This is a genomic window from Rhodopseudomonas sp. BR0G17, from assembly GCF_010907025.1.
GTDB classification, from domain to species: domain Bacteria; phylum Pseudomonadota; class Alphaproteobacteria; order Rhizobiales; family Xanthobacteraceae; genus Rhodopseudomonas; species Rhodopseudomonas palustris_H.
Map to the genome: position 1 here is coordinate 1 of NZ_QUML01000002.1, position 56593 is coordinate 56593.

55 protein-coding genes (1 of these 55 cut by a window edge) are annotated in these 56593 nt (G+C 65.2%); 23 read left to right on the forward strand and 32 right to left on the reverse strand.

The window, feature by feature from the left end:
• Positions 1-49 precede the first annotated feature (49 nt).
• Complete coding sequence (locus tag DY467_RS02160) at positions 50-1765, reverse strand: outer membrane beta-barrel protein (protein ID WP_164633865.1); 1716 nt, start codon at positions 1763-1765, stop codon at positions 50-52.
• Positions 1766-1969: 204 nt separating this feature from the next.
• Between DY467_RS02160 and DY467_RS02165 the strand changes: the two genes are divergently transcribed.
• Positions 1970-2983, forward strand: coding sequence for a KpsF/GutQ family sugar-phosphate isomerase (locus DY467_RS02165; protein WP_107354318.1), 1014 nt, complete (start codon positions 1970-1972; stop codon positions 2981-2983).
• Positions 2984-3367: 384 nt separating this feature from the next.
• Positions 3368-4192 carry an AraC family transcriptional regulator gene (locus DY467_RS02170; RefSeq protein WP_349627600.1) on the forward strand — a complete coding sequence of 275 codons (825 nt, stop codon included), beginning with the start codon at positions 3368-3370 and terminating at the stop codon, positions 4190-4192.
• A 97-nt stretch (positions 4193-4289) separates the two neighbouring features.
• Here the strand turns inward: DY467_RS02170 and DY467_RS02175 are convergent, their stop codons facing one another.
• From DY467_RS02175 to DY467_RS02200, 6 genes are all read right to left on the reverse strand, one after another.
• A complete protein-coding gene (locus tag DY467_RS02175) occupies positions 4290-4739 on the reverse strand; it encodes an NfeD family protein (protein WP_164633867.1) in 450 nt (149 codons plus the stop codon).
• Between the two features lie 16 nt (positions 4740-4755).
• Positions 4756-5754, reverse strand: a complete 999-nt coding sequence (locus DY467_RS02180; protein WP_164633868.1) for an SPFH domain-containing protein — start codon at positions 5752-5754, stop codon at positions 4756-4758.
• Positions 5755-5909: 155 nt separating this feature from the next.
• Positions 5910-6947, reverse strand: a complete 1038-nt coding sequence (gene hemH / locus DY467_RS02185) for a ferrochelatase (RefSeq protein ID WP_164633869.1) — start codon at positions 6945-6947, stop codon at positions 5910-5912.
• A 174-nt stretch (positions 6948-7121) separates the two neighbouring features.
• Positions 7122-8279 carry a nickel/cobalt transporter gene (locus DY467_RS02190; protein WP_502706436.1) on the reverse strand — a complete coding sequence of 386 codons (1158 nt, stop codon included), beginning with the start codon at positions 8277-8279 and terminating at the stop codon, positions 7122-7124.
• Between the two features lie 53 nt (positions 8280-8332).
• Positions 8333-8986, reverse strand: coding sequence for a DUF1007 family protein (locus DY467_RS02195; RefSeq protein ID WP_107343036.1), 654 nt, complete (start codon positions 8984-8986; stop codon positions 8333-8335).
• 4 nt (positions 8987-8990) lie between these two features.
• Positions 8991-11081 (reverse strand): M3 family metallopeptidase, encoded by a 2091-nt coding sequence (locus tag DY467_RS02200; RefSeq protein ID WP_164633871.1) that lies wholly within the window; start codon positions 11079-11081, stop codon positions 8991-8993.
• A 207-nt stretch (positions 11082-11288) separates the two neighbouring features.
• On the opposite strand from DY467_RS02200, the gene DY467_RS02205 reads away from it, so the two are divergent.
• The 7 genes from DY467_RS02205 to DY467_RS02230 all read left to right on the forward strand — a co-directional run bounded on the left by DY467_RS02205 (position 11289) and on the right by DY467_RS02230 (position 17038).
• A complete protein-coding gene (locus DY467_RS02205; protein WP_107343034.1) occupies positions 11289-11549 on the forward strand; it encodes a hypothetical protein in 261 nt (86 codons plus the stop codon).
• Positions 11550-12212: 663 nt separating this feature from the next.
• Positions 12213-13355 carry a type III PLP-dependent enzyme gene (locus DY467_RS02210; RefSeq protein WP_164574318.1) on the forward strand — a complete coding sequence of 381 codons (1143 nt, stop codon included), beginning with the start codon at positions 12213-12215 and terminating at the stop codon, positions 13353-13355.
• A gap of 200 nt (positions 13356-13555) precedes the next feature.
• On the forward strand, positions 13556-14143 hold the full coding sequence (locus DY467_RS02215) for a GNAT family N-acetyltransferase (RefSeq protein WP_164633872.1): 588 nt from the start codon (positions 13556-13558) through the stop codon (positions 14141-14143).
• Between the two features lie 10 nt (positions 14144-14153).
• On the forward strand, positions 14154-14312 hold the full coding sequence (locus tag DY467_RS26145) for a hypothetical protein (RefSeq protein ID WP_205501969.1): 159 nt from the start codon (positions 14154-14156) through the stop codon (positions 14310-14312).
• Between the two features lie 102 nt (positions 14313-14414).
• Positions 14415-14801, forward strand: a complete 387-nt coding sequence (locus tag DY467_RS02220; RefSeq protein ID WP_107343031.1) for a RidA family protein — start codon at positions 14415-14417, stop codon at positions 14799-14801.
• A 292-nt stretch (positions 14802-15093) separates the two neighbouring features.
• Positions 15094-15498 (forward strand): nucleoside diphosphate kinase regulator, encoded by a 405-nt coding sequence (rnk, locus tag DY467_RS02225; protein ID WP_107354310.1) that lies wholly within the window; start codon positions 15094-15096, stop codon positions 15496-15498.
• Positions 15499-15607: 109 nt separating this feature from the next.
• On the forward strand, positions 15608-17038 hold the full coding sequence (locus tag DY467_RS02230; protein WP_164633873.1) for a homospermidine synthase: 1431 nt from the start codon (positions 15608-15610) through the stop codon (positions 17036-17038).
• 309 nt (positions 17039-17347) lie between these two features.
• Here DY467_RS02230 and DY467_RS02235 read toward each other — a convergent pair whose 3' ends face one another.
• From DY467_RS02235 to DY467_RS02265, 7 genes are all read right to left on the reverse strand, one after another.
• Positions 17348-17746, reverse strand: coding sequence for a hypothetical protein (locus DY467_RS02235; RefSeq protein WP_164633874.1), 399 nt, complete (start codon positions 17744-17746; stop codon positions 17348-17350).
• 60 nt (positions 17747-17806) lie between these two features.
• Positions 17807-18529 (reverse strand): MgtC/SapB family protein, encoded by a 723-nt coding sequence (locus DY467_RS02240; RefSeq protein WP_164633875.1) that lies wholly within the window; start codon positions 18527-18529, stop codon positions 17807-17809.
• 33 nt (positions 18530-18562) lie between these two features.
• Complete coding sequence (locus DY467_RS02245) at positions 18563-19582, reverse strand: WD40 repeat domain-containing protein (RefSeq protein WP_164572606.1); 1020 nt, start codon at positions 19580-19582, stop codon at positions 18563-18565.
• Positions 19579-20631, reverse strand: a complete 1053-nt coding sequence (locus tag DY467_RS02250) for a CobW family GTP-binding protein (RefSeq protein WP_164572607.1) — start codon at positions 20629-20631, stop codon at positions 19579-19581. The genes DY467_RS02245 and DY467_RS02250 overlap by 4 nt, the downstream gene beginning before the upstream one ends.
• A gap of 146 nt (positions 20632-20777) precedes the next feature.
• Positions 20778-21695 (reverse strand): metal ABC transporter substrate-binding protein, encoded by a 918-nt coding sequence (locus DY467_RS02255; RefSeq protein WP_164633876.1) that lies wholly within the window; start codon positions 21693-21695, stop codon positions 20778-20780.
• A gap of 5 nt (positions 21696-21700) precedes the next feature.
• Positions 21701-22570 (reverse strand): metal ABC transporter permease, encoded by an 870-nt coding sequence (locus tag DY467_RS02260; protein WP_164634077.1) that lies wholly within the window; start codon positions 22568-22570, stop codon positions 21701-21703.
• A 7-nt stretch (positions 22571-22577) separates the two neighbouring features.
• On the reverse strand, positions 22578-23327 hold the full coding sequence (locus tag DY467_RS02265; RefSeq protein WP_164633877.1) for a metal ABC transporter ATP-binding protein: 750 nt from the start codon (positions 23325-23327) through the stop codon (positions 22578-22580).
• Positions 23328-23894: 567 nt separating this feature from the next.
• Between DY467_RS02265 and DY467_RS02270 the strand changes: the two genes are divergently transcribed.
• The 5 genes from DY467_RS02270 (at position 23895) to DY467_RS02290 (ending at position 33357) form a co-directional block, all read left to right on the forward strand.
• On the forward strand, positions 23895-24626 hold the full coding sequence (locus tag DY467_RS02270; RefSeq protein WP_012494530.1) for an outer membrane protein: 732 nt from the start codon (positions 23895-23897) through the stop codon (positions 24624-24626).
• A 213-nt stretch (positions 24627-24839) separates the two neighbouring features.
• Entirely contained in the window at positions 24840-26978 is a 2139-nt protein-coding gene (locus tag DY467_RS02275) for a methyl-accepting chemotaxis protein (protein WP_164633878.1), read from the forward strand.
• Between the two features lie 167 nt (positions 26979-27145).
• Positions 27146-28210, forward strand: coding sequence for an MBL fold metallo-hydrolase (locus tag DY467_RS02280; protein ID WP_164633879.1), 1065 nt, complete (start codon positions 27146-27148; stop codon positions 28208-28210).
• Positions 28211-28429: 219 nt separating this feature from the next.
• Entirely contained in the window at positions 28430-29659 is a 1230-nt protein-coding gene (gene hemA, locus DY467_RS02285) for a 5-aminolevulinate synthase (RefSeq protein WP_107343020.1), read from the forward strand.
• A 188-nt stretch (positions 29660-29847) separates the two neighbouring features.
• Positions 29848-33357 (forward strand): hybrid sensor histidine kinase/response regulator, encoded by a 3510-nt coding sequence (locus DY467_RS02290; RefSeq protein ID WP_164633880.1) that lies wholly within the window; start codon positions 29848-29850, stop codon positions 33355-33357.
• 299 nt (positions 33358-33656) lie between these two features.
• Here the strand turns inward: DY467_RS02290 and DY467_RS02295 are convergent, their stop codons facing one another.
• Positions 33657-34334, reverse strand: a complete 678-nt coding sequence (locus DY467_RS02295) for a response regulator transcription factor (protein WP_011156603.1) — start codon at positions 34332-34334, stop codon at positions 33657-33659.
• Between the two features lie 336 nt (positions 34335-34670).
• On the opposite strand from DY467_RS02295, the gene DY467_RS02300 reads away from it, so the two are divergent.
• On the forward strand, positions 34671-36335 hold the full coding sequence (locus tag DY467_RS02300; RefSeq protein ID WP_107343018.1) for an MFS transporter: 1665 nt from the start codon (positions 34671-34673) through the stop codon (positions 36333-36335).
• Between the two features lie 240 nt (positions 36336-36575).
• Here the strand turns inward: DY467_RS02300 and DY467_RS02305 are convergent, their stop codons facing one another.
• The 3 genes from DY467_RS02305 to DY467_RS02315 are packed head-to-tail and all read right to left on the reverse strand — an operon-like array spanning position 36576 to position 38337.
• Positions 36576-37049 carry a secondary thiamine-phosphate synthase enzyme YjbQ gene (locus tag DY467_RS02305; protein WP_164633881.1) on the reverse strand — a complete coding sequence of 158 codons (474 nt, stop codon included), beginning with the start codon at positions 37047-37049 and terminating at the stop codon, positions 36576-36578.
• 23 nt (positions 37050-37072) lie between these two features.
• Positions 37073-37666 (reverse strand): hypothetical protein, encoded by a 594-nt coding sequence (locus tag DY467_RS02310; RefSeq protein ID WP_107354296.1) that lies wholly within the window; start codon positions 37664-37666, stop codon positions 37073-37075.
• A 47-nt stretch (positions 37667-37713) separates the two neighbouring features.
• The gene (locus DY467_RS02315; protein ID WP_164633882.1) at positions 37714-38337 is read right to left on the reverse strand and encodes a 2-hydroxychromene-2-carboxylate isomerase; all 624 of its coding nucleotides are present in this window, start codon (positions 38335-38337) and stop codon (positions 37714-37716) included.
• A 302-nt stretch (positions 38338-38639) separates the two neighbouring features.
• Here DY467_RS02315 and DY467_RS02320 point away from each other — a divergent pair, with 302 nt between their 5' ends.
• The 5 genes from DY467_RS02320 (at position 38640) to DY467_RS02340 (ending at position 41230) form a co-directional block, all read left to right on the forward strand.
• Positions 38640-39026 (forward strand): AtpZ/AtpI family protein, encoded by a 387-nt coding sequence (locus tag DY467_RS02320; protein WP_107354294.1) that lies wholly within the window; start codon positions 38640-38642, stop codon positions 39024-39026.
• Between the two features lie 69 nt (positions 39027-39095).
• Positions 39096-39842, forward strand: coding sequence for a F0F1 ATP synthase subunit A (locus tag DY467_RS02325; RefSeq protein ID WP_164633883.1), 747 nt, complete (start codon positions 39096-39098; stop codon positions 39840-39842).
• A 48-nt stretch (positions 39843-39890) separates the two neighbouring features.
• Positions 39891-40118 carry a F0F1 ATP synthase subunit C gene (locus DY467_RS02330; protein ID WP_009796340.1) on the forward strand — a complete coding sequence of 76 codons (228 nt, stop codon included), beginning with the start codon at positions 39891-39893 and terminating at the stop codon, positions 40116-40118.
• Positions 40119-40175: 57 nt separating this feature from the next.
• Positions 40176-40733 (forward strand): F0F1 ATP synthase subunit B, encoded by a 558-nt coding sequence (locus DY467_RS02335; protein ID WP_107343013.1) that lies wholly within the window; start codon positions 40176-40178, stop codon positions 40731-40733.
• Positions 40734-40738: 5 nt separating this feature from the next.
• On the forward strand, positions 40739-41230 hold the full coding sequence (locus DY467_RS02340; protein ID WP_107343012.1) for a F0F1 ATP synthase subunit B family protein: 492 nt from the start codon (positions 40739-40741) through the stop codon (positions 41228-41230).
• A 109-nt stretch (positions 41231-41339) separates the two neighbouring features.
• Here the strand turns inward: DY467_RS02340 and DY467_RS02345 are convergent, their stop codons facing one another.
• The 12 genes from DY467_RS02345 to coxB all read right to left on the reverse strand — a co-directional run bounded on the left by DY467_RS02345 (position 41340) and on the right by coxB (position 52261).
• Positions 41340-41993, reverse strand: a complete 654-nt coding sequence (locus DY467_RS02345) for a hypothetical protein (protein WP_164633884.1) — start codon at positions 41991-41993, stop codon at positions 41340-41342.
• 97 nt (positions 41994-42090) lie between these two features.
• Positions 42091-42678: a GNAT family N-acetyltransferase gene (locus DY467_RS02350; RefSeq protein ID WP_012494521.1), complete on the reverse strand. Its 588-nt coding sequence runs from the start codon at positions 42676-42678 to the stop codon at positions 42091-42093.
• Positions 42679-42739: 61 nt separating this feature from the next.
• Complete coding sequence (locus DY467_RS02355) at positions 42740-44029, reverse strand: M16 family metallopeptidase (protein WP_107343010.1); 1290 nt, start codon at positions 44027-44029, stop codon at positions 42740-42742.
• The gene (gene thrC, locus DY467_RS02360) at positions 44026-45444 is read right to left on the reverse strand and encodes a threonine synthase (protein ID WP_164633885.1); all 1419 of its coding nucleotides are present in this window, start codon (positions 45442-45444) and stop codon (positions 44026-44028) included. The genes DY467_RS02355 and thrC overlap by 4 nt, the downstream gene beginning before the upstream one ends.
• Before the next feature lie 147 nt (positions 45445-45591).
• The gene (locus DY467_RS02365; protein WP_164633886.1) at positions 45592-46395 is read right to left on the reverse strand and encodes an SURF1 family protein; all 804 of its coding nucleotides are present in this window, start codon (positions 46393-46395) and stop codon (positions 45592-45594) included.
• Positions 46392-46787 carry a DUF983 domain-containing protein gene (locus DY467_RS02370; RefSeq protein WP_164633887.1) on the reverse strand — a complete coding sequence of 132 codons (396 nt, stop codon included), beginning with the start codon at positions 46785-46787 and terminating at the stop codon, positions 46392-46394. The genes DY467_RS02365 and DY467_RS02370 overlap by 4 nt, the downstream gene beginning before the upstream one ends.
• 167 nt (positions 46788-46954) lie before the next feature.
• Positions 46955-47809: a cytochrome c oxidase subunit 3 gene (locus DY467_RS02375; protein ID WP_164572429.1), complete on the reverse strand. Its 855-nt coding sequence runs from the start codon at positions 47807-47809 to the stop codon at positions 46955-46957.
• 71 nt (positions 47810-47880) lie between these two features.
• Positions 47881-48507 (reverse strand): cytochrome c oxidase assembly protein, encoded by a 627-nt coding sequence (locus tag DY467_RS02380; RefSeq protein ID WP_107343005.1) that lies wholly within the window; start codon positions 48505-48507, stop codon positions 47881-47883.
• A 14-nt stretch (positions 48508-48521) separates the two neighbouring features.
• The gene (locus DY467_RS02385) at positions 48522-48689 is read right to left on the reverse strand and encodes a cytochrome c oxidase system small membrane protein (RefSeq protein ID WP_164633888.1); all 168 of its coding nucleotides are present in this window, start codon (positions 48687-48689) and stop codon (positions 48522-48524) included.
• A gap of 11 nt (positions 48690-48700) precedes the next feature.
• Positions 48701-49639, reverse strand: coding sequence for a heme o synthase (locus DY467_RS02390; RefSeq protein WP_107343004.1), 939 nt, complete (start codon positions 49637-49639; stop codon positions 48701-48703).
• A 72-nt stretch (positions 49640-49711) separates the two neighbouring features.
• Entirely contained in the window at positions 49712-51337 is a 1626-nt protein-coding gene (ctaD, locus tag DY467_RS02395; RefSeq protein ID WP_107354285.1) for a cytochrome c oxidase subunit I, read from the reverse strand.
• Positions 51338-51403: 66 nt separating this feature from the next.
• Positions 51404-52261, reverse strand: a complete 858-nt coding sequence (gene coxB / locus DY467_RS02400; protein ID WP_164633889.1) for a cytochrome c oxidase subunit II — start codon at positions 52259-52261, stop codon at positions 51404-51406.
• 410 nt (positions 52262-52671) lie between these two features.
• Between coxB and DY467_RS02405 the strand changes: the two genes are divergently transcribed.
• On the forward strand, positions 52672-53220 hold the full coding sequence (locus DY467_RS02405) for an invasion associated locus B family protein (RefSeq protein ID WP_164633890.1): 549 nt from the start codon (positions 52672-52674) through the stop codon (positions 53218-53220).
• Positions 53221-53314: 94 nt separating this feature from the next.
• Here the strand turns inward: DY467_RS02405 and DY467_RS02410 are convergent, their stop codons facing one another.
• Positions 53315-53740, reverse strand: coding sequence for an organic hydroperoxide resistance protein (locus DY467_RS02410; protein ID WP_107343000.1), 426 nt, complete (start codon positions 53738-53740; stop codon positions 53315-53317).
• Positions 53741-53854: 114 nt separating this feature from the next.
• Positions 53855-54325: a MarR family winged helix-turn-helix transcriptional regulator gene (locus DY467_RS02415; protein WP_164633891.1), complete on the reverse strand. Its 471-nt coding sequence runs from the start codon at positions 54323-54325 to the stop codon at positions 53855-53857.
• A gap of 232 nt (positions 54326-54557) precedes the next feature.
• On the opposite strand from DY467_RS02415, the gene tldD reads away from it, so the two are divergent.
• A complete protein-coding gene (gene tldD, locus DY467_RS02420; protein WP_164633892.1) occupies positions 54558-55985 on the forward strand; it encodes a metalloprotease TldD in 1428 nt (475 codons plus the stop codon).
• Positions 55982-56593, forward strand: the 5' portion of a protein-coding gene (gene lepB, locus DY467_RS02425; protein ID WP_107342997.1) for a signal peptidase I. It continues 159 nt past the right edge of the window; 612 of the gene's 771 nt are visible here — the first part of the coding sequence; it begins with the start codon at positions 55982-55984; its stop codon lies beyond the right edge, outside the window. The genes tldD and lepB overlap by 4 nt, the downstream gene beginning before the upstream one ends.

The following is a 56593-nucleotide window of genomic DNA, read 5'->3' on the forward strand; positions in this document are numbered from 1 at the left end:
AATCACTTCTGATTGCCGTCTGTTTCGACGGCGTCGAACGACGCGCGGCTCAGTTCTGCAGCCGGACGCTGAGCATCACCACGGTGGCGTCGTAGCTGCCGCCGACGACGTTGGAATCCAGCTTGTCGTAGCGAAGCTGGCCCTTCACCCACACCGAGCGGTTGAGCTTGTAGATCAGGTTGCCTTCGATCGAATTCAGCCGGTCGGAACGGCCGGAGCCCTGATAGTCGTAAGTGCCGTAGGTGAACTTACCAATCGCTGTCAGCCAGCGGCGGAAATCGTGGTCGACCTCCGCCGTATAGGTGCGGGTGAACACGCCGGACACGCCGGGCAGCGGCGATTCCGAAATCTGAGTGTCGGCGTTGAACTTCACCGTAGTCAGCGGCGTCACCGTCCACACCAGCGAAGCGGTGGTGAGCAGGCCACCGAGCTTCTCCAGCCGGGGGTCCACATAGGTGCGCGTCGCATAGCCAATCGAGATTTCACCGGTGAGCAGCCGCGTCAGTTCGAAGCTGGTGCCGCCCTTGGCATAGCCGCCATTGGAGCCGCGCAGATACAGATAGCGATCCACCGGCACATCGTGCACGCGGGTGTCGCCCTCGATCTCGACGAACGGTTTCAGGCCCGGCTTCAGCTCGTAGCTGACCCGGCCGACGCCGCCATATTGATTGTAGTTGCGGTCCTTGTTCGAGTCGCTGGTGCCATCGGTCAGCTGCGAGTCCTGATACACGGTGCGATCGAAATTGCCGACCGCGGTGACCTGCAGGCGATTGAAGCTCTGATCGATGCCGCCGGAGAAGCCGGTGGTGGTGAATAGCGGATATTTGGTCAGGCCGGCCTGAATGTTCGGGCTGCCCGGATTGTCGGTGCCGACGATCAGGCGGCCCTGTCCGATCAGATGCGTGTCGCGGCTGACGTCGAGCCGGCCGTCGACATGGCCGTTGAATTCCGGCCGGTCGAGGCTGATCGGCGCCGGCGACACCGTTCCGGCCGGCGGATTGAAGTCGTGGCCGTAGCCGGTGAACGCGCCGCGCAGATCGGCCACCAGCGCGTGCCGCTCCCAATCCGACGTAATCATCAGTTCCGGCGCCACCTTGTAGAAGCCGGAGCTGCGCGGCGTGTTGGTGCGCGCCGGGTTGGTGTCGTAGCCGCCGCCGACTTCGAGCGCGCCCTTGATCAGGAAGCTGCCGGCGTAGTCACCGACCGGACCGAACGGATCGTCGTCGGTCTTGAGCTGCCGGCGCGTCGGCTGCCCGGGCACACGGCCGGCGAGCGCGGGCGGGAGCGGCGGTTTGGCGGCAGTCTGCGACGGCGGCAGTGGCCGCGCGGGCGGCGGCGCCGGGGTGACCATCGGCGATCCCGGTCCCACGGCCTTCGGGCGCGGCGCACCCGGATAGTATTTCGGCCGCTGGCGCTTTCGGTTCAGCGCGTCGTAGGCGACACCGGCATTGTCCGGATTGCCGCTGCCGGGCGGAGGCTGCAGCGCCGCCGTCGAAGTCGGCCGCAGCGGCGTATTGGTGTCATCGTCCTGGGGCTGCGTGAAAACGTTGCGCCCCCGGGATGCCGAGCTGGTCGCGGCGCCGGGCGTCGGCCGCAGCGGCAGGTCCTGGGTGGCGACAAAGCCGCCACGCTGCGGGTTGAACAGATCGCGGGTCAGGCTCTGCGCAACCGCCGGAGTCGTGCCGATCGCAGCGAGCGCCAGGCATGCGGAACCGGCGCACAAAGCTGTGCGAGAGCGGCGGCCCGGTGCTGGAGCCCACGTCACGACTGCAAAAACTCCAACGAAATCAGAATCCTGAACAACGATGAGGAGCAGAGGCGCCGCTCCTCATCGTTCATGGAGTTAAAACAACTATGGTTAAGGAGCGGTTGAGAACGACGGCAGGCTGGGATCGGCCGCGTCGCATCCCGGCCGGCGCCATGCTAGGAGAAGGCCCGGCCGCTTCGCGGCCCATGCCGGAGACCCTGCATGGCACTGTCCAAAACCCACACCAAGATACCCGCAATGAGCGAGCAAGCTGCCGCCGCGATCCCCTCGGCCCTGCGCACCCTGGAGGCTGAAGCCAGCGGTGTGACCGCGCTCGCCACCGCGCTGCAATCCGATCTCGGCGTGCGCTTCGCCGCGACGATCGACCTGATTCAGAACGCCAAGGGCCGCCTGATCATCACCGGCCTCGGCAAGTCCGGCCATATCGGCCGCAAGATCGCCGCGACCTTTGCGTCGACCGGCACGCCGGCGTTCTTTGTGCACGCCTCCGAGGCGAGCCACGGCGATCTCGGCATGATCACCGCCGACGACATCATTCTCGCGATGTCCTGGTCCGGCGAGCAGCCGGAGATGAAGAACCTGATCAACTACGCCAAGCGCTTCAAGATCGCGCTGGTGGCGATGACCTCGGACCCGACATCGACGCTGGCGACCGCGGCAGACGTGTCTCTGACGCTGCCGAAGGCGCGCGAGGCCTGCCCGCACAATCTGGCGCCGACCACCTCGTCGCTGATGATGCTGGCGCTCGGCGATGCGCTGGCGATCGCGCTGCTTGAAAGCCGCGGCTTCACTCCGGGCGATTTCAGCGTGCTGCACCCCGGCGGCAAGCTCGGCGCGATGCTGAAATACGCGCGTGACCTGATGCACACCGGTGAAGCGATTCCGCTGAAGCCGCTCGGCACCCGGATGTCGGATGCGCTGGTCGAAATGTCTGCCAAGGGTTTCGGCTGCGTCGGCATCATCGACAGCAACGGTCAGATCGCCGGCATCGTCACCGACGGCGACCTCCGCCGGAACATGCGGTCCGACCTGATGACCGCCACCGTCGACGAGGTGATGACGCGGAATCCGAAGACGATCAGCCCGAACCTGCTCGCCGGCCAGGCGCTGGAACTGCTGAATTCCTCGAAGATCACCGCGCTGCTGGTCGCCGAAGGCAAGAAGCCGCTCGGCATCGTGCATTTGCACGACCTGCTGCGGGCCGGGGTGGCGTAAGCGCCACTTCGCCTTAACCTGGGCACCTCTCCGAAGACTCGACCGAACAAAAGGACGACCGCAGGCTCTTCCCCGCGCCATCCTGGGTTCGATACCCAGCGCAATGGCATGACCGGCGGAAGTCCGGCGACATCGTCGATCCGTTATCGTGGCTGGATTTGGCTGCTGGAAGCCAAGTCCATGCCCGGCGTGGATGGCGGGCCGGGAGCGGCGCGATGCCGCTGGTTGCGCCACAGGCCTAGCAAGGCCGCTGCCCAATGACTGGGGTCGGTCGAAAGTCCGCAGGATTTATCAACCCGCTGCATGTCACTCCGCGACAGCAACTGTCGCGCGCGAGGACCGATGATCATGACACGAACGAACTACCAGGACCGACTTGACCGAGTGACGTCGTACATTCACGACAATCTCGATGGGGAGCTCGACTTCGACAGGATCGCCGAAGTCGCGTCGCTGTCGCCGTATCATTGGCATCGAATCTATCACGCCTGCCGAGGTGAAACCGCGGTCGCCACCGCACGCCGTCTGCGGCTGCAGCGCGCCTCCGTCAGTCTGGCGCAGACGGATGACCCGATCGCACAGATCGCGACCAAAGCAGGATATGCCAGCCCGGCCGCATTCACGCGTGCCTTTGCGGACGCCTATGGGTTGCCGCCGGCGACCTATCGAGAGCGTGGTAGCCATGCCGATTTCCGGCCGGGGCAACTCGCTACTCAGCAAGGTGGCTGGTCGATCGAAATCCAACGATTCGATGCCATTCCCGCGTTCGCCGTCCGCCACGACGGTCCGTATATCGAGATCGGCAAAGCCTTCGGAATGCTGTTCGGTCAACTCGCCGCTCGCGGCGCCCTGCCGGAGCGGATCGAAATGATCGCGGTGTATCTCGACGATCCGACGGCCGTGCCGCCGGAGCGGTTGCGCTCGTTCGCAGCGCTCGCAGCGCCGGGCGGCAAAGACCTCGATCCGCCGGTCGAGCGCATCGAGATCGCCGGGTGCGACTATGCGGTGCTTCGGCACAAGGGCCCCTATGCCGATATGTCGGCCGCTTATAACTGGCTGTTCGGCACCTGGCTTCCGCAATCCGGCCGCGAAGCTGACGACCGCCCGGTCGTCGAGAAGTATCTCAACAGCCCGCAGGACACCAAGCCCTCGGACCTCCTCACAGACCTCTGCCTGCCGCTGCGTTCGATCGCTCCATCTCCAGATTGAAAGCGGATTGGCGCTTTCTCCCGAGGGCCCAGTGTCGTCATCCACACATCTCGGAAACCACGAAACTAGGCTCATTACCTCGAGGACGAAGGCCGAGTTACAGCGCCGCCACCGTCAGCTTCGCACCATCCGCCGCGACGATCCGCACACGTTGGCCGGCCGGCGTATCGGGGCCGAACACCCGCCAGACGGTGTCGTCGATCCGCACCATGCCGACGCCGCCCTCGATCGGCTTTTCGAGGGTGAATTCACGCCCCACCAGAGCATCGGTGCGGCGGTTGAGGTAGGGGTTGGTCGCATGAACCTCGACGTCGCCGCCGCGCGCCATCCGCCGCCACAGCGGCACGGCGGCAGCGGCAAACAAACCGAACAGCAGGATCTGCGCCTGCCATCCCGGCTCCAGCAGCAGCGAAAGCACCCCGACCAGGAGTGCTGCGAGCCCGAGCCAGAACAGAAAGACGCCAGGCGCCAGCAGCTCCAGGGCCATCAGCACCAGGCCGAAGATCAGCCAGTTCCAGGCGCCGAGCGCGGTGAGGATCGCGGTCATGGCAGCGGCCTCCGTCTCACCGCGCCGGCGGCACCGGCGTCGTCGGCGGCACTGAGCCGCGGCGCGCGGCTGCCTGCGCCGAGGCGGCGCTTTCGCCGAAGGTCGCCTTGGCGATCTCGCCGATGCCGGCGAGCGAGCCGAGCATGCTCATCGCCTCGACCGGCAGCATGATCACCTTCTGGTTCGGCGATTCGGCGAGCTGGCCGAACGCCTTGATGTACTTGTCGGCGATGAAGTAGTTCAGCGCCGCGACATCGCCCTTGCCGATCGCTTCCGACACCATCTGGGTCGCGCGTGCTTCGGCTTCGGCGGAGCGCTCGCGCGCCTCGGCGTCGCGGAACGCGGCTTCGCGACGGCCCTCAGCCTGCAGGATCTGCGCCTGCTTGGCGCCCTCGGCGCGCAGGATCTCCGACTGGCGCTGACCTTCGGCCTGCAAGATGTCGGCGCGCTTGACGCGCTCGGCCTTCATCTGCCGGCCCATCGCCTCCACCAGGTCGTTCGGCGGCACGATGTCCTTGATCTCGATACGGTTGACCTTGATGCCCCACGGCGACACCGCAGCATCGACGACGCGCAGCAGCCGCTCGTTGATCTCGTCGCGATGCGACAGCACCTGGTCGAGATCCATCGAGCCCATCACCGAACGGATGTTGGTCATGGTCAGCACGATGATCGCCTGCTGCAGATTATCGACCTCGTAGCTCGCCTTGGCGGCGTCGAACACTTGGTAGAACGCGACGCCGTCGACTGTGACGGTGGCGTTGTCCTTGGTGATGACTTCCTGCTGCGGGATCTCGATCACCTGCTCCATCACATTCATCTTGCGGCCGACGCGATCGAAATACGGAATGATCAGATTGAGGCCCGGCGACAGCGTCCGGGTGAACTTGCCGAACCGTTCGATGGTCCAGTTGTAGCCCTGCGGCACCGTCTTGACGCCCGCGAACAGCGTCAGGATCACCAGCAGGACGAGAACGATGGACACCACATCGAACCCGCTGAGATCATAAAACATGCAAACTCTCCTCGCCGGATTTCGGCATCCGTGCGGTCATGGTGATGCGTGCGCCGGCACGGCGCAACACTGGTGGGTCGCGGTCGCCGCAATCCAGGTTCGACGATGGGGGATTTGGTCGCGGAAGGCTGGCGCTGACGACAGCCTTCGCTTGGTTACAGCCAGCCTTGCAGCTCGCGCAGCACGAGCTGGCGGATCACCTGCACACCGGCGTCGGAGTCGTTGAGGCAGGGAATCGCGGTGAATTCCTCGCCGCCGTGCTCCATGAAGATCTCGGCGTTTTCCTGCGCGATCTCTTCCAGCGTCTCCAGGCAGTCGGCCGAGAAGCCGGGCATCACCACGGCGAGCTTACGCACGCCCTTGCGTGCCAGCGCCTCGATGGTTTTGTCGGTGTAGGGCTGCAGCCACTGGTCGAAGCCGAACCGCGACTGGAAGGTCAGCAGCAGCTTGTCGTCGGCAACGCCCATCCGCTCGCGCAGCGCCTCGACGGTCGCCACGCACTGCGCCTGATACGGATCGCCCTTGTCGATATAGGCCTGCGGCATGCCGTGAAACGAGGCGACGATCAGTTCGGGCTCGAACGACAACGAGGCGAGGTGCGATTTGATCGAGGTCGCGAGCGCGTCGATATAGGCCGGGTCGCGATAATATGGCGGCGTTACCCGCAGCGTCGGCTGGGCACGCAGCTCGCGCAGCACGCGAAACGCTTGGTCGCACACCGTCGCCGAGGTCGCGGCCGAATATTGCGGATACAGCGGGACCACCAGCAGCCGGGTGCAGCCCTTCGCCACCAACGCCTCGATCCGGTCGCGCAGCGACGGGTTGCCGTAGCGCATCGCCCAATCGACGATCAGATGGCTGCGATCGCCCAGCGACGCCGACAGCTTCTCGGCCTGCGCGCGGGTGATGGTCTTGAGCGGCGACTCGTTCTTCTCGTGGTTCCAGATCTTCTGGTAGTCCTTGGCCTTGCGGGCCGGACGGGTGTTCAGAATGATGCCGTTGAGCGCGAGCTTCCAGAACAACCCCTGGTTCTCGATCACGCGCGGATCCGACAGGAACTCGCGCAGATAGATGCGCACACCCTTGGTGTCACAGCTGTCCGGGGTGCCGAGGTTCACCAACAGCACACCGACCCGCTCCGGCGCGGGCGCCGGGGCGATCGCTGGTCCATGGATCGGAACAATGACGCTCATGTTGCTGCTGGCTTCGCGCTTTGGCCTATCGTTGTCAAGACGACGCGGTGACGGTCGGTGCGTCGTACACCGCGGCATCGCGAGGGCGGTTCCATGGTGTCCTGATCATCTACGCACGAGCCGCCGTCGGGTTTTGCCGAAACCCACGCAAGGCGCAGATTTGCAGGCTGCTGGTTAAAGACACGTCACACGTTCTGCTGCGACATACCCTAGGAGAAGTCCGCAGCCGAGCAGCAGCACCAGACCGGCGGCGCCGAACTCGAGGCCCCGCATCACCAGCATGCCGCCGCCATCGCGCTGTGCAGCCAGCTTGCGGGCCAGCCCCTTTGCCGACACCGCCGCTACCGCGATGGTCGCGACCGTGATCGCGGTGCCCAGCGCCATCACGAAGGTGGCGACGATCCCGGCCCAGAACAAGCCCTGGGCGAGCGCAAACACCATCAGCAGGATCGCCCCCGAGCAGGGGCGGATGCCGACGGTCAACACCGCACCAAGACCGCGGCGCCAGCCGCCCGGGCCGGCGAGCTCGCTCGGTTCCGGTCCGTGGGAATGGCCGCAATGGTCGCAGGCTTCGCCGGGACCTTGATGATGATGGTGATCGTGGTGGCTATGCGCATGACCGTGGTCGTGGCCGTGCCCATGGTCATGATGATGGTGGTGATGATCGCCATGCGCCGCGCGAGCGTGGGCATGGCCGTGCCCAGCATGGTCGTGATCATGATCGTGGTGGTGGTGGTCGTGATCCGTCAGCGCCGCCGGCACGCCGGCCATCGCCAGCTGCGGCTTGCGCATCGAGGCTTGCAGGGCGCGCAGGAAGCCGCCGCCCTTGACCCAGACCAGCCGGGCCCCGAACAACGCGATCAGCGCGTAGCTGCCGATCTCGATCGCGCGCTCGGCGCTGCACATCGTGCTCGCGGTAGCATTCAGCAGCCAGGCGCAGATGCCGACGATCAGAACCGCCACCACCGCCTGCAGCATCGCCGAGACGAACGACAGCGCGATGCCGCGCCGCGCGGTCTCTTCATTGGCGACCAGATAGGACGAGATCACCGCCTTGCCGTGGCCCGGTCCGGCTGCGTGGAATACCCCGTAGGCGAACGAGATCGCCAGCAGGGTCCACACCGCGCTGCCGTCGGCCTTGGCGGCGCGGATCGTTGCCGACATCTGCTTGTAGAACGCCGATTGCTGCGCCAGCAGCCAACCGATGATACCGCCGGCCTGTGGTTCCGCAGCCCCCTTCGGCGCCCCGAACGGATTATGCGCCAGCGCCGCGTGCAGAGCGCCGTCTGCGAACAGGCCGGCGACGGCGATGCCTAGACAGAGGGCGGCCACCGTTCCGAGCTTCCACCTATCCGCGCCCGCCTCACCAAGTCGTTCCGGCTGCGTCATGGACAGGTCACCGCGATCTTGTTGGCGAACATCGCGCCGTAGTTGGAATTGTCGCCGTTCAGGAAGTTGTCTTCGCTCATCCGCTGCGCGGTGGCGCTGCCGTCGGTCGGGCGCTGGAAGTTCAGCGCGCAGCCGGACGGCGCGCCGACCAGGCTGACCGGGTTCTTTTCGGCGAACGAGAAGTCGATGAAGTAGCTCGGGTCGAACACCTCGACCGACAGCTCGTTGCTCTTCACCGGCGTCTTCAACGGCAGGAAGAAGTGCAGCGTCAGCACGTTGTCCTTGTAGGACAGGTAGTAGTCGACCGGCTCGCCGAACTTCTGCTTTTTGCCGCCGACCTTGGCGAAGGTGAAGTAGGCGAATTCCTTCAGCGACTCGACGTTGGTCTGCGCCAGCGGAGCCAGCTCCTCGCGGCTATAGACGCCCTTCTCCTTGGTCTCGATGCCCTGCAGCGCATAGGTCGAGAACATGTCGTCGAACGCCCAGGCGTGGCGGACGCCGGTGAACGAGCCATCCGGCGCATAAACCAATTCGCTGGTCGAGGTCACCCAGACGTGCGGGTGGGCCTCGGCGGTGCCGAAGCCGAACAGGGCCACGACCGCCGCGACCAGCGCGGAGCGGACGGCGGCGCGGCGCAACAGGCCGATCATGCGGCTACGCGGCCTCCGGCGTGTCGAGCAGGCCGCGGCGGCGGAGCAGCGCGTCGGGCTCCGGCTTGCGGCCGCGGAACGCCACATAGGCTTCCTCCGGATCGCGCGAGCCGCCGGACGAATAGATGTCGTCGCGCAGCCGCTTGGCCACCTCCGGCGCGAAGATGTCGCCGGCTTCCTCGAACGCGCCGAACGCGTCGGCATCCATCACCTCGCTCCACATGTAGCTGTAGTAGCCTGAGGCGTAGTGATCGCCGGAGAAGATGTGACCGAACTGGGTCGGCCGGTGCCGCAGTGCGATCTCTTCCGGCATGCCGATCTTGTCGAGTTCCTTGCGCTCGAAGGCGCGGATCTCGCCGATACTGGCGGCCGGCTGGGTGTGGAATTCGAGATCGAGCAGCGCCGAGGAGACGAACTCGACGGTGGCGAAGCCCTGGCCGAACTTGCGGGCGGCGATGAAGCGCTGCAGCAGGTCGTCGGGCAGCGGCTCGCCGGTCTGGTAGTGGCGGGCGAACTGCCGTAGCACCTGCGGCTGCTCCTGCCAGTGCTCGTAAAGCTGCGACGGCAGCTCGACGAAGTCGGTGAACACGCTGGTGCCGGACAGCGACGGGTAGGTCACGTCCGACAGCATCCCGTGCAGCCCGTGACCGAACTCGTGAAACAGCGTGCGGGCGTCGTCGGGCGACAGCAGCGACGGCTCGCCGCCGGCGCCCTTGGCGAAGTTGCAGACATTGATGATCAGCGGCGCCACCGCGCCATCGAGCTTCTGCTGGTCGCGCAGCGACGTCATCCAGGCGCCGGAGCGCTTCGACGGCCGGGCGTAATAATCTCCGTAGAACAGCCCGCGATGCGCGCCGTTTGGATCCTTGACCTCCCACACCCGGACATCCGGATGCCACACCGGGACGTCCTTGCGTTCCTCGAAGGTGATGCCGAACAGCCGCGTGGCAGTGTCGAACGCTGCAGCGATCATGCCGTCGAGCGTCAGATACGGCTTGATCGCGGCATCGTCGAAATTGGCACGGCGCTGGCGCAGCTTTTCGGCGTAGTAGCGCCAGTCCCACGGCGCCAGCTTGAAGTTGCTGCCTTCTTCAGTAACCAGCTCCTGCAGCGCGTCGCGGTCGGCGAGCGCGCGGGCCCGCGCCGGCTTCCACACGCGCTCGAGCAGACCGCGCACCGCCTCCGGCGTCTTGGCCATCGAGTCTTCGAGCCGATAGGCCGCAAAGGTCGGATAGCCAAGCAGCTTGGCGCTTTCCTCGCGCAGGCTCAGGATCTCGCCGATGATCGCGTTGTTGTCGTTGTCATTGCCGTTGTCGCCGCGGGCGATGAAGGCGCGGTACACCTTCTCGCGCAGGTCGCGCCGGCTCGACATCTTCAGGAACGGCTCGACCGACGACCGCGACAGCGTCACAACGGCCTTGCCGGGCATCCCGCGCTCTTCCGCCGCAGCGCGGGCGGCGGCCACGAAGCTGTCAGGCAGCCCCTCGGTATCGCCCTCGCCGAGCTCCATCACCCACTCCTGCTCGTCGCCGAGCAAATGATGGCTGAAGCTGGTGCCGAGTTGCGCCAGGCGCTCGTTGATCTCGGCCATGCGCGCCTTGGCGGCCTCGTCGAGGCCGGCGCCGGCGCGGTGGAAGCGGGTGTAGCTGCGTTCCAGCAGCCGGCTCTGCTCCGGCGTCAGGTTCAAGAGCGCCGCCTTGTCGCGCAGCGCCGCGATCCGGCCGAACAGCACCGCGTTCATCATGATCGGATTCCAGTGCCGCGCCATCCGCAGCGACACCTCTTCGTCGATCTTCAGCAGCTCCGGGCTCGAATGCGCCGACACCAGGTCGTAGAACACCGCGGCGACCCGGTTCAGCAGCTTGCCGGCGCGCTCCAGCGCCGTAATGGTGTTGTCGAAGTCCGGCTCGGTCGGATCGTTGACGATCGCGGCGATCTCGCCGGCATGGTCGGCGAACGCCTGCTCGAAGGCCGGCATGAAGTGCTCGGGCCTGATCTCGGCGAACGGCGGGGTCTCGAACGGGGTGGTCCAGGCGGCCAGCAGCGGATTGCCGGCATCAGCGGGTGCGGCAATCGGTCCGGAGCTTTCTGACATCAATCCATCCTGAATGCGGGGCCTCGTAATCGCACGACATATACCATTGCGTACGGCTTTTTTGCGCCCGGATTGCCTTGTTGCTGCTGGTAAATTACGCAAGGCGCGCCAAACGCCCCACTGCTGACACTTTACGGGATCATCGGCTTGCGCTTGCCGACGCGGGCGATTTCGTTAGATTGCGCCCGCCAGAAGGACCTTCGAACCATGAGCAAGCCTGCCACCGCCGCCGGATCGCGCCAGATCGCCTGGCCGAGCGTCATCACCGTCATCAGCGCCGCCATCCTGATTGGCGCCGAGGTGTTCGGAGCCGCATTCGCGGGCGGGTGGGCACTGGCGATCCTGTTCGGTCTCGGCGAGAGCGCCGCCCACATCCTCCAGGTGGTCCTGTTCGTGATCGGCGTAGTGATCATGGTCGGCTTCATCCGCAACGCGCAGCGCATCGAACCGTTCTTCAAGCGCGCCTGATTTGGCTCCGCGGTCAGCCGCCGCGCCGACGCACCGCCGTCATAATTGTCCCCGTCGTTATTGACGAACTTGAACAGACGTTCAGCTTCGCCGTTGCTGGTGTGATTGATCGGCAACGCTTCCCGACGAGCCGGGATAATTCTCCGGTTAAGACAAAAAAAATCTTGCGGCCCGGCATCGAAACACCTATCTCCAGCCTTGCCCAATTTCGCACGTGCCCGTGGTCGTGTGTCAGTCGGTAGGTATCCGGACAAGAGGCCGGACAGCCGCCAAGGGATGAAGAGCCGAGGGTCTCCAAGCGGCAACGCGACGAGGCCAGCATCTCTCTCAAGAGATGCCGTTGAAGGTGGCTTCCTCTCTTGCAACCGTGACTGACAGCCGGAGGCGAACCGGCGCACCTCGTTCTCAACGGGGGACGCGACTTAAAGCAACGACGGAGCGGGCTTTTTTGGTCTCTGCCGGCTTTCCATCAGCCGGCGCGAATACCGAAGAGGCTTGTCCTTCATTGCCAGTGAGCGGGCGGGATCCTTCCCAACCAATCCAAGGCAGCACTGCTCGTCCGAGCTGATCGCTCGTCGCGCCTCCATCGCGCGACGGCGCTGAAGCCGTCGGATCAGCGCCATCGTTGGTAAGCGCCCGTCGCTGGGCGCGTGGGAGAGTGCCATGACCGAACGTATCCGTGAATTCCTGCGCGACCGCCGCGCCAAGGGTCTGGACGTCGAGCCGTGCCTGGTCGTTGACCTCGAAGTGGTCCGCGACAACTTCATGCATTTCGCCAAGGCGCTGCCGGACAGCCGCGTGTTCTATGCGATCAAGGCCAACCCGGCGCCGGAAGTGCTGTCGCTGCTGGCCTCGCTGGGCTCGTGCTTCGACTGCGCCTCGGTGCAGGAAATCCAGATGGCGCTGGCCGCGGGAGCGACCCCGGACCGCATCTCGTTTGGTAACACCATCAAGAAGGAGCGCGACATCGCGCGCGCCTATGAGCTCGGCATCCGCCTGTTCTCGGTCGACTGCACCGCCGAGGTGGAGAAGGTCGCGCGTGCGGCGCCCGGCTCGAAGGTGTTCTGCCGCATCCTGTACGATTGCGCCGGCGCCGAGTGGCCGCTGTCGCGCAAGTTCGGCTGCGATCCGGAGATGGCGGTGGACGTGCTCGACAACGCCAAGCGTCTCGGCCTGGAAGCCTATGGCATCTCGTTCCATGTCGGCTCGCAGCAGCGCAAGGTGAAGGCGTGGGACCGCGCGCTGGCGATGGCCGCGTCCGTGTTCCGCGACTGCGCCGAGCGCGGCATCACGCTGTCGATGGTCAACATGGGTGGCGGCTTCCCGACCAAGTATCTGAAGGAAGTCCCGCCGGTCGTGCAGTACGGCCGCTCGATCTTCCGGGCGCTGCGCAAGCACTTCGGCAACCAGATCCCGGAAACCATCATCGAGCCGGGCCGCGGCATGGTCGGCAACGCCGGCGTGATCGAGACCGAAGTCGTTCTGATCTCGAAGAAGAGCGACGAGGACGACGTGCGCTGGGTGTATCTCGACATCGGCAAGTTCGGCGGTCTGGCCGAGACGATGGACGAGTCGATCCGCTACGCGATCCGCTCGCGCCACGACGGCGCAGAAATGACGCCGTGCGTGCTCGCCGGCCCGACCTGCGATTCGGCCGACGTGCTGTACGAGAAGATGCCGTATCCGCTGCCGGTGACGCTCGAGATTGGCGACAAGCTGCTGATCGAAGGCACCGGGGCCTATACGTCGACCTACTCGTCGGTGGCGTTCAACGGCTTCCCGCCGCTGGCGACCTACCACATCTGATGTCCGGTCCTCCGCGCTGCGGAGGTCGGATAGCAGGGTGAATCAGCGACTTGTGTCGCCCTCACCCCGGCCCTCTCCCGCAGGCGGGAGAGGGAGCAGAACAATTGAGGCCGGCTTGCCGGCCTCTCCCTGTCACATTGCTATCTGCTGACAACACGCTGCCGGCGCGGTTCGCCGGACGGCGTGGGGATCGACGTGCCATGACGAACACCCTCGCCCACCTGACTGCCTTGAACGTCGCAGCCGTTCCGTTCGCGATCCGTGCGGAAAAGAGCTCCGACATTGCCGCGCGTGAGCGCCTGCTGGATGCGTGCTTCGGCGAAGGCCGACATGCGCGCACCTGCCAGCGTTTGCGTGATGGACGCGCGCCCGCGGAAGGCCTCGCTTTCTCCGCGGTCCGTCAAGGCCGGCTGGTCGGCACGGTGCGGCTCTGGCACGTTGACGCAGGGGGCCGGGCCGCACTCGTGCTCGGCCCCCTCGCCGTCGATTCCTCCTGCCGCGAGCTCGGCGTCGGCGGCGCCTTGATGCGCGTGGCGCTGGCGGAAGCCGCCGCCCGCGGCCACGGCGCCGTCATTCTGCTGGGCGATGCGCCGTACTACGCGCGGTTCGGCTTCTCGGCCGACAAGATGGGCGCGCTGGCGTTGCCCGGCCCGTTCGAGCGCGACCGCCTGCTCGGGCTCGAACTGCGTGACGGCGCGCTCGATGGCGCGTCCGGCCTGATCGTCGCCATCGGCGCAGCCGCCAAGCCGGCGCGCGCCGAGCGGCTGCGTCTTCGTCGCGCCGCGTAAGGAGGGTCCGATGCCTTTTCCCCGTCCGACCCACCGCGTCTTCGCGCCGCGCGATCCGGCCAAGCGGCCGCGCGTGACCATGTTCGTGCTCGCCGTGTTCGCGCTCAAGATCGCGGTCGACGCCTGGCGGCGCCGGCGCACCCGCGCTCCGGAGACCACCCCCGCCTGATCCCGCCACCGCCGCTCCCGTCTCCAGCAAGGCTTGATTTGCCGGGACAGACGCGGCATTGGCTGCTCACCAAAGTTCCCCCAGCTTCAAGGTCGTCCTGATATGTCGCGTCGCCTGATTTCCACCGGATCGCCGTTCGAAAAGACTGCCGGCTACAGCCGCGCCGTGGTCGATGGTGATTTCGTCTTCGTCTCCGGGACCACCGGCTACGACTACACGACCATGAGCCTGCCCGAGGACGTGACCTCGCAGACCCGCAACTGCTTCAAGACCATCGGCGCAGCGCTGAAGGAAGCGGGCTTTGCGATGGAAGACATCGTGCGCGCGACCTACTACATCACCGATCCGAAAGATGCGGATGCGGTGTTCGCAGTGTGTGGTGAGAATCTGAGCGAGATCCGCCCGGCGGCGACGATCGTCGCGGTTGCCGGCCTCTACAAGCCGGAAATGAAGATCGAAATCGAAGTCACCGCTAAGCGCCGGAGCTGACGCGGGGCGGCCAAAATGCCGCACCGCTCCTTCGCGCAACCGACCCTTCTCGGCTTCCCCGTTGACTTTCGGACGGGGAGCCCTACGTTCCGACGATCATGATGATCTTGCCCCGCAACCGCTTGACGCTGCGCGCCGGTCGCCTTCACGCAGGAAGGTGACCCGGGCGCGCGCGTGCGCCGTCCGGGCTTAACGATCTCGTCGACGACTTATCCCCTTTTTCAGACTGCTACTTATCCCGTGAATGCCGATGCGCATGACGCGCTCGGCGTGACAAGGACCCGTGAAAGACATGATCCAGTCCATTCGTACCCAACGACCGCCGATTACCATCCGGAATCGCGATGCCGAACGGCTCGGCCAGCTCGCCGAAGCCGCTGCGCAGCGCTATCCGGCCACGGCCGATTTCCTCGCCGGAGAGGTCGCTCGCGCCAATGTGGCGCCTGACCACGATCCCCTGCCCGGGATCGTCTGCATGGAGTCAGCCCTCACTTTCCGGGACGATACCACCGGCAAGGAAAAGCAGGTGACGCTGGTCTATCCGACCGAAGCCGACGTCGAGGCTGGTCGTATTTCGGTATTGACCCCGATCGGGGCGGCCCTTATCGGCCTCTCCGTCGGACAATCGATCAGTTTCGAGACCCCGTCGGGCGAGCGGCGCTCGCTGACGGTGCTCAGCGTGTCCGAACCGAATTGAGTAGCCGTCGCAGGTGACATCTGAAATTCACCTCGCCGTCACATTCCCGAACTGTCCTGCCCGCAGATAGCGGCGTAACCCCTGCCACCCTGTCCGGAGTTCAAACCTGATGTCGTCTACCTCGAAGATCCACGCCAAGATCACCGGCCCCATTGTGATGATCGGCTTCGGCTCGATCGGCAAGGGCACGCTGCCCTTGATCGAGCGGCACTTCGAGTACGACAAGAAGCGGTTCGTGATCATCGATCCGCACGCGGACAGTGAACTCGCAGAGAAGCACGGCGTCCGCTTCATCAAGCAGGCGGTGACCAAGGACAACTACCGCGAGCTGCTGGTCCCGCTGCTGACCGAGGGCGGCGGCCAGGGCTTCTGCGTCAACCTGTCGGTCGATACCGGCTCGGTCGACCTCATGACGATGTGCCGCGAGATCGGCTCCCTTTACATCGACACCGTCGTCGAGCCGTGGCTCGGCTTCTACTTCGACAAGAACGCCGGCCCGGAGAAGCGCTCCAACTACGCGCTGCGCGAGACCCTGCTGGCCGCCAAGGCCAAGAACCCGGGCGGCACCACCGCGGTGTCGACCTGCGGCGCCAACCCCGGCATGGTGTCGTGGTTCGTCAAGCAGGCGCTGCTCGATATCGCCCGCGACACCGGCGTCGAAGTCAACGAGCCGAAGAGCCGCGAAGGCTGGGGCCAGCTGGCGCAGAAGCTCGGCGTCAAGGGCATCCACATCGCCGAGCGTGATACCCAGCGCGCCAAGACCCCGAAGCCGATGAACGTGTTCGTCAACACCTGGTCGGTCGAGGGCTTCGTGTCGGAAGGCCTGCAGCCGGCCGAACTCGGCTGGGGCACCCACGAAAAGTGGATCCCGGAGAACGGCCGCAAGCACACCGAAGGCTGCCAGGCGGCGATCTACCTGCTGCAGCCGGGCGCCAACACCCGCGTCCGCACCTGGTGCCCGACGCCGGGCCCGCAGTACGGCTTCCTGGTGACTCACAACGAGTCGATCTCGATCGCTGATTACTTCACGGTCCGCGACGGCCAGAACGTGGTGTACCGGCCGACCTGCCACTACGCCTATCACCCGGCCAACGACGCGGTGCTGTCGCTGCACGAGATGTTCGGCGCCGAAGGCAAGATGCAGCCGAAGTGGCACATCCTCGACGAGAACGAGATCGTCGACGGCATCGACGAACTCGGCGTGCTGGTCTACGGCCATGCCAAGAACGCCTACTGGTACGGCTCGCAGCTCTCGATCGAAGAAACCCGCAAGGTTTGCCCGTATCAGAACGCCACCGGCATGCAGGTGTCGTCGGCGGTGCTGGCCGGCATGGTGTGGGCGCTTGAGAATCCAGAAGCCGGCATCGTCGAGGCCGACGAGATGGACTTCCGCCGCTGCCTCGAAGTGCAGACGCCGTATCTCGGCCCGGTGAAGGGCTACTACACCGACTGGACCCCGATCACCGACCGCCCCGGCCTGTTCCCGGAGGACATTGACACCTCTGATCCGTGGCAGTTCAGGAACGTGCTGGTACGCTGACGTCCAGCCGCTTTTGTCGTCGCAAGAGCGGGCCCGCGCACAGCGCACCTCTCCCGCGTGCGGGAGAGGTCGGATCGCGTAGCGATCCGGGTGAGGGCACTCCTCTCCGCGAGTCGCGGACTCACTGCTTGGGGCGCCCTCACCCCAGCCCTCTCCCGCAAGCGGGAGAGGGAGCGCGCTGCGGTTGGGGACGCTCGTGCAGTTACCGTAAGCTGGGATCGGCGCAGCTGAACTGCTCACCAAAAAAACCGAGCCCGCAAATGCGCGAGCTCGGTGAGGTGATCGTCGGCCGTTTCTTGCTGGCGGCGGTTAGCCGCCCTTCGGTTGAATCGGGTCGCCGAGTTTCTCCGGCGGCGCTGGCGGCAAGGCTGGCTTGGCGCCGGACTGCACGGCGTCGGCGTCCGGCCGGGCCGGTTGCGGCGGAATGTCGTGCGGGCGGGCGCCGCTGTCCTTGGCGGGCTCCGGCGCGCTCGGTTTGCTCTCAGCGCCTGGAGTGGATTGCGGCGGCTGCGGCGTCGCCTGGGCGAATTGCAGCCGCCCAGTGCTGGTATCAACCTGAGTCAGCGACAGGCCGGATAGCGCCACGCCCGCCGCGATCAGCACACCGGCCAGCAGCAGATCCCGCTTGAGGCCGCGCTCCTTGTCGTTGTTGTTCGCCGTCATGACCCTCATCCCTTGCTCGCCGAACCAACGGACGCGCGCGGGCATCGTTCCGGGTTCCGGTGTCGCACCGGGTTCCCGAACGGTCAGAATTAGCGACAAGGTGAATCAATCTTTAGTGCTGGTTTCCCAGGTGGCGAAGTGGACGCCGGCTTCCTTGCCGAGTTCGTCGACCACCGCATCGAGTTCGCTCGGCTCCACCGCGGTCGATACCAGCGTGGCAACGATCTCGACCTTGTCCTCGGTATGCTCGAGCGCTTCGACCTCGACTTCCGCCACCGGATAGTCGGCCTTTTCCAGCCGCTCCTCGAGGTGCTCGCGCAGCCGTCCGGCAGCCGCGCTGCCAGCGGTGAGACGCACCGCATAGGTCGCCTCCGAAGTGCGTTCGTCGAACGGGATGCGGTTGATCGCATTGACCAGCGGCCGCAGCAGGGTGTTGCCGGCGATCACGAACACCGTCAGCGCCACCGCCTGAGCCACCAGATCGCCGCCGGCGCAGCAGCCGACAGCCGCCGAGCTCCACAGCGTCGCCGCAGTGTTGAGGCCGCGGACGTTCATGCCCTCTTTCATGATCACGCCGGCGCCGAGGAAGCCGATGCCGGAGACCACATAGGCGATCACTCGGACCGCGCCGTCGGCACCGGCCAGATGCATCGCCAGATCGACGAAGGCTGCGGCGCCGACTGCCACCAGCACGTTGGTGCGCAGCCCTGCGGTGCGGGTCCGGTACTGCCGCTCGGCGCCGATCAGCATGCCGAGCACGAAGGCGACGGCGAGGCTGACCAGCGTGTCGAAGAAGTCCGCTGTCTGGAAGGTGGTGAGAAACCGCATCGGGAGCCGCCTGCTTTCGGAGACGGTTCCCTCTTACAGCGGAAGGATGCCGCCCGCACCATCCTCGTCGGAAAACGCCAGCAGCGTGCCTTTGGCGTTCCAGGCGAGCGCGGCGATCGGCGGCGTGTCATTGCGGCGGGCGAGAATCTCGGCGCCGTCATTCATCCGGACCAGCAGCACAGTGCCGTCGCTGTAGCCGGCCGCGAGAATGTCGTTCTTCGGATGGCACGCGACTGCGCTGACACGGGCCTGCAGCGGCGCCAGCATCGCCGGCTGCTTGCCCATCGGACCATCCTTGCTGGCGAACGGCCAGATGATGACGGTGTCGGCGCCCGACGTGGCGAGGCCCTTGCCGCCGACCGTCCAGGACATCGACCGCACCCGGCCGGGATAGCCGGTCATCCGCATGTGCTTGGCATCCGCCAGCCGCCAGCCGTGCAGCGCCGGCTCGTGCATCGCGGTGACCAGGAAGCGGTTATCGGGACTGAAGATCACGCCGAGATGCGAACCCGCCCATTCGAGGAATTCGGCGTTGCCGGCCATGTTCGGAAACCACAGGGTCACGCCGTTGTAGTGCGCGATCGCGAGCCGCAGCCCCTTCGGCGCGAAGGCGAGGCCGCCGACGGTGGATGGCACCTCGAAGAACTTGTCTTCGCCCTTCGGCGCGCGAACGTACGCGATCTTGCCGGCCGACCACGCCACCGCGCCGTCCGGATGCAGCGCGACGTTGTCGATCCAGCGCCGCTTGGCATCGGTCGCAAAGGTCTCGGTCTTGCCCGAACCATCCAGCAGCGTCACCTTGCCGTCGTCGCCGCCGGTAACGATGCGCTTGCCGTCACACGCCGCGCTGAGAATGCCGCCGCCGTGCAGCGGAACGGTCGAGGTCGTGCCGTCGGCAGCGACCAGCGTCGCGTTTTCCTCGGTGCCGATGAACACCGCGGTGTCGCCGAGGAAGTGGACCGCGCTGACACCGCCTTCGATCGCAACCGGCTTGACCCGGTCGGTGACCGACGCGATCGACCCGGCCTCGCCGGGCGCCTCGAAGCCGCTCATGACGCGATGCACTTGGCGAAGCCGTCGCGGATCGCCTGTTCGGGCAGATCGCGACCGATGAACACCACGCGGCTCTCGCGCGGCTCGCCCTCTTTCCAGGCGCGCTGGTGATCGCCTTCCAGCATCATGTGCACGCCCTGGAACACGTAGCGGTCGTCGTCGCCCGTGAAAGCGAGGATGCCCTTGGAGCGCAGGATCTTGCCGCCTTCGGTCTGCACCAATTGCTGCAGCCACGGCATGAACTTGGCGGGATCAAGCGGCTTGTCGCTCTTCAGCGACAGCGATTGCATGTCCTCATCGTGATAGTGCTTCAGCCCGTGATCGTGATGATGGTCGTGGCCATGATGGTGATGATGGCCGTGGTCGTGATCATGGTGGTGATCGTGATCATCGGCCTCGAGAAAGGCCGGTTCGATTTCGAGAATGCGGTCGAGATCGAACGCGCCGCGCTCCAGCACATCGGCGAGCGCGACCTGGCAGCGTTCGGTGCGATGCAGCTTGGCGTACGGGTTGATCGCGCGAATGCGCGCCTCGACTTCGGCGAGTTCGGCCGGACTCACCAAGTCCGTCTTGTTCAGCACGATGACGTCGGCGAAGGCGATCTGGTTCTTGGCCTCGGGCGCATCCTTCAGCCGCTCGCTCAGCCATTTGGCGTCGGCGACGGTCACCACCGCATCGAGCCGCGCGGCGTTCTGCACATCTTCGTCGACGAAGAAGGTCTGCGCCACCGGGGCCGGATCGGCGAGGCCGGTGGTCTCGACGATGATCGCGTCGAACTTGCCTTTGCGCTTCATCAGGCCGGCGAGAATGCGCACCAGGTCGCCGCGCACCGTGCAGCAGACGCAGCCGTTATTCATCTCGAACACTTCTTCGTCGGCGCCGATGATGAGGTCGTTATCGATGCCGATCTCGCCGAATTCGTTGACGATCACCGCGTATTTCTTGCCGTGGTTTTCCGACAGGATGCGGTTCAGCAGCGTGGTCTTGCCGGCGCCGAGATAGCCGGTGAGCACGGTGACGGGAATCTTCGAAGCGGCCGTAGAAGTCATCAGGCAGTTACTCCAGCGCGGAGCCCCGGCCCGAAACACACGGCGTGCGCGTCTCCAAGGCTGAGGCCGAAAATCATGGCGGGACCGCCGGATTCCGGGCGACCGCCGCGGCGGTCCAGGCTCGGGTCAGCGGGACCGGCGCTGCGTCATCCGCTCAGCGCGCCGGTCAGCGTTCTTATATTGTGCCGGACCATATCAATGTAAGTGGGGGCGTCGCCGTTTTCGGGCGTCAGGCTGTCGGAATACAGCGTGCCGCCGATCTTGGCGCCGGTCTCGGCACTGATCCGCTTCATCAGCCGTGGGTCGGTGACGTTCTCCAGGAACACCGCCGGCACCTTGTCCTTGCGGATCTGGGTGATGATCTTCGCGACGTCGCGGGCGCTGGCTTCGGATTCGGTAGAGACGCCCTGCGGCGCGATGAAGACGATCCGGTAGGCGGCGGCGAAATAGCCGAAGGCGTCATGGGTCGAGATCACCTTGCGCTTGCTCTCGGGGATCTTCGCCGCAGCCTCGCGGACGTCGCGGTCGAGCGCATCGAGCTTGGCCAGATACGCCGCGGCGTTGGCGCGGTATGCGGCCTCGCCGGCCGGATCGGCGGCGATCAGCGCGTCGCGGATATTGCCCACATAGGTCTTGGCATTGGCGACCGACTGCCAGGCATGCGGATCGGCGTGGCCGTCGCCGTGATCGTGTGCGTGCCCACCGCCGGCGTGGGCGTCATCCTCGTCGGCATCGCGCGGCGTAATGCCCTTGGTGGCGGTGACGACGGTGGCCTTGCTGCCGGACGATTGCACCAGCCGCGGCAGCCAGCCTTCCAGGCCGAGACCGTTGACCACCAGCAGCCTGGCGTCGGCGACTTTCTTGGCGTCGGTCGGCGACGGCGTATAGACGTGAACGTCGCCGCCAGGGCCGACCAGCGTGGCGATATCGACGCGGTCGCCACCGACATTGCGGACGAAATCACCGAGAATCGAGAAGCTTGCGACCACCCGGACGCGCTCCTGCGCGTGTGCCGGCAGCATCGCGACAAGGCCGGCGGCGAGGATCAGGACGACACGGAACATCGGCGTTACGCCTCCAGATGCGGTGCGGGAAACAGCTTACGAATCACGCCGCCGAAGCGGCCGAACAGCACCGAGCCGAGATACAGCACGGCAGCGACCAGGATGATCGCCGGGCCCGACGGCAGGCCGGCCTGATACGACAGCACCAGCCCGACATAGCCGGACAGCAGGGCGCTGGAGACCGCCACCATCATCATGCCGGTGATGTCGCGCGCCCAGAATTTGGCGATGCCGGCGGGCAGAATCATCAGGCCGACCGCGAGCAGCGTGCCGAGCGCGTGGAAGCCGTTGACCAGATTGATCACCACCAGCGCCAGAAAGGCGAGATGCGCAGGCGCGCCGGCGCGGCTGACCGTCCGTAAGAATAAAGGGTCGACGCATTCGATCACCAGCGGCCGCCAGATCACCGCGAGCGCCACCAGCGTCAGCGTCGCATTGAAGGCGATCACCAGCAGGGTGCGATCGTCCATCGCCAGGATGTTGCCGAACAGCACGTGCAGCAGGTCGATATTGGTGCCCTTCATCGACACGATGGTGACGCCGAGCGCGAGCGACACCAGGTAGAACGCCGCCAGCGAGGCGTCCTCTTTCAATTCGGTGACGCGCGACACCACGCCGGCGAGAATCGCCACCGCGAAACCGGCGATCAGGCCGCCGAACGTCATCGCAAACAGGTTGAGGCCCGACAGCAGGAAGCCGATCGCAGCGCCCGGCAGAATCGCGTGCGCCATCGCGTCGCCGACGAGACTCATCCGCCGCAGCATCAGAAACACGCCGATCGGCGCGCCGCCGAGCGACAGCGCCACGATACCGGCGAGCGCCCGGCGCATGAATTCGAACTCGGTGAACGGCGCGATCAGCGCCTGATACAGCATCATAATGTCAGGCCGCCTGGGAAGCTGCGGTGCAGGCCGGCGCGCCGTCGTCAAACGCTTCGCACATCCGCCGCGCTTCGGCCTGGTTGTCGGCGGTCAGCACCTCGGCGGTCGGACCCCACGCCACCGCGGTGCGGGCCAGCAGGAGAGTCTCCGGGAAGCTGGCGTTGACTAGGTCCATGTCGTGCAGCGCCGCCACCACGGTGCGGCCTTCGCCGTGCCAATGCTGCACCAGGTGGACGAGGTCAGCGGTGGTGCGGGCGTCGACGGCGTTGAACGGCTCGTCGAGCACAATCACGGCCGCGTCCTGCAGCAGCACCCGGGCGAACAGCATGCGCTGCATCTGGCCGCCCGACAGCGTTCCGATATTGCGGTTTTCGAAGCCGGACAGGCCGACGGCCGCCAGAGCCTGGGAGATTCGCTGCCGCGCAGACCGGTCAATGCGGCCGAACGCTCCGGTCGAGCGCCACAATCCGGTGCCGACGAAATCGAACAGCGAGATTGGAAAGGTTCGATCGATCTCGGCGCTCTGGGGAAGATAGGCGATATCGTGAACGTCCAGGCCGTCCCGATCGATCGATCCCGCCAGCGGCTTCAGGATACCCACGACGCCGCGAAACAGCGTCGACTTGCCGGCGCCATTCGGCCCGACCACTGCCAGCAACGAGCCGGCGTCGATTCGTCCCGATAGGTGATGCACCGCCGGGTGGCGGTCGTAGCCGAGGGTGACATCCTTGAAAGTCAGTTGGGCCCGCATGGTCATCTCATTGCCACCAGCACAAGCGTCCAAAGACCGGCACTGACCGCCAGCGCGGCCGCGATTCGGGCCCCAAGCCCCATCCGCAGGATCGACCAAGGCGCCGGCTGCGGAGGGTGCGGCGATTCAGCACCGTGGACATGCAGATGCACATGGCCGGACGACGTGCCCAGATGGGATGGCGAAGGAGGTGATTGTGGCACGTGCGGCAGTCCGCTTCATCGAAATCTGTTACATTATAACATTATCGGATGGGCGGCCCGCAAGTGTCCCGAACTGCACAAACCGCCGAGATTCAATATGTTAAATGGTTCGTTGCAGGCGCTGAATAATTGGGCAGCCTCATGCTCCTGACTCGCCATCAGGCAGGCGCCTGGCAGTTTCAAATTAAGGCGGAATTTGGATCTCTTTAAGGTTCCATTAGGTATAAAAAATTGTGCGTCGTCATGAGGTTAGTTCCAAAGGGAGTGTGGCCTCCCGGTGACAGCATTTTACGCAAAATCCCGCTAAGCCATGATGCAGATGGCGCCGACTAACGGTGCGTCTGACAAAGTCTGGAGACAACACATGAAGAAGATTCTGCTCGGCACCGTGGCCCTGGTCGCCCTCGGCGCGGCCCCGGCCCTCGCCGCGGACCTCGCCGCCCGCCCGTACACCAAGGCTCCCGCCTACGCCCCGGCCCCGGTTTACAACTGGACCGGCTTCTACATCGGTGGTCACATCGGTGGCGCCTTCTCGGGCGACAACAGCATCGGCACCGGCGTTACCGCCAGCGACAACGGCAAGTTCCTCGGCGGTGTGCAGGCCGGTTACGACTGGCAGTTCGCTCCGAACTGGGTGCTCGGTGTTGAAGGCCAGTACTCCTGGCTGAGCGGCACCAACCAGTCGGTTGCCTTCGGTGGCACCCTCAACGGCGCCCCCGGCGTCTTCACCTACGCCGACAACCAGCGTGGTCTGGCGTCGGTGACCGGCCGCCTCGGCTACACCTGGGGTCCGGCGCTGCTCTACGTCAAGGGCGGTTGGGCTTACGCCGACTACTCGAGCAGCCTGACCTTCGTCCCCAACGCCGGCGGTTTCGCTGCCGTTGCGATCGACAGCAAGAAGGACGGTTACACCGTCGGTGGCGGTCTCGAATACCTGTTCGCTCCGAACTGGTCGGGCAAGATCGAGTACCAGTACTACGACTTCGGCAACGTCGACCTCGGCAACGGCTTCTCGGCCAAGAACGACGAGCACGTGGTCAAGGCCGGCCTGAACTACCGCTTCAACTGGGGCGGTCCGGTCGTCGCCAAGTACTAAGACCTGATCACTTCCTTTGCGGGAAGTTGGAAGGGCCGGCCTCGCGCCGGCCCTTTTTCATTTTCGAAACCATGTCAGAACCGGGCGCACCGATCGCTCAAATAGCGATCGTTCCTCGTAGAACGACGTGAAGAATATTAACCCCCTAAACTGATACTCCCGGCCAGCGTCGCTGAGACGACGCGTCAGTGCAAAGTCCAGGTTGGGGGAAACATGTCTGGGAAATTCGCGAAATTCCGGCGTCCGCGGCTGAAGTTTCCGCAACTCGGAATTCGTGGCAGCCTGTTCGCTGCATTCACCGTGATCGCCGGCATGGCGATCCTGATCAGCGCCTGGGCCGGGATCAGCCTGCATCAGCTTGGGCGTACGATCGCCGAGCTGAGCGGCCGCGACATTCCCAAACTTGCCGCCAGCCTCCAGCTCGCCACCGAAAGTGAAAGTCTCGCCAGCCAAGCGCCGATCCTTCTCGACTCGCTTTCCGCCGAACAACTCCGTGAGCGCTCAGCCCGGATGAAGGCGGCCCAGCAGGTCGCGATCCAGAAGCTCGCCGACATCACGGCTTACGGTGGCGACAAGGCAGTCGTTTCGGCGCTCAGCGAAACCTTGAAGAACATCGACGACACCATCCGCAGCCTCGGCGCAGCCGCCAAGGAGCGGCTCGATCTGACCACGCAACACGCCAAGCTTTATGAAGAGCTGCGCCGCTCGCACGACGCCTTCATCGCTGTCGCCAACCCTGCGATGCTCGATGCGCAGACTCAGATGAATGCCGTGCTCGGTTCGGCCAATCTGTCGCAGGACGACGCGACTGCCACCGGACGCCAGATCGAACAGCTCGGCAACGTTATCGCCCAGAGCAATCTGATCGCCTCGAACCTGATGGCGGCACTGTCGGCCTCCAGCGCCGATGATCTGGAGCCGGTCGAAGCCAGCTTTAAGGAAGCCCGTCAGGTGGTGAATACCAATCTGGAAGGTCTCCCGCAGAATCAGACGACCGCCGACATCAAGGCCGCGGCCCAGAAGCTGATGGCGCTCGGCGACGGCAAGACCGGCGCGTTCAAGCTGCGCCAGCTCGAACTCGATGCCCGCGACTATCGCGATCTACTGCTCGACGAGACCCGCAAGCTCAACGTCGGTCTCGGCATCAGCGTCAAGCAACTCGTCGACAATGTCCGCAACGAGACCACCGTCGGCACCTCGGACGCGCAGGCGCAGATCACACTGGCCACGCGGGTGATGATCGGGCTCGGGGCAGCGACCCTGATCGGCTCGGCGCTGTTCGTCTGGCTGTATGTCGGACGCAGCATCCTGCGCCGGATCGGCGGCCTGCAGAAGTCGATGCAAAGCCTGTCGGCCGGCGACCTCAGCACCGCCATCGAGCGCGGCAGCCGCCGCGACGAGATCGCCGTGATGGCCGAATCGCTGGAAGTGTTCCGCGACAATATGATCCGGGCGCGGACGCTGAGCGAAGAGCAGGACAAGGATCGCGCCGCCAAGGCCGAACGTACCCAGCGGATCGAGGCGCGGATCGCCGAATTCGAGGCGACGGTGCGCAGCGCCATGGAGAAGCTGCAATCTTCCGCGGACCAGATGCAGGAAACCGCGCACACGATGGCGACCACCTCCGAGCAGTCGAGCGCGCTGGTTACCACCGTCGCGTCGGCTGCCGAGGAAACCTCGGTCAACGTCCAGACCGTGGCGACCGGCACCGAGCAGCTCGCCTCGTCGATCGCCGAGATCAGCCGTCAGGTCACCACCTCAGCCGAGATCGCGACCCGCGCGGTGCGCGAAGCGGGCGAGACCGACACCACGATGCAGGGCCTCGCCGATAACGCCGAACGGATCAGCGCGGTGATCGACCTGATCCAGAGCATCGCCTCGCAGACCAACCTGCTGGCGCTCAACGCTACGATCGAGGCCGCGCGCGCCGGCGACGCCGGCCGCGGTTTCGCGGTGGTGGCGGCGGAGGTCAAGGACCTCGCCAGCCAGACCGCCAAAGCGACCGAGGAGATCCGGGCGCAGATCGCCGCCATGCAGGGGGTGACCAGCTCGGCCGTTGGCGCAATCCGCAACATCGGCCAGACCATTACGTCGATCAACGAGGTGACCACCGCCATCACGGCGGCGGTCGAAGAACAGGGCGCGGCGACCCGCGAAATCGCCCGCAACATCCAGCACGCGGCCGGCGGCACCAGCGAAGTCTCCAGCAACATCGTCGGCGTCAGCGCCGCCGCCTCGCAGGCCGGCTCTGCTGCCGCCGAGGTCCTGAATGCCTCCGGCTCGCTGCGCCAGGAAGCGGCGCTGCTGCGCGAGGAGATCGACGCATTCCTGACCAATATCCGCGCCGCCTGATCGGCAACCCAACCTGAAAGTCAGGGCCGGCGGCTAGCCCCGCCGGCCCTTTTTTGCGTCCAGATGCTGGAATTTGAGGCCTGTGAGGACTGCAACCGGCCCTGACGGTTTTTCGGCTGGCGCCGCCGCGCCGCGCCCGGTAAGCCGGATCAGGGAGCATGCGCCGAATGCATAAGAACACCGACGCGACCGAGACGCCGCACGACGAATTGCACTACTTGCAAGACAGCCACCCCGGCCCCGACCAGACGGTCGAGATCGCGCCGGGCGTGTTGTGGCTGCGGCTGAAGCTGCCGTTCAGGCTCAACCACGTGAACATCTATCTGCTCGCCGATGGCGATGGCTGGGCGATGGTCGACACCGGCTTCGGCAACGATGCGACCATCGCGGCCTGGGAAACGCTGTTCGATGGTGCGCTGGCGGGCTTTCGCATCAGCCGGGTGATCGTCACCCATGCCCATCCGGACCATGTCGGCATGGCGGGCTGGATCGTGCAGCGGTTCGGCTGCCCTTTCTACATGTCGCAGATCGAGTATCTGCAAGGCGTGTATCATCAGAACCGTCGCACCGAAGAGCGGCTGGTCAACAACCGCGCGTTCTTCCGCCGCCACGGCATCGACGAAGCCGTGATCGACCAGCTCGTCGGCCGCGGTCAGGACTATCTGAAGAAGACCGTGCCGCTGCCGGCAGCGTATCGTCGGCTCGCCAACGGCAAGGACATCACGATCGGGCAACGGTCATTCCGGATCATCACCGGTGCCGGCCACTCGCCCGATCAGGTGATGCTGTATTGCGAGGCCGATAAGCTGTTCCTTTCCGCCGACCAGGTGCTGAGCAAGATCTCGCCGAATGTCAGCGTGTGGGCACACGAGCCTGACGAAGACGCGCTCGGCTCGTATCTTTCGTCGCTTGCCGAGCTCGACACACTATTACCGGACGACGTGTTGGTGCTGCCGGGCCATGGCCTGCCGTTCCATGGCGTCAAGACCCGCATCAAACAGCTCGCCGATCATCACGAGGAGCGCTGCGGGATGATTGCGGACGCCTGCCGCTCCACCCCGATGAGTTCGGCCGAACTGGTCCCGGTGGTATTTCACAAACACGTGTTGGATGCGCATCAGACCGGCTTTGCGGTCGGCGAGCTGATCGCTCACGTCAACTACATGCTGACGCAGAACCGTTTGCAGCTGGCGCCGACGACGGACGGCGTATTGCGGTTCACCAGCGCTTAACGTTTGCAGCGTTGTCCGCGTGATCCCTGACAAGGCCGCATTCGAGCCAAGGCATTGATCTTCATCAAGCCTTGCCCTGCGGAACCGATGATATGGATCGCGTCGGGCGCAGCTCGATCGCCGAATTGCGCCTCGACTTCCTTGATGGAAGAGTTCTAATAGTTTCGCCGGTTCTGCGGCGTTCCGTCGTTCGATCCGCCTCCCCAACAGGTCATCGCGATGCAGTACAATCAATTCTTTCAAGACGCTCTCACCCGCCTTCACGACGAGCGTCGTTACCGGGTGTTCGCTGATCTCGAGCGGATTGCCGGCAGGTTCCCGCATGCTACGTGGCACTCGAACTCCGGAGCTCGCGATGTCGTGATCTGGTGCTCGAACGATTATCTCGGCATGGGCCAGCACCCGAAGGTGGTCGGCGCGATGGTCGAGACCGCAACCCGGATCGGCACCGGCGCCGGCGGCACCCGCAACATCGCCGGTACGCATCATCCGCTGGTGCAGCTGGAGCAAGAGATCGCCTCGCTGCACGGCAAGGAAGCGGCGCTGCTGTTCACCTCGGGCTATGTCTCCAACCAGACCGGCCTGTCGACCCTCGGCAAGCTGATCCCGAACTGCCTGATCCTGTCGGACGCGCTCAATCACAATTCGATGATCGAAGGCATCCGTCAGTCGGGCTGCGAGCGCGTGGTCTGGCGCCACAACGATACCGCTCATCTCGAAGAACTGCTGATCGCCGCCGGTCCCGACCGTCCGAAGCTGATTGCGTTCGAGAGCCTGTACTCGATGGACGGTGACACCGCTCCGCTGGCGAAGATCTGCGATCTCGCCGAGAAGTACAACGCGATGACCTACTGCGACGAAGTGCACGCGGTCGGCATGTACGGTGCGCACGGTGCCGGCGTCGCCGAGCGTGACGGCGTGATGGCCCGCATCGACATCATCGAAGCGACCCTCGCCAAGGCGTTCGGCTGCCTCGGCGGCTACATCACCGGCAAGACCGAAGTGATCGACGCCGTACGTTCCTACGCGCCGGGCTTCATCTTCACCACCGCGCTGCCGCCGCCGATCTGCGCCGCCGCCACCGCCGCGATCAAGCATCTGCGCAGCTCGACCTGGGAGCGTGAGCGCCATCAGGATCGCGCCGCGCGCGTCAAGGCCGTGCTGAACAACGCCGGCATTCCGGTGATGCCGACCGACACCCACATCGTGCCGGTGTTCGTCGGCGACGCCGAGAAGTGCAAGAAGGCGTCGGACATGCTGCTCGAGCAGCACAACATCTACATCCAGCCGATCAACTACCCGACCGTCGCCCGCGGCCTCGAACGGCTCCGCATCACGCCGTCGCCGTATCACGACGACAAGCTGATCGACGCGCTGGCCGAAGCCCTGGTGCAGGTCTGGAACGAGCTCGGCCTGCCGCTCGGCGCCAAGGCGATCGCTGCGGAGTGATCCGTATCGCTCGCACGCCGCGGTAACGATCTTCAGCGGGGGCGCCCGCGGCCGGGAAAATCCCTGTCGCAGGCGCCCCTTCTGTTTTGGTAGACTTGCAATTGCGTCCCGCAGGCCTGCATCCGGCGGCCTGCGCGGGAAGTGATTGATCAATCGCCTGCCGCCTGACGCGAGGGAGCACGACCGCGATGCTGCACGACTGGGGCGTGATCGCAGCCGCCCTCGCCTACATCGGGTTTTTGTTCGTCGTCGCGAGCTGGGGCGACCGGCTCTCGCAAGGCCAGCGCGAGCGCGCCGGCGGGCTCATCTATCCGCTGTCACTGGCGATCTACTGTACGTCCTGGACCTTCTTCGGCTCGGTCGGTTTCGCCAGCCGCTCCAGCTTCGACTTCCTGGCGATCTATGTCGGTCCGGTCCTGGTGGTGCTGGTCGCTGCACCGCTGCTGCGCCGCGTCATCCGACTGGCCAAGTCGCAGAACATCACCTCGATCGCCGACTTCATTGCGGCCCGCTACGGCAAGAGCCAGAAGGTCGCCGCCACCGTGGCGATCATCGCGATCATCGGCTCGGTCCCCTACATCGCGCTGCAACTGAAGGCGGTGTCGTCATCGCTGCAGACCATCCTCGGCGATGACCACAACATCGCCGACATCCCGATCGTCGGCGACATCGCGTTGATCGTCGCGATGGCTATGGCCTTGTTCACGGTGCTGTTCGGCACCCGGCAGGCCAGCGCCACCGAGCATCAGCACGGCCTGATGCTCGCGGTCGCCACCGAGTCGATCGTCAAGCTGGTGGCGTTCCTGGCGGCCGGCATCTTCGTCACCTTCTGGATGTTCAGCCCATCGGCGCTGATCGAACGGGCGACGCAGATGCCCGAAGCGGTCCGCGCGCTGGATTCAACGTCGCCGGCCAACTTCCTGACCATGACGGCGCTGTCGTTCTGCGCCTTCATGATGTTGCCGCGGCAATTCCACGTCAGCGTGGTGGAGAATTCGAACGAGGCCGAAGTCGGCCGCGCCCGCTGGCTGTTTCCGCTGTACCTGATTGCGATCAATCTGTTCGTGATCCCGATCGCGCTTGCCGGCCTCGTCAAATTCCCGTTCGGCAAGGTCGACAGCGACATGTACGTGCTGGCGCTGCCGATCGACGCCGACGCCCCGATGCTGAGCGTCGCGGTGTTCATCGGCGGGCTGTCGGCCGCGACCGCGATGGTGATCGTCGAATGCGTCGCGCTGGCCGTGATGGTGTCGAACGACCTGGTGATGCCGCTGGTGCTGAAGCGCCACGGCGCGCCTCGGCCCGACGAACAACGCAATTTCGGCAGTTTCCTGCTGACGGTGCGGCGGGTCGCGATCTTCGCGATCCTGATCCTCGCCTATCTGTACTACCGGGCACTCGGCAACACCCAGCTCGCCGCGATCGGCCTGTTGTCGTTTGCCGCGATCGCTCAGTTCGCACCGTCGTTCTTCGGCGGCCTGGTCTGGCGCCGCGCCACCGCGCGCGGCGCGATCGGCGGCCTGCTCGTCGGGTTCGCAGTGTGGGCCTATACGCTGTTCATCCCGAGCTTCATGGAGAACAGCACCACTGGACTGCTGCTGTTGCAGCACGGCCCGTGGGGCATCGAGGCGCTGCGGCCGCAGGCGCTGTTCGGCTCCGATCTGCCGCCCCTTCTCCACGGCGTGCTGTGGAGCCTGTCGCTCAATCTCGTCGCCTACATCCTTTTGTCGCTGCTGCGGCAACCGTCCTCGATCGAACGGCTGCAGGCCGAAGTCTTTGTCCCGGACACGCTGACACCGATGACTCCGGCGTTCCGGCGCTGGCGCACCACCGTGACGGTGCAGGACATTGTCGGCGCCGTGTCGCAGTATCTCGGACCGGATCGGGCGCGGGACTCGTTCCGCAGCTTCGCCGCCGGCCGCCGCATCACACTCGATCCCGCGGCACCTGCAGATTTCGAGCTGCTGAAGCACGCCGAGCATTTGATCGCCTCCTCGATCGGCGCGGCTTCGTCCCGGCTGGTGCTGTCACTGCTGCTGCGCAAGCGCACGGTGTCGGCTGAAGCTGCCCTGAAGCTGCTCGACGACTCTCACGCTGCGCTGCATTTCAACCGCGAGATCCTGCAGACCGCGCTGAACCACGTCCGCCAGGGCATCGCGGTGTTCAATCCCGAGCTGCAACTGATCTGCTCGAACCGGCAGTTCGGCGAAATCCTTGGGCTGCCGCCGCACATCATCCAGATCGGCATTCCGCTGATCGAGATCCTGGAATTTCTCGCCAGCAACAGCACCGCACCGATCGACGCCGAAGCGCACACCCAGATGCGGATGGCGGCCTACACCACCGAGGGCGAACCGTTCATCGAGCGCTTCCCGGACCGCCATCTGGTGGTCGAGGTCCGCGCCAACCGAATGCCCGACGGCGGCCTGGTGATCACCTTCTCCGATGTCACTCCGAGCTTCGAAGCCGCCGAAGCGCTGGAGCGCGCCAACGCCACGTTGGAACGTCGGGTGCGTGAACGCACCGAGGAACTGACCCGGCTGAATTCGCAGCTAGCTCTCGCCAAGAGCACGGCCGAAGAAGCCAACATCTCCAAGACCCGCTTCCTCGCCGCCGCCAGCCACGACATCCTGCAGCCGCTCAACGCCGCGCGGCTCTACGCCACCAGTCTGGTCGAGCGCCAGAACGGGGGCGAAGACTCTCGCCTGGTCGAAAACATCGACGAGTCGCTGCAGGCGATCGAAGAGATCATCGGTGCGCTGCTCGACATCTCGCGGCTCGACGCAGGCGCAATGACGCCGTCGCTGACCAACTTCGTGGTCGGCGACCTGATGCGCTCGCTGGAGATCGAGTTCTCGCCGACCGCGCGCGCCAAGGGGCTGGAGCTGACCTTCGTGCCGTGTTCGCTGCCGGTGCAGTCGGACCGGCTGATGCTGCGCCGGCTGATGCAGAACCTGATCTCGAACGCGATCAAATACACCCCGCAGGGCCGCGTCCTGGTCGGCTGCCGCCGTCAGGGGCAGTCGCTCCGAATCGGCATCTACGACACCGGCGTCGGCGTGCCGATCCTCAAGCGGGGCGAGATCTTCAAGGAATTTCATCGGCTCGAGCAGGGCGCGCGGATCGCGCGAGGGCTGGGGCTCGGGCTGTCGATCGTCGAGCGACTGGCCCGCGTGCTCAATCACGGCATTGCGCTCGATTCCAACCGCGGCGGCGGCTCCTGCTTCTCGGTGACGGTGCCGATCGCCGAAGCGGTCAATCACACCGCGGCAGTGACCAGCGCCACGCCGCTGTCGCGCGCCTCGATGAGCGGCATCCTGGTGGTCTGCATCGAGAACGATCCGGCGATCCTGGACGGCATGAAGACGCTGCTGACTACCTGGGACGCCAAGGTGATCGCAGTCGCCGATCCGGAAGCCGCGGTCCGCGCAATCGAGGGCAGCGAGCAGCGCGTCACCGGCCTTCTGGTCGACTACCATCTCGACCGCGGCAACGGCATCGCGGCGATCCGTGAAATCCGCGCCCGCTTCGGCCAGAGCATCCCGGCGATCCTGATCACCGCCGACCGCAGCCCCGGCGTCCGCGCCTCGGCGCGGCAGGAGGAAATCGCGGTGTTGAACAAACCGGTGAAGGCCGCGTCGCTGCGGGCCCTGCTGAGCCAGTGGCATGCTCAGCAGTCTGTCGCGGCGGCGGAGTAAGCGCCGCCGAGACAGGTCGGCGCAAGGCCGAGTTCGCAGCGTCATTGCGAGGAAGCGAAGCCGACGGAGCAATCCGGGAGCGCAGTGCGCCGGAGCCCTGGATTGCTTCGCTTCGCTCGCAATGACGGGAGATGGGCCGGCGCCTTCCGTCATGTCCGGCCTTGTGCCGGGCATCCACGCCTTCCTGCGCAGCTACGCTAGTCTTGCGCAGCTACGCTCGTCTAAAGACGTCGATGGCCGGGACGAGCCCGGCCATGACGGAATAAGCAAGAATTGGTCGACCTAAGCCAATGCTAGGCTTACGACGCGATCGGCTCTTCCTGGCGCCACTGGCTGCCGGAGATCTTGGCCGCGGCGATCACCGCCTGGGTGCGGCTTTCGACGCCGAGCTTCTGCAGGATCGCCGAGACGTGAGCCTTGATGGTCGCTTCCGACACCCCGAGCTCGTAGGCGATCTGCTTGTTGAGCAGGCCTTCGGACAGCATCATCAGCACCCGAACCTGCTGCGGGGTCAGCGTCACCAGCCGGTCACGCAGCTTGGAGGTCTCGGGATCGGCCGCAGCCGACAAGTCGACATCCGGCGGAACCCAGACATCGCCGTCCAGCACTCGCAGGATCGCCTCGCCGAGCTTTTCGACGCCGAAGCGCTTCGGCACGAAGCCGGAAGCGCCGAAATCGAGCGAGCGGCGGATGGTCTCGACGTCGTCGCTGGCCGACACCACGACGACCGGGATCGCCGGATACTGGGCCCGAAGGTAGATCAGCCCGGAAAACCCGCTGATCCCCGGCATTTTGAGATCGAGCAGCACCAGGTCGACGTCGCCCTCGCGCTCGAGCATTGCAGTCAGGTCTTCGAAGGAACCGACCTCACCGATCTTCGCGGAGGACACCACGCTGGCAACCGCCAGACGGAGCGCATCGCGAAACAACGGGTGGTCGTCGGCAATGATCAAGTGCGTGCTGGCGGGGGTGCTCATGGTGTCCCTTACTCGCAAGCTGGAACCAAACCGTCTTCGCTCTCGGAACGCCAAAGCGAACCGATGGCAAGTTGGGTGGCAAGTGTCGCCCTCTGATGGACGGCTGGCAAGGCGGACGTGAATGCCTTGTCCGTACCATCATGCCCTCACGGCAACCCAAAAACATTGAGCAAGCGCAACTATCAGCGGATTTGGCGTCGAAAGTCGTAATGCCGCAGGACGGTACCGGTGCTACCGTACACTGACGGACCGTTGCCGCGCGCCCGGCGCTGTGGCTCGGACCTCAAACAAAACAACAACATAGCCCTCGAAACAACCCAAGGGAGGCAGACGCTGATGGCTACACTTGCCGAGACGAGCAGGCGGTCGGGTGGAATGACCCGTGACGAGCGCTTCGTCATTCTTGCATCTTCGCTCGGTACCGTTTTCGAATGGTACGATTTTTACCTGTACGGCTCGCTCGCCGCGATTATCGGCGCCCAGTTCTTCAGCGCTTATCCGCCGGCCACCCGGGACATCTTCGCGCTGCTCGCTTTCGCCGCCGGCTTCCTGGTGCGTCCGTTCGGCGCCATCGTGTTCGGCCGGGTCGGCGACATCGTCGGCCGTAAATACACCTTCCTGGTCACCATCCTGATCATGGGCCTGTCGACCTTCATCGTCGGCCTGCTGCCCAACGCGGCCACCATCGGCATCGCCGCCCCAATCATCCTGATCACGCTGCGCCTGCTGCAGGGCCTGGCGCTCGGCGGCGAATATGGCGGCGCCGCGACTTACGTGGCCGAGCATGCTCCGCCCGGCAAGCGCGGCTACTACACTGCGTTCATTCAGACCACCGCGACCCTCGGCCTATTCCTGTCGCTGCTGGTGATCCTCGCCACCCGCACCATCGTGGGCGAAGCGGCGTTCGCCGATTGGGGCTGGCGCGTGCCGTTCCTGGTGTCGGTCGCCTTGCTCGGCGTCTCGGTCTGGATCCGGCTGCGGCTCAACGAGTCGCCGGTGTTCAAGAAGATGAAGGAGGAAGGCAAGAGCTCGAAGGCACCGCTGACCGAAGCGTTCGCCAACTGGGGCAACGCCAAGATCGTGCTGATCGCGCTGCTCGGCGCGGTGATGGGCCAGGGCGTGGTCTGGTACACTGGCCAGTTCTACGCGCTGTTCTTCCTGCAATCGATCCTGAAGGTCGACGGCTACACTTCGAACCTGCTGATCGCGTGGTCGCTGCTGCTCGGCACCGGATTCTTCATCATCTTCGGCTGGCTGTCGGACAAGATCGGCCGCAAGCCGATCATCCTCACCGGCTGTCTGATCGCGGCGCTGTCGTTCTTCCCGATCTTCCGGATGATCACCACCTACGCCAACCCGGCGCTGGAAAAGGCGATCGAGACCGTGAAGGTGCAAGTCGTCGCCGATCCGGCGGGCTGCGGCGACCTGTTCAACCCGGTCGGCACCCGCGTCTTCACCAAGCCGTGCGACACCGCGCGTGACTTCCTGTCGAAGTCGTCGGTGAAGTACTCCACCATCAACGGCCCCGCCGGCTCCGGCGTCAAGGTGATGGTGAACGACAAGGAAGTGCCGTACACCGACGCCAAGACCTCCAACCCGCAGGTGCTCGCAGCGGTGCAGGAAGCCGGCTATCCGAAGGCTGGCAATCCGCAGATCATCAAGATGGCGCACCCGTTCGACGTGTTCAATTCGAGCACCGCAGCGGTGATCGGATTGTTGTTCGTCCTGGTGCTGTTCGTCACGATGGTCTACGGCCCGATCGCGGCCTTGCTGGTCGAACTGTTCCCGACCCGTATCCGCTACACCTCGATGTCGCTGCCGTATCACATCGGCAACGGCTGGTTCGGCGGCCTGCTGCCGGCGACCGCATTCGCGATCGTCGCCTCGACCGGCGATATCTATGCCGGCCTGTGGTACCCGATCGTGTTCGCATCGATCACGGTCGTGGTTGGCCTGATCTTCCTGCCGGAGACCAAGAACGTCGACATCAGCAAGACCTGATGATCAGCGGGCCGGCGCCGGCCCTACCAAATACCAACGGCCGCGGAGCAATCCGCGGCCGTTTTGCTTTTGGCGGCGAGATGAGGCGGATAACAAGGTGCACAACCTCATGGTCAGGAGAGACGCGTAGCGCTGTCTCGAACCATGGCCGCGGCTATTGCATGTCCTCATCCTTCCAGACACCCGACTCCGCCGGGCGCCTCATCAGGATGAGGGCGCAGTCCATATTGGGAAGAGTGATTACGCCGTCGTACCGATGAACTGCAGCACAACCTCGCGGCGATGCGGCCTGGCCCGGTGCTCGATCAGATACACGCCCTGCCAGGTGCCGAGAGCGAGCCGGCCCTGCAGCACCGGGATCTGCAGCGAGACGGACGTCAGCATCGTCTTGACGTGGGCCGGCATGTCGTCCGGCCCTTCGGTGTCGTGACGCCAGCCGGCATTCTCCGGCGCGAGCCGGTTCAGCACTGTGGCGAGATCCACCAGCACGGTCGGATCGGCATTCTCCTGGATCGTCAGCGACGCGGAGGTGTGGCGCACGAACACGGTGAGGCCGCCGTCCTTGGCCTGCGCCTCTGTCACGAATGCCGCGAGTTCGCGCGTGATGTCGGTAAAGCCGGTCCCATTCGTCTGCACGGTCAGGAGCGACGAGGCAACACTGGTGGCGGTGGCGCGCGCCAGCGGCGCGCGGCTGAGAGTACGGGATGAACTCATCGATGACCTCTTGTCCCGACCGATCAGATCTTGTCGCCGCTGAAGTCCTTCTGCAGCCGGTTGGCGGTCTCGACCAGACGGCGCCAGGCGCGCTCAAGGAAGCCCATCACCCGATTGACGTCTTGATCGCTCGGCAGCGGGATTTCCAGTTTGCGCTGGCCGTCCTTCTCGGTGATCTGCGGCTGGGGCAGCTTGTCGCTCTTGGGCAGCGCCTCATCGGTTTTGACGCCGGGCTGTCCGGCGCTGGCAAGCTGTGCCTTCAGGCTGTCGTTGGCAGCGCGCAGCGTATCGGCCTCTTTCTTCAGCCGATCGATTTCGGCCTGCAGCCGTCCGGTCTCGGCATCGAACGCGGCGCGTTCGTCGGCGATCTCGTAGCAGGCCCATCCGCTGCCTTTGTCGGTGCAGGTCGAGACCTTGCCGGTGCGGGTATCGAGCCGCACCACGCCCTCGGTTGCGGGCTTGAAGGCATAGCGGCCGTTCTCGCTGTCCGGCAGTGGCGTTTCGGCCAGCGCGCCGCCGGCGCCGCCGACAGCAAGCAGCAACGTCAGCGCGGCGAGGCGCGGGCCGCGCCTGGCGCCCGCGGGCAGGAAGGCCACGGCCATGGGTGCAAAGCTCATCGGGATGCTCCGCCTCTCGGAATCAAAGACCCCGCCTATATGGGGCCTCAGTTCGTCGGCCGGTACGGGGCGCGACCGGATTTCAACGCATCCTCGAGCAGTTCGATCCGGTCCTGGCCCCAGAACACCTCGCCGTCGAGCACATAGGCCGGCGAGCCGAACACGTCGGCGGCGATCGCATCCAGCCGGTTCTGCTCGTAAGCGGCGCGAATTTGGTCCGAACCGGCATGCGCGACGAGCTTTTCGCCGGGCAGGCCGGCCGCATTGGCAAGCTCGATCAGCACCGCCGGCGAGGCGAGATCAAGCTCGCGCTCCCACACCGCGGCAAAAGCGCGCTGCAGATACGGTTCGGGATCGTGGCCAGCGGCGAGCGCCGCGATCACCACGCCATCGGCGAGCCGCGCGTCGAACGGCCAATGCTTCGGCCACAACTTGAAGTCGAGCCCGCGTCTGTCACGCCATCGCTGCAGCTCGACCAGCCGGTAGCGCTGCCGCGCCGGATGGCGCTTGGCCAGCGGCATACCGCCGGTCTCGGAAAACAGCCCGGTCAGCAACACCGGCTTGTAGACGAGCCGCAGATCGTAGGTCTCGACCAGCCGTCGCAACGGTTGGTGGCCGATATAGGCCCAGGGCGATTGAAACGAGAAGTAGTAGTCGATCCGGCGCGACATACAGTCTCCGATAACGATGGCTTTCCGCAGGACCGTTGCGAACCGATCGCCGGAAGCCATCGCATCGGATCAGAGCCATTCCGGCCATGCAAGCCGGATCATGGCGCACCGCCGCAAATGCACTGCGGACAAGTTAGCGCACGGACTCGCAAATCCTCAATAAAATCAGCCAAAACAACGCTGTAAGCGGCTGCGACCGAATCTTGACTTGCCAACAGGTGGTCAGTATGGTCCGCGCGGCTTTTAAGGGTTTCTGGGGCGTTATTTCATCGTTAGCGGCAGCTAGTTCGGGTCTCCACGACATGGCGGACGACACGCACGACAGCAGCCGACCAGCGCATGAACCGCGCGACGGATCGCCTGAGGAGGCTGCGCTTTCCGCACGGCTCGGAAGCCTGGAACAACGGTTGGCCCATTCTCGGGTGAGCCGGAAACTCCAGACGGATCAATCCGAAACAGGAAGTGAAAACGGACATGCCAAAGCCTCGGCGATGGCGCTCGGTTTTCGGCTTTCATCGGAGTTGATTGCGGGCGTTCTCGGCGGAGCGGCTCTCGGCTGGGGTATCGATCGTTTGTTTTCGACCTCGCCCTGGGGTCTCATTGCGTTTGCGCTGATCGGCTTCATCGCCGGTGTAGTGAACGTGATGCGGGCAGCAGGCGTCATGGCGAAACAGTCCGAGCGACTCTGAGCGGGATCCAAGGCGCACCGATCGTTCGAATCCCGCGCAAGCTCGCGACACCGACAGACTGAGAGACGAATGGCCGCCGATCCGATCCATCAGTTCCAGATCACCAAGCTCTTCACCCTCGGTCACGTTGGCGGACAAGAAATCGCGTTCACCAATTCGTCGGCCTACATGTTCGGCACGGTGGCGTTGATCGCCATCCTGATGCTGGTGCCGGGCCGCCAATTGGTGCCGGGCCGGTTCCAGTCGATCGCGGAGCTGTCCTACGAATTCGTCGCCAACATGATACGGTCGACGGCCGGCAAGGAAGGCCTGAAGTTCTTCCCGCTGGTGTTCTCGCTGTTCATGTTCATCGCCGTATCGAACCTGATCGGCATCGTGCCCTACACCTTCACGGTGTCGAGCCACCTGATCGTCACCGTCGCGCTGGCGCTGCTGGTGTTCTTCACGGTGCTGATCTACGGGTTTTCCAAGAACGGCCTGAAGTTCTTCAAGCTGTTCGTGCCCTCCGGCGTTCCGGTCTACATCCTGCCGCTGGTCGTCTTCATCGAAGTGATCTCGTTCTTCCTCAAGCCGGTTTCGCACTCGGTGCGTCTGTTCGCCAACATGCTGGCGGGCCACATCGCGCTGAAGGTGTTCGCGAGCTTCGTGGCGATGCTCGGCGCACTCGGCATCGTCGGCTGGTTCGGCGCCGTGCTGCCGCTCGGCCTGACCATCGCGCTGACCGCGCTGGAGCTGCTGGTCGCGTTCCTGCAGGCTTATGTGTTCGCCATTTTGACTTGCATCTATCTCAACGATGCAATTCATCCGGGCCACTAAAGACCCACTCGCAAACGACTACACCCAACCCCAACAGGAGTTCGTTACATGGATCCGATTGCCGCGAAGTACATTGGCGCTGGTATTGCCTGCATTGGCATGGGCGGCGCCGGCGCTGGCGTGGGCATCATCTTCGGCAACTACCTCGCCGCTGCGGTGCGTAACCCCTCGGCCGCCCAGGGCCAGTTCGGCAACCTGATTTTCGGCTTCGCGGTGACCGAAGCGCTCGGCATCTTCTCGCTGCTGATCGCGCTGCTGCTGCTGTTCGCCCTCTAAGATCCAAAATCCGGTCCTGACCTTCCGGGGTCGCGACCGGCCGAACAGGAGAAGCCCGTGGCTCAAGGTCATGGCGACGCCAAGGGCACCACTGCCCACACGGAAGCGGGCGGAGGCCACAAGGCGCCGTTCCCGCCCTTCCAGCAGGAAACCTTTGCCTCGCAACTGGTGTCGCTGGCGATCGCATTCGTTGCGCTCTACCTGATCGTTTCCAAGATCGCACTGCCGCGCGTCGGCGGTGTGATCGAAGAGCGGCAGAAGACCATCGACGGCGATCTGGCGGCGGCTCAGAAGCTGAAGGGCGAGGCGGACGACGCGCTGAAAGCCTATGAGGCCGAACTCGCCGACGCCCGTGCCCGGGCTCAGGCGATCGGCGCGGAAACCCGTGAAAAGCTCAATGCGCAGGCGGAAGCCGAGCGCAAGACGCTGGAACAGCGGCTCGCGGCGAAGCTCGCCGACGCCGAGAAGACCATCGCAGCGACTCGTACCGCCGCGATGGGTAACGTGCGCAACATCGCGTCGGACGCCGCCTCGGCGATCGTCCAGCAGCTCGCCGGCGTGACGCCGGACGGCAAGGCGGTGGACAGCGCGGTTGACGCTTCGTTGAAGGGCTGAGGCTGATGGCAATCTTCGGAGAAGCAGAAACCTGGGTCGCGATTGCGTTCGTCATTCTGCTCGGCGTGTTCGCCTATTTCGGCGTGCACCGCACCGTGCTGCAGGCGCTGGACAAGCGTCGCGACCGGATCAAGGCGGAGCTCGACGAAGCGCGCAAGCTGAAGGAAGAGGCCGCCAAGCTGCTCGCCGACTATCGCGCGCGCCGTGCCTCGGCCGAACGCGAAGCGCAGGCGATCGTCGAAAGCGCCAAGGCCGACGCCGAGCGGATCGCGGCGGAAGCCAAGGCCAAGCTGGAAGACTTCGTCGCTCGCCGCACCAAGACTGCGGAGAGCAAGATCGCCCTCGCCGAAGCCCAGGCGCTCGCCGACGTTCGCGCGGCGGCAGCCGAAGCAGCGGTGGCGGCGGCCTCGCGCATCCTGTCGGAATCGGTCAAGGGCAACCTCGCCGACGAGCTGCTCAGTAAGGGCATCCAGGAAGTCCGCGGCAAGCTCAACTGAGCTGACGCCTGTTACAAATCAAAGGCCGGCGCGAGCGATCGCGCCGGCCTTTTTGTTTTTGCAGTCGCGGCGCGGGCAGCGTTGCCGCTGCCGGCAATCGCCGCCGCCGCTATTTCCGCTTGCGCGCCTTCGGCTCCGGCTTCAGCGCCTGCGGATCGAATCCGACATAGAACACATAGGCGTCGTTGTCCGAGACCGAGGGGGCCGGATAGGCGACGTCCTCGGCCACCAGGCTGAAAGGCACGCTGCCGTCCGGCTGCATCGAGACGCTGGTGCGATAGGCCTTGGTGAAGACCGTCTTCGGCGACACGCCTTCCTGCACCACCGCGACGCGCAGCGGCACGTCGACCGAGGTCGGCGCCCCAGCCGGACCGGCGATGATCCGGCCCTGGATGCCGATCTTGGCGGTGATGACGCCGGTGTTCAGATTGCATTCGCGGGCGGTGCGGCTGATCACCGCCTGGTAACGCAGATCCGAACCGCTGGCTTCCTTGCCCGGCAGGCCGACCGCATAGGTCGAGGCACCGGAGCGCACCGTCACCGACGGACAGGTCAGCTCGCTCTCGACCGGCGGACCGTTGGAAACGGTCGGCGCCTGATCCTTGTCGGAGCTGCCGAACAAGCTCTTGAAACGATCGGTGATCGATTGCGACCACGCCGGCGTTGCCGCCAGCACAGTGCCGCAGATCGCCACCGCGACGGTGGCGCGCGCCGCGCGCGCGATCCGGTGCCGCGACGGCACCCGTTCAATCTCCTGAGCCATTTACCCTACCCGGCTGTCCAATTCGTTGCGACCGGCGGGGTTATAGCAAAGCAATGCCGGCGAACCAAAGGCGGCAGGTGCTCCCGGACCGGCCGAATCAGCCGCGGAAATCGTCGTGCAGCAGCCCGAACAGCAGATGGTCCTGCCAGACGCCGTTGATGCACAGATACCGCCGGGCCAGCCCCTCGCGGGTGAAGCCGCACTTTTCCAGCACCCGGATCGACGGCGCATTGGTCGGGATGCAAGCCGCCTCGACGCGGTGCAGGTTGAGCTCGCCGAACAGCGTCGGCAGCAGCACCCGCAGCGCCGCCGTCATATAGCCCTGATGCGCGAACGGCTGGCCGATCCAATAGCCGATGGTGCCGGCCTGGACGATGCCGCGACGGACATTGGCGAGGGTCACCCCGCCCACCAGCTGGTTGTCGTGCTCGCGAAACACCAGAAACGGGTAGGAGCGGTCGGAGGCGACATCTTCAGAATAGCGCCGCAGCCGGCGGCGAAAGCCGGAGCGGGTCAGGTCGTCGGACGGCCAGATCGGCTCCCACGGCGTCAGATAGGCCCGGCTGTACTCGCGCAGCTCGGCCCATTGCGGGAAATCGGCCATCTGCGGCGCGCGCAGCAACAGCCCATTGCCGCGCGGCGCCAGCGCAGCGGGCCCGACGGATGGCATACGAAACAGCGCCATGGACGGCACTCCCGACCCGCAGAATCGGCGGACCTCGAACGCCGCGACCCGCGGCGTCAGCTCAATGATAGGACGTCTTGGCCTTGGATTGTGTCAAGCCTTCAGCAAAGCTGACAGCTCTGTCGAGACCGCGGCCACTGCCGAGTGCCACCACGGCCGGCCGGCTCCGCGCCAGCAGCGTGCGTCCGGCTTCCCGCGCGGTGTCGATGGTGACGGCATCGATTCGCCCGACCAGTTCGTCGACCGGCAACGGCCGGCCATAGGCCAGGATGTGCCGCGCCAGCTGCTCGGCGCGCGACGAACAGCTCTCCAGCGCCATCAGCAGGCCCGCCTTCATCTGGGCCTTGGCTCGCGAGATCTCGGCGTCGGTCAGGGTGTCGACCGCATCGTTGATGACGTCGACGATCACTTCCATCATCTCAGGCGCATCGGCCGGATCGGTGCCGGTGTAGAGACCGAAGAACCCGGTGTCGCTGTAAGGCGCGTGGAAGGTGTAGATCGAGTAGCACAGCCCGCGCTTTTCCCGCACCTCCTGGAACAGCCGCGACGACATTCCGCCGCCGAGGATGTTGGTGAACACCTGCAGGCTGAACAGCGTCGGCGCGCCCTGCGGCAGCCCTTCGAGCGCCAGCGTTAGATGCGCCTGCTCGAGATCGCGATGCACGACCCGCGAGCCGCCGGCGCCGAACATCGCCGGCTGCGGCTTCGGTGCCGGCGTGGCGTCGAAGCTGGCGAAGCGGTGCGACACTTCTTCGACGATACGGGCGTGATCAACCGCGCCGGCCGCCGCCACTACCATGTCGGGACCGCGATAATGCGTCGACAGATACGACTGCAGCTTTTCGCGACTGAAGCTCTTCAGCGTCTTGGCGGTGCCGAGCAGCGAGCGGCCGATCGGCTGCTCCGGGTAGCACAGCTCGTTCAGATACTCGAACACGACGTCGTCGGGCGTATCCTGCGCGGCGCCGATCTCCTGCACGATCACGCTCTTCTCGCGTTCGAGCTCTTCGGCCTCGAACGACGGATTGGCGAGAATGTCCGACAGAACGTCGAGCGCCAGCGGCACGTCCGCCTTCATCACCCGCGCATAATACGCGGTGGTCTCGGTCGAGGTGCCGGCATTGAGGTCGCCGCCGACCGCCTCAATTTCCTCGGCGATCTCGCGCGAGGTCCGCCGCGTGGTGCCCTTGAACGCCATGTGTTCGAGCAGATGCGAGATGCCGTGCTCGTCCGGCTTTTCGTCGCGGCCGCCGACGCCGGTCCAGACGCCGAGCGCGGCAGTCTCGAGATGCGGCATGGTGTCGGTGACGATCGTGAGGCCGGAGGGAAGTTTGCTGACTTCGACGGTCATCCGGCGGCTCCTTGCTTGGCGGCGCGGCTCACCGCCAGCACGTGACGTTCGATCGCCACCTGATCGCGCGGCATGATCTTGATCGTTTCGGTCTTGCTCATCAGGCCGTCGAGCCAAGCCGGCAGATCCGGCCGGATGCCGCAAGCAGCTTCCACCGCATCCGGGAACTTCGCCGCATGGGCGGTCGACAGCACGATGTTCGGCACGCTCGAATCGGTAGTGTCGCGATCGGCCACGGCCAGCGCCACCGCGGTGTGCGGATCGATCAGATCGCCCGCCTCCCGCCAAGCGGCACGGATCGCCGATTCGGTCTCCGCCTCGTCGGCACGGCCGGCGTCGAACTCCTCACGCACCGCGGCGAGCACCGCATCCGGCAGCACGAAGCGGCCGGACTGGCCGAGCGAACCCATCAGCGACCGGATCAGCGCGGCGTCGCGCCCGGAGGCTTCGAACAGCAACCGCTCGAAATTCGACGACACCTGGATGTCCATCGACGGCGAGGTGGTGGCGTGGACCTCGCGCACCTCGTAAATGCCGGTCTTCAGGGTGCGCGCCAGGATGTCGTTGACGTTGGCGGCGATCTTCAGCCGGCGCACCGGCAGGCCCATCTTCTTCGCGACGTAGCCGGCGAAGATGTCGCCGAAATTGCCGGTCGGCACGGTGAAGTCGACCACACGGTTCGGCGCACCGAGCGCGACCGCGCTGGTGAAGTAGTACACCACCTGCGCGACGATACGGGCCCAGTTGATCGAGTTGACGCCGGACAGCGCCACCTGGTCGCGGAACTTGTGGTGATTGAACAGCCCCTTCACGATCGCCTGGCAGTCGTCGAAATGCCCTTCGATCGCCAGCGGATGCACGTTCGGGGCGCCCGACGTCGTCATCATCATCCGCTGCACGTCGGAGATCCGGCCGTGCGGAAAAAGCACGACAAGGTCGACATTGTTCAGGTTGGCGAAGGCTTCGACCGCGGCGCCTCCGGTGTCGCCGGAAGTCGCCACCACAATGGTGGTGCGCTGCTTGCGCTTTTCCAGCACGTGATCCATCAGCCGCGACAGCAGCTGCATCGCGACGTCCTTGAACGCCAACGTCGGCCCGTGAAACAGCTCGAGCACGAACTGGCTCGGGCCGGTCTGCCGCAGCGGCACCACCGCCGGATGCCGGAAGGTGGCGTAGGCGTCGCTCGCCATCCGGCCGAGCTCGGCATCGGAGATCTCGCCGGCGACGAACGGCCGGATCACCTCGACGGCGACCTCCCAGTAGGGCCGGCCGAACAGGCTGGTGATGGTATCGGGAGTGAGCTGCGGCCAGACTTCCGGAATATACAGTCCGCCGTCACGGGCTAGCCCGGTCAGCATCACGTCGCAAAAGCCGAGGCGCGGGGCTTCGCCCCGGGTCGAAACATAGGTCGTCAAGGGTGCCTCCAAAGGCCCGGCCCAACGCCCAAGCCTTTGATATTGATCGAGTTCAGTCTCACGCGCGGGTGAAATCGGCCTCACCATAAAGGAGTTTGAGGCGCAGGGGAAATCGCTCCCTGTGGCGGATGCGCCCACCGAGGGTGCTCAGGCGATGCGACGTGATGCCTTCGCCGGCGGCACTGCCACCTGCCGTCCCTGGCCGCGCAGCCAGAACGCGAACGCCACCAGCACCGCAGCGGCAAGCCCGAACCAGGTGATGGCGTATTGCAGGTGGTTGTCGCGCAGATGCACGCCGAGCGGCCCCGGCTTAGGCACACCGCCGGTCGGCATCGGCATCTCCAAGTCGATGTAAAACGGTGCTATCTCGGCCGTCTTATCCCAACCGAGCGCGATGGCCATCGCTGGAACGTCGCGGGTGAACCACAGCCGCTTGTCGAGATTTGGGGCCGGCGCGAACAGGCCGGGCTGCTCGGGAAATCGCAAATAGCCGGTCAGCGTCGCCGTCTCCCCGCTCAGCAGCGGCTGCACCGCGCGATCCTCGGCGCCGCGCTCCTGCATGGTGTTGGGCACAAAGCCGGCGTTGATCACCACGATGCGGCCGTCCGCCAGCCGCGCCGGCAGGAACGCCCAGGTGCCGGGACCTGCGACGTCGTCGCGAACCGCCGAGCCGGACGAATACACCATCACATCCGGCAGTTTCAGATAGGTCGCGGTGAAGCGGACGCGGCGAAATTCATCGTTCGGCGGATCGAGCGCCGGCCAGTCGCGCGCTGTGGGCAGCGCCACCGGCTCGGTGGCCAGCCGTTCACTCAACGCCGCGATCAGCCGATGCTTCTCGTCGCGCCGCTGCAACTGCCAGATCCCCAGCGACAGCAGCACCGCCACCATCGTCAGCGCGATCAGGCACATCCCGGCGATGCTGCGCCGGCGCGCGGCTTCCGCCGTCATTGCGGCTCGCGACCGGCGAGGCGGCCCTCCTGCGCCTTGTGGTGGAACTGCAGGGCGATCAACAGCGCCTTGATCGAGCGCAGCGGCACCAGTGTCGTGATCACCACCAGTGGCAACCAGAGCGCTGCGTGCAGCCAGAACGGCGGCTGATACTTCACCTCGACGATCAACGCGCACAGCACCACGATGGCGCCGCCGATCAGGATGGTGAAAACCGCCGCGCCGTCACCGACATCGGTGAAGCCGAAGTCGAGACCGCAGACCTCACAGCGCGGCGCCAGTGTCAGAAAGCCCGCATACAGCCGCCCCTCCCCGCAACGCGGGCACCGGCACGCAAGGCCGCGGAGCGCGCTCTGCAGGACGGAGGGAGCGTGGCCAACCTGCTCCGTCATTGCGAGCCGAAGGCGAAGCAATCCAGGGGCCGGTGCATCCGGCTCCCGGAGTGCTTCGTCGCTTCGCTCCTCGCAATGACCGCTTGGTGATGGCGCATGATCGTTCAGCCTTGAAAGCAGGGAGGGCCGCCGCTCGGGCCCCCGCCCTCCTCTGATATCGGGCCGCCTTAGCCGCCGTGCGCCATCGCCGAGGCGCCGTGGCCCCAGACGTAGATGCAGACGAACAGGAACAGCCAGACCACGTCGACGAAATGCCAGTACCAAGCGGCAAATTCGAAGCCGAGATGCTGCTTCGGCGTAAAGTGACCGGCATAGGCGCGGATCAGGCACACCAGCAGGAAGATGGTGCCGACCAGCACGTGGAAGCCGTGGAAGCCGGTCGCCATGAAGAAGGTGGCGCCGTAGACATTGCCCGCGAACGAGAAGGTGGCGTGGCTGTATTCGTAGGCCTGCACACAGGAGAATGTCGCGCCGAGCAGGATGGTGCAGATCAGTCCCTGCTTCAGGCCCTTGCGGTCGTTGTGCAGCAACGCGTGGTGCGCCCAGGTCACCGTTGTGCCTGAGGTGAGCAGGATCAGCGTATTGAGCAGCGGCAGGTGCCAGGGATCGAAGGTCTCGATGCCCTTCGGCGGCCACACCCCACCGAACAGGGCCTCGCGGGTGGCGTGGACCGGATCGGCCGGAAACAGCGCCGCGTTGAAGTAGGCCCAGAACCAGGCGACGAAGAACATCACCTCGGAGGCGATGAACAGGATCATGCCGTAGCGGTGGCTGAGCTGCACCACGCGGGTGTGATCGTGCTGATACTGCGCCTCGCGGATCACGTCGCTCCACCAGCTCGCCATGGTGTAGAGCACGCCGATCACGCCGACGCCGAACACGATCGGGGCGCCCTGATACAAATGGTGCATCCAGGACACCGCGCCGAACGCCATGATGAACGCCGACACCGACCCGACGAACGGCCAGGGGCTCGGATCGACGAGATGATAGTCGTGGTGCTTGACGTGCGCCGTGGCCATTGTCGCTCTCCGTTTCGATCCCTCCGGGATGGTGATGCGTGTCCCGGTCGTTTTTGTTGCTGCGTTTCCTGTCAGAGATTGCCCTTGCGCGGTGCCGGTTCGCTCGAAGCCACCGGCTTCGGCGCCGGATCGCGCACCGGGTAGTAGGTGTAGGACAAGGTGATGGTCTTGACGGTGTCGTTCTCCGAATCGGCGGCGAATGCCGGATCGATGTAGAACACCACCGGCATGTCGCGGCTCTCGCCGGCCGCCAGCGTCTGCTCGGTGAAGCAGAAGCAGTTGATCTTGGTGAAGTAGGAACCGACCGTCAGCGGCGTGACGTTATAGGCCGCCTGCCCGACCGTGTCGGATCGCGACAGATTGGTGATGCGGTAATACACCGTCACCACCTTGCCGATCGGCACCTCGATGTCGCGCTGCTCAGGCTCGAACTTCCACGGCAGCCCGTTGACGTTGGAATCGAAGCTGACCGTGACGGTGCGGTCGAGCGGCGCCGAACTCGGCGCGGCACGCGCCACCTGCGTGGTGCCGTTGAAGCCGGTCGTACGGCAGAACCAGTTATAGAACGGTACCGCCGCGAACGACGCCCCGACCATAAGGGCGACCACCAGACCGCATGCCGCTGCTACCGCCGTATCGCGCCCGAGGCCGCGGCGCGGCGCCGGCTGCTGCGGAGCTTGCGGAAGCGGTGGCGACATCGGCGGCACCTTTCTCACATCGGCCGGTGCAGCACCGCCGGTCCCTTGACCAGCGTCACGGCGAAGAACAGCACCACCAGCACGCCGAGCGCCACTGCGATCGCAATCGAGCGTTCACGCTGGCGCTTCTTCTGCGCATCGGTGAGGAGGATACCGGGCGGCGTCTTATGAGCTGGCTCCATCGCGCCCTCCATCAGCCGATCAACCGCAGCACGGCCGCGGCGACGACCTCGACCAGGAGGATCGCAAACAGCGCGAACAGATACAGGATCGAGAACTTGAACAGATTGCGGGTCGCGCGCAGCGCGGCACTGCCGGAGCGATGGCGATACACCCGCACCGCCAGCACCAGCATCCAGCCGCCGAGCGCCAGCGAAGCCACGCCGTAGATTGCATCGAAGTATCCGAGCGGCCACGGCGCCGCCGCCACCGCGACCAGCGCGACGGTGTAGAGCAGGATCTGCAACCGCGTATGATCGGGGCCGGCCACGACCGGCAGCATCGGCACGCCGGCGCGGGCGTAGTCGTCGTTCCGAAACAGCGCCAGCGCCCAGAAGTGCGGCGGCGTCCAGAAGAAGATGATCAGGAACAGCAGGATCGGCTCGACCGCCAGCGATCCGGTCACCGAGGCCCACGCCACCACCGGAGGCAGCGCACCGGCGGCGCCGCCGATCACGATGTTCTGCGCGGTCCAGCGCTTCAGCCACATCGTGTAGATCACGACGTAGAAGAAGATCGTGAAGGCGAGCAGCGCGGCGGCGATCCAATTGACCAGGATGCCCAGCGTCACCACCGAGAAGAACGCCAGCGTCATGCCGAAGGTCAGCGCCTCCGACCGCGTCACCCGACCGCGCGGGATCGGGCGGTTGGCGGTACGCGTCATCTTGGCGTCGATGTCGTCCTCGTACCACATGTTCAACGCGCCGGCGGCGCCGCCGCCGACCGCGATGCAGATGATCGCGGTGATCGCCAACACCGGATGGAAGCTACCCGGCGCCATCAGCAGCCCGACCAGGGCGGTGAACACCACCAGCGACATCACCCGCGGCTTCAGCAGGGCGATGTAATCGGCGACGCCGGCTTCGGAGATCCGGGGCGCAAGCGGGATCGGATTGACGTCGATGACCGACACGGGCTCACCTCTTCTTTCGAGCTGCATCCGCTGCCGCAACGACGGCGGCGGATGCAGGTTCCAACACCGGCCTCAGCGCACCTGCGGCAGCACCTCGAACTGATGGAAGGGCGGCGGCGACGACAGCGTCCACTCCAGCGTGGTGGCGCCGGCGCCCCACGGATTGTCGGCCGCACGCTCCTTACGGATGAAGGCGAGCGCCATTCCGTACAGGAAGACCAGCACGGCAAAGCCGGAGATGTAGGAGCCGATCGAGGACACCAGATTCCAGCCGGCGAAAGCGTCCGGATAATCGACGTAGCGCCGCGGCATTCCCGACAGACCGAGGAAGTGCTGCGGGAAGAACACCATGTTGACGCCGATGAAGGTGAGCCAGAAGTGCAGTTTGCCGATGGTCTCGTTGTACATGTAGCCGGTCATCTTCGGGAACCAGTAGTACCACCCCGCGAAGATGGCGAAGACGGCGCCGAGCGACAGCACGTAGTGGAAGTGCGCGACGACGTAGTAGGTGTCCTGCAGCACCCGGTCGACGCCGGCATTGGCCAGCACCACGCCGGTCACGCCGCCGACGGTGAACAGGAAGATGAAGCCCACCGCCCACAGCATCGGCGTCTTGAACTCGATCGACCCGCCCCACATCGTGGCGATCCAGGAGAACACCTTCACGCCGGTCGGCACCGCGATCACCATGGTGGCGGCGACGAAATAGGCCTGCGTCGTGCTCGACATGCCGACGGTGTACATGTGGTGCGCCCACACCACGAAGCCGATCACACCGATCGCCACCATCGCGTAGGCCATGCCGAGATAGCCGAACACCGGCTTTTTGGAGAAGGTCGAGACGATCTGGCTGATCATGCCGAAGCCCGGCAGGATCAGGATGTAGACTTCGGGGTGGCCGAAGAACCAGAACAAATGCTGGAACAGCAGCGGATCGCCGCCGCCTTCGGCCGAGAAGAAGGTGGTGCCGAAGTTGCGGTCGGTCAGCAGCATGGTGATGGCGCCGGCGAGCACCGGCAGCGACAGCAGCAGCAGGAACGCGGTGATCAGCACCGACCACACGAACAGCGGCATCTTGTGCAGAGTCATGCCCGGCGCGCGCATGTTGAAGATGGTGGTGATGAAGTTGATCGCACCGAGGATCGACGATGCACCGGCCAGATGCAGAGCCAGGATCGCGAAGTCGACGGCGGGCCCCGGATGTCCGATGGTCGATAGCGGCGCATACATCGTCCAACCGGCACCGACACCGTTCGACGACGGCTCGCCCTCGACGAAGGTGGAGATGATCAGCAGCGCGAACGCGGCGGGCAGCAGCCAGAACGAGATGTTGTTCATCCGCGGGAACGCCATGTCCGGCGCGCCGATCATCAGCGGCACGAACCAGTTGCCGAAGCCGCCGATCATAGCCGGCATCACCATGAAGAAGATCATGATCAGGCCGTGCGACGTGACGAACACGTTGTAGGTGTGGGTGTTGTGGAAGATCTGAATGCCGGGGAACATCAGCTCGACCCGGATCGCGATCGACATCGCCGCGCCGATGATGCCTGCGATCACGGCGAACACCAGATACATCGTCCCGATGTCTTTGTGGTTGGTCGAGTACAGATAGCGTCGCCATCCGGTGGGATGCGCATGCGCGTGATCGTCGTGCGCGTGTTCGGAATGAGCGACCCTTGCAGCTTCCATTGCCATCTTCAGATCCTGACTTGAAAACCTCAGACCTTGCGGTCTCCGTTCGACGTCTTGCGATCCCGCCGCTTAGCGCGTGGCGGAAGCGGCCGAGGCGTAGGAATCGTCACGCATGCGCGAGGCGACCTGCTGCTTTTTCTTCCAGGCTTCGTACTCCTGTTCGTTCACCACACGGACGACGATCGGCATGAAGGCGTGGTCGCGGCCGCACAGTTCCGAGCATTGGCCGTAGAAACGGCCTTCCTTAGTGGCCTTGAACCAAGCTTCGTTGAGACGGCCGGGGACGGCGTCGATCTTCACGCCAAACGACGGGATCGCCCAGGAGTGGATCACGTCGGCTGCGGTGGTCTGAATCCGCACCACCTTGTCGACCGGCACCACCATCTCGTTGTCGACGCCGAGCAGACGCGGCGGGACCGGATTCATCTTGGCTCGCTCTTCATCGGTCAGCATGATCGAGGTGAACTCGATCTTGTCGTCGGGATAGGTGTAGGTCCAGTTCCACTGATTGCCGGTGGCCTTCACGGTTAGGTCCGGCTTCGGAATGTCGAGTTCGAGAAACAAGAGGCGGAACGACGGCACCGCGACCGCGACCAGAATCAGCACCGGCACGATCGTCCAGGCGACTTCGATCAGCGTGTTGTGAGTCGTCTTCGACGGGACCGGGTTGGCCTTGGCGTTGAACTTCACCACCACGATCACCAGCAGCGCCAGAACGAACAGCGTGATCAGAGTGATCAGCCACAGCATGAAGCCGTGAAACCAGACGATGTTCTGCATCACCGGTGAGGCGGGTTGTTGCAGGGTAACTTCCCACGGGGCCGGCTGCCCCATCTCGGCCAATGCGGTCCCGCCGACCGCTGCCGCACAGCAGGCGATCGCGAGTCCCAGCGACCACCGCCCCAAACGCCCCTTCGACACCTTCATGCCGCCGCGCTCCCTATGACTTGTCACAGCGAGCCCGCCGTATCGGCGTGACCGGCCGTGCAGTTTTATTGCGCTCGGCACAAAAGCGTAGCCTAAGTGCGAACGCTTCTTATTCTACTTTTCAAATCACAATTCTCGGGACGTCGCAATGCAGGAGTGAGGGTTCGCGCGTGCAAACAACCCAGGCCTGCTCATCGGTTAAGAATTTTGTCCGGTGCCGCTGACACAGCGTGTCAGTCTTGTGAGGCCGGCTTGACAGATGTGCCCCTCGCTGTAGGCAAAGCACCCGGATGTCACGGAAGCCTGATTCGCTGGCGCGCGCGCTGCCTTCATGGCGCCGTCATTGCCGGTCAGTCGGAACCCGCCGCCGACCATCCCGTTCAACCGTCACCACCTCGGAAACATCTCTGATGGGCTTCGCCAGACTTTCGCCAATCCTTGTCTCGAGCCGCCGCGCTGCGTCCGGGGCCATGCTGGCGGTCGGGTTGATCGCGCTGGCGGCGCTGGCCGGCAGCAACACCGCCGAGGCCCAGGGCGCGGTGCGGTCGGTGCATGGTGACTGGCAGATCCGCTGCGACACCCCGCCCGGCGCCAAGGCCGAGCAGTGTGCGCTGATTCAGAGCGTGGTGGCGGAGGACCGCTCCAACGCCGGCCTCACCGTCATCATTCTCAAGACCGCCGATCAGAAGAGCAAGCTGATGCGCGTGGTGGCGCCGCTCGGCGTGCTGCTGCCGTCGGGTCTCGGCCTCAAGCTCGACAACGCCGACATCGGCCGCGCCGGCTTCGTGCGCTGCCTGCCGAACGGCTGCGTCGCCGAAGTGGTGATGGACGACAAGCTGCTCGGCCAGCTGCGCAACGCCAAGACCGCGACCTTCATCATCTTCGAAACGCCGGAAGAAGGCATCGGCTTTCCCCTCAGCCTCAACGGCCTCGGCGAGGGCTACGACAAGCTGCCGTAGGACGGCGTCATCTTATTCTCTCATAGCAAAGGGGCAGCCGCGGTCACCGCGACTGCCCCTTTCTTTTGTCGGGACGGCCTGGACAAGGCCAGCGTCAGACCAGCGTCAGCGTGACGTCGATGTTGCCGCGGGTGGCGTTGGAATACGGACAGACGATGTGGGCGCGGTCGACCAGCGTCTGGGCCTGCTCGCGATCCATGCCGGGCAGGCTGATCTTCAACTCCACCTCGATGCCGAACCCGGTCGGGATCGGACCAATGCCGACCGATCCGGTCACGCTGACATCCTTCGGGATCGGTAGCTTGTCACGACCGGCGACGAACTTCATCGCCCCCAGAAAGCAGGCCGAGTAGCCGACGGCGAACAGCTGCTCCGGATTGGTGCCGGCGCCACCGGCGCCGCCGAGTTCCTTCGGCGTCGTCAGGGCGACATCGAGATGGCCGTCGCTGCTAACGCCGCGTCCGTCGCGGCCTCCGGTGGCGGTGGCAGTGGCGCGGTAGAGAACTTTCTCGACTGACATGGTGGTGTCCTTTCAGGTGGGAGAGAGGCGGCGGATTAATATCGCGCGACACTATATCGCGAGCGATATATCAAAGAAGCAAATGCGGCTGAACGCGCTCAACGTCATCCCCGATCAGGCGCTACGAAACAGATTGGTGCGAAGGCCGGTCAGCCGGTCGCGTAGATCGGCGATCTCAGTGCCGGAATAGCCCATCGCTGCGGCGAGGCAGTCGGGCACGTGCTTGACCCGCGCCCGCAGCCCCCGCCCCTCGTCGGTCAGCGACACGATCACTTGGCGCTCGTCCTCGGCCGACCGCCGCCGCCGGATCAGCCCCCGCGCTTCCAGCCGCTTCAGCAGCGGCGTCAGCGTGGTGGTTTCGAGAAACAGCTGATCGCAGATCTCCGAGACGTTGACCTGATCCTTCTCCCACAACACCAGCATCACGAGATATTGCGGATAGGTCAGATCGAGCTCGCGCAGCAGCGACCGATACACTTTGTTGACCCCGAGCAGCGTCGAATACAGCGCAAAGCAAAGCTGGGTCTCGAGCTTCAGCTTGTCCGCCGGACGCGGCGCGCGTGACGATGGTGAGGGCGATTTCATAGACCGCCATTTATATCGCGCGCGATATATTGTCAAGCGAGGCATCTGGGCGCGAATGCGTCTGCCTGAGACCCCAGCTTGGTGCAGACAGCTGGATGGCTTCGCTGCGCTCGCAATGACGGCATGTTGAACCGGGGCCTGCAAACGCGGGGCGCCCTAATCCGCCAACCCCTCGCAGAACCAGATCAGACCGCCTATCTTGTGATCCAAACAACTTCGGGAACAGGACCTCATGACCAACCCAGCCCAGACCTCGCTCATCGACCGCGCCAATCTCGATCGCGACGAGGTGAGGCGCGAGGTTGCGCGGGGGCTGCAGGGGGCGGACGATGGCGAATTGTTTCTCGAATACAGCCAGACCGAGGCGCTCGCCTTCGACAATGGCCGGCTGAAGCAGGCGACCTACGATACCGCACAGGGCTTCGGTTTACGCGCCGTTAAGGACGACGCGGTCGGCTATGCGCATTCCTCCGACGTGTCGCTGCCGGCGCTGATCCGCGCCGCGGATGCGGTCGCTGCGGTGCGCGGCGACTATAGCGGCAGCCTGTCGGTGGCGCCGCCGCACACCAATGTGCAGCTGTATGGTGACGACAACCCGCTCGACGCGCCGGGCTTCGAGGCCAAGGTCAAGCTGCTCGGCGAGATCGACGCCTATATCCGCGACAAGGATCCGCGGGTGCGGCAGGTGTCGGTGTCGGTCGGCGCCACCTGGCAGGTGGTCGAGATCCTGCGTCCCGACGGCGAGAGCTATCGCGACATCCGTCCGCTCGTGCGCGTCAACGTCTCGGTGGTCGCCGGCCAGGGTGACCGTCAGGAGAGCGGCAGCAAGGGTTATGGCGGCCGCGAGCCTTATGCGCGGTTCATCGAGACCAAGGCGTGGCGCGACGCCGCCGATGGCGCGCTGCGCGAAGCGCTGGTCAATCTTGAATCGGTCCCCGCCCCCGCCGGCGAGATGGACGTGGTGCTCGGCCCCGGCTGGCCCGGCGTGATGCTGCACGAGGCGGTCGGCCACGGCCTCGAAGGCGATTTCAACCGCAAGAAGACCTCCGCCTTCGCCGGCCTGCTCGGCCAGCAGGTCGCCGCCAAGGGCGTCACCGTGGTCGACGACGGCACCATCTCGGCGCGGCGCGGCTCGCTGTCGATCGACGACGAAGGCACCCCGACCAGCCGCACCGTTCTGATCGAAGACGGCATCCTCACCGGCTACATGCAGGACCGCCAGAACGCCCGGCTGATGGGTATGAAGCCGACCGGCAACGGCCGCCGGCAGTCCTATGCCCACGTCCCGATGCCGCGAATGACCAACACCTACATGCTGGCCGGCCAGCGCGACCCGGCCGAAATCCTCGCCTCGGTGAAAAACGGCATTTACGCGGTGAACTTCGGTGGCGGCCAGGTCGACATCACGTCAGGCAAATACGTGTTCCAGTGCACCGAGGCCTACCGGATCGAGAACGGCAAGATCGGCGCGCCGCTGAAGGGCGCGATGTTGATCGGCAATGGTCCGACCGATTTGCACCGCATTTCCATGATCGGAAGTGACATGCAGCTCGACGACGGCATCGGCACCTGCGGCAAGAACGGCCAGGGCGTGCCGGTGGGTGTCGGCCAGCCGACGCTGCGCATGGACAAGATCACGGTCGGAGGCACCGGCGGATGACGACGAAGACGGAGACGGCCGCGAGCACCGCGCGGCGCTGGGGCTCGCAGCTGACGCAGCTCGCCGCCGTGGTGGCGATCGTGCTGGTCGGCAAGGGCGCGGTCGCCGAGCCGTTCTACGTGCCGTCCGGCTCGATGGAGCCGACGCTGCTGATCGGCGACGCCCTGCTCGCCTCGAAATATCCGTACGGTTATTCGGCTGCCTCGCTGCCGATCCATGTCTCCGTCCCGGAAAGCGGCCGGGTGTTCGGCTCCACACCCCACCGCGGCGACGTGGTGGTGTTTCGCTGGTCCGGCGATCGCTCGCAGGTCTGGGTCAAGCGCGTCGTCGGCCTGCCCGGCGACCGCGTGCAGCTCGACAACGGCCGGGTGTTCATCAACGGCGTCGCCGCCAAGGTCACGCCGGACGGCGTCGGCCGCGCCGAGGACGACAACGGCTCGTATGAGACCGCCGCGCGCTACATCGAGACGCTGCCCGGCGGCGTCGCCCACCCGATCTTCAAACTGTACGACAACGGCCGGCTCGACAACACGGCGGAAGTCACCGTGCCGCCCGGCCACCTGTTCGTGATGGGCGACAATCGCGACAACTCCGCCGACAGCCGCGTG

Coding starts and splice junctions, on each gene's coding strand:
- DY467_RS02330 (WP_009796340.1), top strand. CDS start 39,891: ATGGATCCGATTGCCGCGAAGTACATTGGCGCTGGTATTGCCTGCATT.
- DY467_RS02205 (WP_107343034.1), top strand. CDS start 11,289: ATGAGCAAGCCTGCCACCGCCGCCGGATCGCGCCAGATCGCCTGGCCG.
- DY467_RS02175 (WP_164633867.1), bottom strand. CDS start 4,739: ATGACCGCGATCCTCACCGCGCTCGGCGCCTGGAACTGGCTGATCTTC.
- DY467_RS02325 (WP_164633883.1), top strand. CDS start 39,096: ATGGCCGCCGATCCGATCCATCAGTTCCAGATCACCAAGCTCTTCACC.
- hemA (WP_107343020.1), top strand. CDS start 28,430: ATGCAGTACAATCAATTCTTTCAAGACGCTCTCACCCGCCTTCACGAC.
- DY467_RS02315 (WP_164633882.1), bottom strand. CDS start 38,337: ATGTCGCGCCGGATCGACTACTACTTCTCGTTTCAATCGCCCTGGGCC.
- DY467_RS02385 (WP_164633888.1), bottom strand. CDS start 48,689: ATGGAGCCAGCTCATAAGACGCCGCCCGGTATCCTCCTCACCGATGCG.
- DY467_RS02415 (WP_164633891.1), bottom strand. CDS start 54,325: ATGAAATCGCCCTCACCATCGTCACGCGCGCCGCGTCCGGCGGACAAG.
- DY467_RS02235 (WP_164633874.1), bottom strand. CDS start 17,746: ATGCCCGCGCGCGTCCGTTGGTTCGGCGAGCAAGGGATGAGGGTCATG.
- DY467_RS02180 (WP_164633868.1), bottom strand. CDS start 5,754: ATGTTTTATGATCTCAGCGGGTTCGATGTGGTGTCCATCGTTCTCGTC.
- DY467_RS02295 (WP_011156603.1), bottom strand. CDS start 34,334: ATGAGCACCCCCGCCAGCACGCACTTGATCATTGCCGACGACCACCCG.
- DY467_RS02320 (WP_107354294.1), top strand. CDS start 38,640: ATGGCGGACGACACGCACGACAGCAGCCGACCAGCGCATGAACCGCGC.
- DY467_RS02290 (WP_164633880.1), top strand. CDS start 29,848: ATGCTGCACGACTGGGGCGTGATCGCAGCCGCCCTCGCCTACATCGGG.
- DY467_RS02345 (WP_164633884.1), bottom strand. CDS start 41,993: ATGGCTCAGGAGATTGAACGGGTGCCGTCGCGGCACCGGATCGCGCGC.
- DY467_RS02260 (WP_164634077.1), bottom strand. CDS start 22,570: ATGCTGTATCAGGCGCTGATCGCGCCGTTCACCGAGTTCGAATTCATG.
- DY467_RS02305 (WP_164633881.1), bottom strand. CDS start 37,049: ATGAGTTCATCCCGTACTCTCAGCCGCGCGCCGCTGGCGCGCGCCACC.
- DY467_RS02410 (WP_107343000.1), bottom strand. CDS start 53,740: ATGTCAGTCGAGAAAGTTCTCTACCGCGCCACTGCCACCGCCACCGGA.
- DY467_RS02195 (WP_107343036.1), bottom strand. CDS start 8,986: ATGATCGGCCTGTTGCGCCGCGCCGCCGTCCGCTCCGCGCTGGTCGCG.
- DY467_RS02230 (WP_164633873.1), top strand. CDS start 15,608: ATGTCGTCTACCTCGAAGATCCACGCCAAGATCACCGGCCCCATTGTG.
- ctaD (WP_107354285.1), bottom strand. CDS start 51,337: ATGGCAATGGAAGCTGCAAGGGTCGCTCATTCCGAACACGCGCACGAC.
- DY467_RS02405 (WP_164633890.1), top strand. CDS start 52,672: ATGGGCTTCGCCAGACTTTCGCCAATCCTTGTCTCGAGCCGCCGCGCT.
- DY467_RS02165 (WP_107354318.1), top strand. CDS start 1,970: ATGGCACTGTCCAAAACCCACACCAAGATACCCGCAATGAGCGAGCAA.
- DY467_RS02370 (WP_164633887.1), bottom strand. CDS start 46,787: ATGACGGAGCAGGTTGGCCACGCTCCCTCCGTCCTGCAGAGCGCGCTC.
- DY467_RS02250 (WP_164572607.1), bottom strand. CDS start 20,631: ATGACTTCTACGGCCGCTTCGAAGATTCCCGTCACCGTGCTCACCGGC.
- DY467_RS02255 (WP_164633876.1), bottom strand. CDS start 21,695: ATGTTCCGTGTCGTCCTGATCCTCGCCGCCGGCCTTGTCGCGATGCTG.
- hemH (WP_164633869.1), bottom strand. CDS start 6,947: ATGAGCGTCATTGTTCCGATCCATGGACCAGCGATCGCCCCGGCGCCC.
- DY467_RS02300 (WP_107343018.1), top strand. CDS start 34,671: ATGGCTACACTTGCCGAGACGAGCAGGCGGTCGGGTGGAATGACCCGT.
- DY467_RS02265 (WP_164633877.1), bottom strand. CDS start 23,327: ATGCGGGCCCAACTGACTTTCAAGGATGTCACCCTCGGCTACGACCGC.
- rnk (WP_107354310.1), top strand. CDS start 15,094: ATGATCCAGTCCATTCGTACCCAACGACCGCCGATTACCATCCGGAAT.
- DY467_RS02380 (WP_107343005.1), bottom strand. CDS start 48,507: ATGTCGCCACCGCTTCCGCAAGCTCCGCAGCAGCCGGCGCCGCGCCGC.
- DY467_RS02245 (WP_164572606.1), bottom strand. CDS start 19,582: ATGAGCGGCTTCGAGGCGCCCGGCGAGGCCGGGTCGATCGCGTCGGTC.
- DY467_RS02215 (WP_164633872.1), top strand. CDS start 13,556: ATGACGAACACCCTCGCCCACCTGACTGCCTTGAACGTCGCAGCCGTT.
- DY467_RS02365 (WP_164633886.1), bottom strand. CDS start 46,395: ATGACGGCGGAAGCCGCGCGCCGGCGCAGCATCGCCGGGATGTGCCTG.
- tldD (WP_164633892.1), top strand. CDS start 54,558: ATGACCAACCCAGCCCAGACCTCGCTCATCGACCGCGCCAATCTCGAT.
- DY467_RS02375 (WP_164572429.1), bottom strand. CDS start 47,809: ATGGCCACGGCGCACGTCAAGCACCACGACTATCATCTCGTCGATCCG.
- DY467_RS02240 (WP_164633875.1), bottom strand. CDS start 18,529: ATGCGGTTTCTCACCACCTTCCAGACAGCGGACTTCTTCGACACGCTG.
- DY467_RS02340 (WP_107343012.1), top strand. CDS start 40,739: ATGGCAATCTTCGGAGAAGCAGAAACCTGGGTCGCGATTGCGTTCGTC.
- DY467_RS02200 (WP_164633871.1), bottom strand. CDS start 11,081: ATGTCAGAAAGCTCCGGACCGATTGCCGCACCCGCTGATGCCGGCAAT.
- DY467_RS02350 (WP_012494521.1), bottom strand. CDS start 42,678: ATGGCGCTGTTTCGTATGCCATCCGTCGGGCCCGCTGCGCTGGCGCCG.
- DY467_RS02210 (WP_164574318.1), top strand. CDS start 12,213: ATGACCGAACGTATCCGTGAATTCCTGCGCGACCGCCGCGCCAAGGGT.
- DY467_RS02275 (WP_164633878.1), top strand. CDS start 24,840: ATGTCTGGGAAATTCGCGAAATTCCGGCGTCCGCGGCTGAAGTTTCCG.
- DY467_RS02310 (WP_107354296.1), bottom strand. CDS start 37,666: ATGAGCTTTGCACCCATGGCCGTGGCCTTCCTGCCCGCGGGCGCCAGG.
- coxB (WP_164633889.1), bottom strand. CDS start 52,261: ATGAAGGTGTCGAAGGGGCGTTTGGGGCGGTGGTCGCTGGGACTCGCG.
- DY467_RS26145 (WP_205501969.1), top strand. CDS start 14,154: ATGCCTTTTCCCCGTCCGACCCACCGCGTCTTCGCGCCGCGCGATCCG.
- DY467_RS02355 (WP_107343010.1), bottom strand. CDS start 44,029: ATGACCGTCGAAGTCAGCAAACTTCCCTCCGGCCTCACGATCGTCACC.
- DY467_RS02280 (WP_164633879.1), top strand. CDS start 27,146: ATGCATAAGAACACCGACGCGACCGAGACGCCGCACGACGAATTGCAC.
- DY467_RS02270 (WP_012494530.1), top strand. CDS start 23,895: ATGAAGAAGATTCTGCTCGGCACCGTGGCCCTGGTCGCCCTCGGCGCG.
- DY467_RS02220 (WP_107343031.1), top strand. CDS start 14,415: ATGTCGCGTCGCCTGATTTCCACCGGATCGCCGTTCGAAAAGACTGCC.